Genomic DNA, 57,407 nt, shown 5'->3' with positions numbered 1-57,407 from the left:
TGCGCCGCCCGTGGCTGACCCGGTGGGCGAAGGTGTCGACCAGGATGTTGACGCTGTTGAGCAAGGGCTGGCCCTTCGAGCGCGAGTAGTCCGTGTAGAGGATGTGCACCGGGTACTCGATGATCTCGTTCTGCGGCCGGGTCAGGAAGTACTCGAGCTCCGACGCGTACGCCATGCCGGAGTGGGAGAGCTTGATCTGCGAGGCGATCTCCCGCGTGACGATGCGCAGCCCGTTGTGCGCGTCCGTCAGCCGCGTCCCGGCCCCACGGTTGAGGAGCTTCGTGGCGGTCCGCAGCATGAGGCTGCGCAGCCAGCTCATCTCCGTCTTCCCGTCCAGGAAGCGGGAGCCGATGACGACGTCATGGCCTTCGCGGATCAGCCGGATCATGCCCAAGAGGTCGTTGAGCTGGTGCTGACCGTCGGCGTCGAAGCAGGCCACGTAGCGGGCGTCGGTGAACCGCACGGCCGCCTCGTAGCCGGTCTGCAGGGCGCCACCGGCGCCCAGGTTCACCGGGTGCGTCACGCGCAGCGCCCCGGTCTTGTCGATCTCGTCCGCGGACGCGTCCGTGGACGCATCGTCGACGGCGATGACGGTGAGCCCGGCGGTGATCAGCTCGGCGATCACCCCGCCGACGACCGGCGCCTCGTTGAAGACGCGGACCACGACGACCGTGTCGGCCCATTCGGCGGACGCGCCGTGCGGAGCCGCGAACTCCGCGACGGCCTCGGAACGCGCTTGGCTGGGGTTCATCGCGGTCGAATGTAAACCCGGGACGGCGCCGAGCCGAAGACCCGCCACAGCACCCGCCCCTTGCGTCACACCGTCAACTGAAGCCCCGGCCGCACCGCTCCTCCACCGTGGCCAGCAACTGCTTGACCCGCTCGGCGTCCCCGACCGGGCACACCATCGTCACGTCCGCGGTGTGCACGACCACGCTGTCCCGGACGCCGACCAGCGCGACCAGGTGGTCGGGGTCGTCGCTGAGCACCACGTTGCCCGAGCTGTCCAGCAGGACGGTCAGCCCACGGGTCGCGTTGCCGGCGGCGTCGGTGCTGAGCGTGTGGGCGAGGGCCGGCCAGGAGCCGACGTCCAACCAGTCGACGTCCAGGTCGACCACGGCCACCCGGCCCGGCTCGGCGGCCGCCGGCTCGAGGACGGCGTAGTCGACGCTGATCTTGGGCAGCGTCGGGAAGACCTCGGCGAGCACGGCCTCCCGCTCCGGGCCGGCCGGTGCGGCGACGATGCGCCCCAGGCCGGCGGCGGACTCCGGCAGGTGGTCGGCGAGCGCCTCGAGCACGGTCCGCGCCCGCCAGACGAACATGCCGGAGTTCCACACGTACTCGCCGCTGGCCAGGTACTGCTCGGCGGTGGCCCGGTCCGGCTTCTCCCGGAACGAGGCGGCCTCGCTCGCGCCGGGCACCTCGGTCGGTGCGCCCTTCTGCACGTAGCCGAACCCGGTGGCCGGCGAGGTGGGGGTGACGCCGAGGGTCACCAGGGCCCGCGGCCGGACGGCGAGCAGGTCGTAGGCGGTGCGCAGCGCGGCGGCGAACCGCTCGACCGGCCGGATCACGTGGTCGGCGCTGACCACGGCGAGCTCGGCGTCCGGGTCGACGTCGGCGACGAGCGCGGCCGCAAGCCCGACGGCGTTGGCGGTGTCCCGGGCGACCGGCTCCAGCACCAGCCGGTCGGCGCGCAGCTCGGGCAGCGCAGCCCGGACCTGGTCGCCGTACCGGGCGGCGGTGCAGACCCAGATCTGCTCGGTGGGCAGCACGGCCTGCAGCCGGGTGAACGCCTCGGCGAGCAGGCTGTGGGCCCCGGCGCCGTCGGCATCGGCGACGACGTCGAGGAGCTGCTTGGGCCGGGCGGCCCGGGACAGCGGCCACAGCCGCGTGCCGGACCCGCCGGCCATGATCACCGCGTGCTGCACTGCTGGCTCCAGTCCGTCGGGGAGGTCATCGTCTGCGCCACCGGCGGCGACCGGGCAGCTGCTCGGCACGCTGCTGCGGCTGCGCGCCCGCACCGACCCGCGCACTGACGTAGGACGTCAGCATCCGGGCGCCGAGACCGCCGCGCAGCACCCAGCGCAGCGGCGCGTGCCGCCGGCGCGGGTACTGGCCGGACAGGTAGCGCAGGGCGCTGGTGTGGTGCACCCGCTGCATCCGGTGCGGCTCCCGGCGGGTGGCGTGGCCGCCCTCGTGCACCACCACCGCGCTGGGCACGTAGACGTGCAGGTAGCCGCGCCGGCCGAGCCGCTCGGCCAGGTCGACGTCCTCGAAGTACATGAAGTAGCCCGGGTCGAAACCGCCGACCGAGTGGAACGCCTCCAGGTCGACCAGCAGGCAGGACCCGGACAACCAGCCCGCGGGGCGCTCCCGGGGCGCCTCCCGCTCGCGTCGGTAGCGGGCGGTCCACGGGTTGCTGGGCCACACCCAGCCCAGCAGGGCGTGACCGATCCCGGTCGAGAGCGAGGGCAGGTCCCGCGCCGAGGGGTACAGCGCGCCCTCCGGCGTGCGGATCCCCGGCCCCAGGGTCGCGGCCCGGGGCCAGCGGGCCGCCGCGGCGAGCAGCTCGTCGACCGCGCCGTCCTCGAAACGGACGTCGGGGTTGACCACCACCGCCCACCCGGTGCGCAGGTCGGCCAGCCCGGCGTTCGCGGCCGGGCCGTACCCGACGTTCCCGCCGATCGGCAGGAGCCGGACGTCGTCCGCACCGGCCGCGACCCGCTCGGGCCAGCCGTCGGTCGAGCCGTTGTCGGCGAGCACGACGTCCAGCGGTCGGGTCGTCGCCCGCCGCAGGCTGCTCAGCAGCCCCTCGATCGCCTCACCGGGCGAGTAGGTGACGGCGACCACGCGCAGCGGGCCGGTCACGCCGCGGCCGCCGCGGCATAGGTGGCGAGGTGCGCCCGGGCACAGGCACGCCAATCGAACAGCGCCGCGCGGGCCCGGCCGGCGGCAGCCAGCTCGGCCCGGCGGACGGGGTCGGCCAGGAGGTCCCGGAGCGCCACGGTGATCGCTGGGGCGTCGGGCTCGGTGTAGGCCACGGCGTCGCCGCCGACCTCGGGGAGGGACAGCAGCCGGGTGGTCAGCACCGGCGCACCGGAGGCCATCGCCTCCAGCACCGGCAGGCCGAACCCCTCGCCGAGGCTGGGGTAGGCGACCACCGTCGCCTCCCCCAGGAAACCGGCGAGCATCTCCAGCGGCAGGTAGCCCGGGCGCAGCAGCCGGTGCGTGTCCGGCACCTCGGCGGCCGCCCGGTCCACCTCCGCGTCCCATCCCCGGCCCCCGGCCAGGACCAGGGCGGGCGGGTCGGTCAGCGCGCTCCACGCCCGGATGAGCGCCGGCACGTTCTTGCGCGGTTCCAGCGTGCCGAGGAAGCCGACGTAGGGGCCGGGGAGGCCGAGGTGCTCCCGCACCGCGGCGCGCTCGGCGTCCGAGGGGACGTGGAACCGGGCAGCGTCCACCCCGAGGTGGGCGACGTCGATCCGGGCGGGGTCGGCACCGGCCACCCGCACCAGCTCCTCGCGCGTGGCGGCCGAGGGCGTGATGCACCGGGCGGCCCGGGTCAGGGACACCCGGGTCCAGGTGGTGAAGAACCGGCGCTTGACCGCCAGGTGCAGCTCCGGGTGGGTGAAGAAGGTGGCGTCGTGCAGCGTCGTCACGACGGGCAGCCCTCCGGCCAGGGGCATCGTGTAGTGCGGGCAGTGCAGCACGTCGGCACGGGCCCGCCGGGCCAGCAGCGGCAGTCCGACCTGCTCCCAGACCAGCCGGGCCGGCCGCCGGCCGATCACCGCGGGCGCCGCCAGCAGCTCGACGCCGGGGAGCAGCCGCTGGTAGTGGGCGACGTCGTGCGCCTGACAGACGACGACCAGGTCCGCACCCTCGGTCTGCAGCGCCGGCAGCAGCTCGTCGACGTAGCGGCCCACCCCACCCCGGTCGGCGGGTACGGCAGTGGCGTCGACGAGCACGCGAGGTCGGTTGCTCAGGAGTGACTCCGGGGGCGGTCGAGGCGGGTGGGGACTGTTCGAGACTACGAGAGGACCGCTGCGGGACCGCGCCGATACGCTGGCCCGATGCGAGGCATCATCCTGGCGGGCGGAAGTGGCACCCGGCTGTACCCGATCACCAAGGCCATCAGCAAGCAGCTGATGCCCATCTACGACAAGCCGATGATCTACTACCCCTTGTCGTTGCTGATGAACGCCGGGATCCGTGAGGTCCTGATCATCACCACCCCCGACGACCAGGCGCAGTTCCAGCGGCTGCTCGGCGACGGCTCCGACGTCGGCATCGAGATCAGCTACGCCGTCCAGCCGAAGCCCGAGGGGCTGGCCCAGGCCTTCGTCATCGGCGCGGAGTTCATCGGCGACCAGCCGGTGGCGCTCGTGCTCGGCGACAACATCTTCTACGGCACCGGTCTGGGCAAGAACCTGCGGGCCAACACCGACCCCACCGGTGGCCGCGTCTTCGCCTACCACGTGGCCAACCCCCGCGACTACGGCGTCGTGGAGTTCGACGCCGACGGCCGGGTCATCTCCATCGAGGAGAAGCCGGCCGTGCCCAAGAGCAACTACGCGGTTCCCGGCCTCTACTTCTACGACAACCGCGTCGTCGAGATCGCCTCGAAGATCACGCCCAGTGAGCGGGGCGAGCTGGAGATCACCGCGATCAACGAGGAGTACCTGCGCCGCGGCGAGCTCACCGTCACCGTGCTGGAGCGTGGCACCGCGTGGCTGGACACCGGCACGCACGTCTCGATGATGCAGGCCTCGGAGTTCGTCCGGGTGGTCGAGGACCGGCAGGGCTGGAAGATCGGCTGCATCGAGGAGATCGCCTGGCGGCGGGGCTACATCGACGCCGGGCAGCTCGAGGCGCTCGCCAAGCCCCTGCGGAAGAGCGGCTACGGCGACTACCTCCTGAACCTCCTGGCCGAGCCCGGACTGGACTGACGGCGGGGTCCTCCCCGTCGACTCAGCCCGGCCTCCGGCTCAGCCGTCCAGGGCCGGAGGCCGCGCAGCGGCCGGTCGATCCGTCAGGGCGAGGACCGCGAGGGCCGCGGTCAGGACGACCGCGCTGCTGAGGCCGTAGCGGACATTGGCGTCCGCGCCCTGGGCGGCTGCGAAGAAGCAGCCGTTCACGACCGTCCCGAGCCAGACGGTCGCCAGGACGAGGGTCTGCCGCCGGCCGCCCGACCGCGCGGGCTCTCGCTGCCCTCGTCTGCGTGTGACGGCGGCTGTGACGAGCACGGGCAGGAGGACGAACCCGACCGCGAGGAAGGCGCGGGACAGGTCGGGCCGGTGTGCGCTCATCCGGGTGATGTTCCACGCGGTCGGGGTGTCGGAGTCGTCTCCGGTCACCGCTCTGGCGGTCCCTTCGACGGCGAAGGTGACCGGGGCGAACGCGTACTCGATCGCATCCGCACCCGCTGTGGCCGCCACCTCCACAGCGCAGCAGCGCAGGGTGGCAGCCACAGCGGCGCGGACCACGCCGGATCCCCCGTCGTCCATCTCCAGCATGCGCTGGGTCATCGGCAACGCGTTGTTGTTGTGCTCGTCGAAGGCCGCCGCTTCCTCGGCCGAGATCTGCGCGCGTACGTCCGCAGCCAGGTCGCCACGGACCTCCGACAGATGCGGCCAGACGATCCGACTGACCGCCGCCGGCGCGGCACCGGCCTCCGGCCGGCCGTAGTCGGTCGTCTGCGTGGCCCGGTTGACCGCCGACCCCAGGAGAGCGGGCAGCGCCAGGACGAGGACCGCCGCCACGGGCAACCACCTGCGGCCCACTCCCGCCTGCCGCCGGCGCACCACGAGGCACGCGATCCCGGCAACGATGGCCAGGACCAGCAGCACGGTCGCCTTCTCGGTGCGGAGCAGAGCTGTGCTCAGCGCCGACCCCACCGTGATCGCAAGGGTCCGGCGGGCGACGTCCCCGTCGATGACCACACGGGCGAGGCCGGTGAGTGCCACCACGAACCCCGAAGCGGCGAGGGAGTCGCTGAGCACGCTGGTCGCGTAGTGCAGGGCCAGCGGCGAGGTGACGACGACCGCCGTCATGAAGGCGACGACGCCACGCCTGGCAGCCGGTGCCACGGTGTGGATCAGGTACCACGAGGCTCCTGCGACCGCCGCCGTCTGGAGCAGGTAGATGGGCACCTGCAGCGGGACACCGAGCGGCTCGCTGACGACCGACGCCACCCGTACGAGCAGCGGGTAGGCGAGCGTCCGGTAGCCGTCCACGCGCAGGTCATCGGCCAGCCGGAAGTACTCGGGGGTGTCGCCGTAGGCCGGGACGGCGGTCAGGTTGGCCAGCCACCAGACCAGCCCCACGACCACCTGGACGGCCGCCAGGGCAGCCACCACCCACATCCCCCACCGCCGCATGCCGGTACTCCTCCGTTCCGCTGGTGACTGCGGCCGCCGGATCGTCCGCGACCGCACGGGACTGCTGATCACGCGCTGGGCACCCGGCAGACGAGGTCGTCCGTCCCGGTGTAGCCGACCTCCATGCCCTGTTCCTCCAGGACGGTCGCCAGTTCGACGAGTCCCGTGCGGTGGCACACCACGCCCACGTCGAGCGTCGTCAGGGCCTCGGGTGCGCGCGCCAGGTCGGCGGGGTCCGTGCCTCCCTCGACCAGCCGCTGGAGCAGCAGCCGGGTGGCGACCCGAGCCCCGGGCCGATCCGCGTACACCTCGAGGTACTCCCCGCGGGAGCTGACCGGACGGGCGTCGGGCTGGACCACCCCGAGCGCGGCGACCACGTCGACCGGCGCCAGCACACGCTCGCCGGACGCCTCGGCCGCCGCCCACCGCGCCGCGGCCAGCGGACCGGCCGGGAGCTCCCACGTGCCCGGCGCGGCGACGGTCGCCCCGTTCAGCGGGCTCCACAACGGGAGTCCTCCCACCAGCAGCGCGGCTGCCGCGCCCACGGCGACCACACCGCCCTTCACCCGACCGGGCACCCCTCCGAGCAACGCGACGAGGGCCGGGACGGGGACGATCCAGGTCAGCCGCCACGCGATGGCGTCGGTGCCCATCACCGACCCGGCCAGGGCGTAGAGCGCCGGGACCGCGATGAGCAGGCCGGCGGCGACCGCCGCCAGCGCCGTCCAGCGAGCCTCGGGGGCACAGGTCGCCCAGTGCTCCGGCAGGAGGCAGCCGGCAATGAGGACGACGGCCGCCGCGAGGGCCACGACGGCCGGGAGACCGGTGCCGAGCACCTTCTCCCAGGCGTCCTCACCGGCGGCTCCCGGGACGAAACCGCCCTGCCCGGTGCCCCCGGCGACGAGCATCACCGCACCGGCGGCCAGTGCCGGGCCGGCGCCGATGGCCAGGAGCCGGCCGACGTCGGCCCACTGGCGACGCAGTGCGCCGGGCACGCTGCCGGCCAGGACGACCCCGGGGACCACGAAGACGGCCGCCGGGGTGAGGCCGACGGCCGCCACGGACGCCAGCCCGACCACCGCCATCGCGGCTCGGCGCTCCCGACCGGCCCCCGCGGCCCACAGCCAGGCGCACGCCGCGTAGAGCAACGGGACGACGATGGCGAGGAACAGCACCTTGCCCTGCCACATGCGGGCGAGGTGCAGGTTCCCCCACGACGCGTGCGTCGCACCCCCGAGCACGAGGAAGAGCGCGGCGAGGAGCAGCCCGACCGCGGGACGACGCACCCGCCACGCCCGGAGCAGCATCCACAGCGCCCAGACCGCGCCCGCGGTGGCCAGCGGGGGCAGCAGGACGTAGGCCACGTCGCCCACGCTGAGACCGGTCACCCGGGAGACCCAGCCCAGGAGTGCCTCGATGGACGGGAGGTAGGGGGTCTGGGCCGGCAGTCCGGGCCACCGGCCACCGGAGAAGATGACGTCCCCCACCCGGACGTCGCCGTGCGCGGCGATCCACGTGCTGCGGACGACGTACGACGCGTCGTCCAGGTCGAACCGGACGATGACGGCGGCGAGGCCCGCCAGGACGGCCGACACCGCCAGCGGCACCCACGGCCCGGCCACCGGGAGGGCGGCGACCGTCGGGGCCAGCGACCGCCGGACGGCGATCACGACCACCGGCCCGAGGGCGACCCACCCCCAGAAGGCCCAGGCCGACGGGATCGCACCGGCCAGGGCCAGGAGGTAGGCACCGGTCCAGGTGGCGAAGAGGGCCAGCCCGGCCAGGACCGCGAGGTCGAGCGTGCGGGTGACCCGGCTCGCCGGACCGCCGGCTGCGAGACGCCCGGCGCCGGCCACGGCAGACGGGTCCGTGGCGGCGCGTTCCCGGACGGCGGAGGACGGCACGCGCGACGCTAACCCGCCGGCCACCGGCTCCCCGGCACGGTGCTGGCGAGTTGGCGACCGACGCTGCACAGGCTGCCCACCCGCCCCAGGGTCCCCGACCTCAACCGCACAGCTCGGCGTACAGCTCCACCAGGCGGTCGGCTGCCCGGTCCCAGGTGGCCACCGCCGACACCCGTCGCCCGGCGGCCATCATCGCCGCCCGGACCCCCGGCTCACCCACGACCTCGCCCAGCACCCCGGCCAGCGCCGGCGCGTCGCCCACCGGCGCCGTCCGGGTCGCCCCGTCCCCCACCTCGAGCAACGCCGGGTCGTCGGAGGTGACCACCGGGACCCCGGCCGCCATCCCCTCCAGGACCGGCAGGCCGAACCCCTCGGCCCGGCTGGGCACCACCAGCGCGGTCGCTCGGGCGAGCAGGACGGCCAGGTCCTCGTCGGTGACCCGCCCGAGGACCCGCACCCGGCCCGGGGGCAGACCCAGCTCCGCAGCTCGCCGCAGCGGGTCGACACCGCCCCACCCGGCCTGGCCGGCGACCAGGAGCGGCAGGTCGGGGGCGCCGGGGAGGGCCAGCGCCGCCAGCAGCACGTCGAGCCCCTTGCGTGGCTCGAGGGTGGCGAGACTGAGCAGGTACCCGCCCGGGGGCAGCCCGAGCCGGTCGGCACGTGCGTCGGCGTCGGGAACGGGCCCGGTGAGGACGGCGGCGACGCCCTCCCCCACGACCTCCACCCGGGGCAGCCGCACGTGCGGGCGCAGCGCCGCCTCCACCGCACGGGTCGGGACGACGACGGCATCCGCCTGCTCTGCTGCCCGCTCGGCCATGGACCGGTGCCAGCGGACCCCCCGCGGGGTCAGCGTCTCGGGGTGCGTCCAGGGGACGGCGTCGTGGACGGTCACCACGAGCGGGCGACCGCGCCGCGGCGGGAACAGGAGGGTCGGCGCGTGGACCAGGTCCGCTCGCCGCGGAGCGGGCCCGACGCCCCGCTCCCATGCCGCGACCAGGGGACGCCGGGCCAGGGGGAACCGACGAGGTCCGGAGACCCCCGGGACCTGCGCAGCGGTGGTGTGCCGGTGCCAGGCGACCCAGCCACGGACGTCGATGCCCGGCGGGCGCACCAGCGAGCGGGCCAGTTCCGCGGAGTACCGGCCGGTGCCGCCGGGGACAGGGCTCAAGCACTGTTCCAGGACGACGGCCACCTCCACGGCCCCGACCCTAGGTCCCGGCACGGGAGCCGGCCGCCCCGGCCCGCGGGGCACCGCACCGTGAGAACATGTCGCCGGATGAAGATCGCCCTCGACGCCACCCCGCTGCTCGGCCGTAGCACCGGGGTCGGCACATACGTCCGTGGCCTCACGTCCGGGTTGGCGGAACTGCCCGGCCTCGACCTGCGGGCCGTGCCGTTCACGCTGCGCGGCGGGCGCCGTCCGGCGGGACTGCCCCCGGCGGTGCACTGGCGGCACCTGCCGGTACCCGCCCGAGCGCTGCAGGCCGCCTGGACCCGGGCCCCCCTCCCGCCGGTCGAGGCGTTCAGCGGCCGGGTCGACGTCTTCCACGCCACCAACTTCGTCGCGCCGCCGGCGCTGCGCACGGCGTCGGTCGTGACCGTGCACGACCTGACCTACCTCCGGTTCCCCGAGTGGGTGACCGACGCGGTGCTGCGCTACCGGGACCTGGTGCCCCGTGCGCTGGACCGGCCGGGCACCGTGGTCGTCACCCCGACCCGGGCGGTCGCCGACGAGGTGACCGCGGCCTACTCCCTGCCCGAGGACCGGGTCGTCGTGACCCCGCTCGGGGTGGACCCGGCCTGGTCCGGAGCCCACCCGGTCGACGATGCGTGGCTGGCGGCCCGGGGCCTGCCGGACGAGTTCCTGCTCTTCGTCGGGGCACGCGAGCCGCGGAAGAACCTCAGCACCCTGCTCGATGCGCACCGGCGAGCGCGCGCGGAGGGCTCGGTCCCCGACCTGGTGCTCGCCGGGCCGGCCGGCTGGGGGCCGGAGGCCGAGCAGGGCGCCGGAGTGCACGTGACCGGCTGGCTGAGCCAGTCCGAGCTGCACGGTGTGGTCGCCCGGGCCCGGGCCGTGCTCCTGCCGTCCCACTACGAGGGCTTCGGGTTGCCGCTGCTGGAGGCCATGGCCGCCGGCACCGCGGTGGTCGCCAGCGACGTTCCGGCACACCGGGAGGTCGCCGGCGGGCACGCCACCCTGGTCGCGCCGACGGACGTGGACGGCTGGGCCGAGGCGCTCACCGCCGCTGCGCCGTCGGAGGGACCACGCCGGGCCGAGGCTGCGGCCTGGGCGCGGCAGCACACCTGGCGGGCGTGCGCCGAGGCGACCGTCGACGCCTACCGACGGGCCATCGGGTGACCGGCACCCCGCGACGGCCCGTGCTCACCGTGGTGATCGTGACCTGGAACGGTCGGCACCTCCTCGACGACTGCCTCGGCGGTGTGGCCCGGCAGGACCTCGGCCGGGACCGTTTCGACGTGGTCGTGCTGGACAACGCCTCCACCGACGGGACCGTCGAGCACCTGGCCCGGCACCACCCCGACGTCCGGGTCCTGACCGCGCCGTACAACACCGGTTTCGCGGGAGGCGCGCACCGCGCCCTGGCAGCGGTGTCGACCCCGTACGCGGTGTTGCTGAACAACGACGCGGTCCCCGAGCCGGGGTTCCTGTCAGCGCTGCTGCGGGCGATCGAGGCACCCGGGGCCGAACGGGTGGCCGCCGTGACCGGCAAGGTGCTGCTCCGCCCGCGCTTCCGCCGGTTGCCGCCCGGCGCTCCGACCGCCGAGGGCGACGTGGTGGCACCGACGGGCACCTACCGCCCGACCCCGGACGGCGACGTCGACCTGGTCAACTCCACCGGCAACGAGGTGACCCGCTCGGGCTACGGCAGGGACCGCGGGTGGCTCCAGCCGGACGAGGGCCGGGAACCCCCTGCCGAGGTCTTCGCCTTCTGCGGCGCAGCGGTGTTGCTGCGCGCCGCCGCGCTGGCCCAGGTCGGCGACTTCGAGCCCCGGCTGTTCCTGTACTACGAGGACACCGACCTGTCGTGGCGGCTCCGCACGGCCGGGTGGACGATCCGGTACGAGCCCACGGCGGTCGTCCGGCACGAGCACGCCGCCAGCAGCGACGTCCGGTCGGCGCTGTTCCGCTTCCACGACGACCGGAACCGGCTCCTGGTGCTGACCCGGAACGCCCCCGGCCGGCTGGCCGTGCGGGCGGCGCTGCGGTACCCGGTGACCGTGCTGCACCTGACCCTGCGCCAAGGGCCCGCCACGGCGATGACGGTCACCCGGCTGCGGGCGTTCGGCTCTTACCTGCGGTGGCTCCCCCGTGCCGTGCGGGTACGCCGGGCAGCGGGCCGGTCCGCGCTCGTCCCGCGAGCGCAGACCGCGACCCTCCTCGTCGCCGACTGACGCAACCCGGCCGGCCAGGCATCACCGGAAGCGGGCGACCCCGCCACGGACGTTCTTGCGGATCCGCCCGGCGACCCGACGGCCCAGCTCGACCGGCCCACCCTGCTGCATGTACTCCCGGATCAACCCGAGGTCGCCACGCAGGTTCGGCTCGTACGACGTGTCGATGAGCCGCCCCTGGACGACGGCCTCGAGTTCCTTGCCGTTCGCCCCGGCGAGGTCGGGTGCCCGGCGGGGGGCGCGGCAGAACTCCAGCAGCGGGCTGAGCGCCCGCTCCCACGCGTAGTCGTTGCGGACCCGGTCGACCGCGTCCCGGCAGGCAGCGGCGAAGGGCTCGTCGTAGAGCGTCCGCTCCAGTCCCTCGGCCAGCGCATCGACGTCCTGCTCGGGCACCGTCACACCGAGCCCCTGTGCCGAGATCAGGTCGCCGAACGTGTCGCCGCCGGTGGCCACGATGGGCAGCTGGGCCCACAGGTAGTCCAGCATCCGGGTCCGGAAGGAGAACGTGGTCTCCACGTGCTCGAAGTGCGTGGACACGCCCACGTCCGCGTCCAGGAGGTAGTTCTCCCGGTCCCGGAAGTCGACCCACTCCTCGTTGAAGAACACGTGCTTGCCGGTGAGGCCCAGGGAGTCGGACAGCTCTCGGGTCGCCGCGGCCATGCGCATCTCGGGCACGTGCGGGTTGGGGTTGCGCATGCCCAGGAAGAACATCCGCACGTCGGGGCGGCGCTGGCGCAGCTGGTCGATCGCCCGGACCAGGGTCAGCGGGTCGAACCAGTTGTAGACGCCGCCGGCCCACAGCACGACCTTGTCGGTCTCGGCGATGCCGGGGACGACGCCCTTGATCGCCGGACGGGTGCGGCGCGGGGGCACCGAGCTCAGCCCGAAGGGGACGACGGCGAGCAGCTTGCTCATCGAGGAGTCCGCGTCGTAGGTCGCCGGGTTGAGCCGGCCGACGGCGGCCATCTGCCCCAGCCAGAAGTGCCGCTGCTTCTCGCTCGCGCAGAGGAAGAAGTCACCGCGGCTGAGCTGCTGGTTCAGCACCGTGGTCGTGTTGGCGACGTCGCGGGTGCGCTGGCCGCCCTCCTGCCCGCGGGTCTGCTCGAGCTGCTCGAGGTGCATCGGGTCGTAGATGTCACAGACGATGATCTTCTGCGAGCGGACCAGCCAGGGCGCCGCGGCCATGGCGAAGCCCTGGAACACGATGATGTCGGCCCACGCCTCGTGCGGCTTGAGCTGGTCGGGCACCCCCACCGCGGAGACCGCGAAGCGCGGGTCGGAGATGCTCGCCCCGCTGGTCGAGACCAGGCGGACGTCGTGCTCGTCGGAGAGGTGCTCGGAGATCGCCCAGGCGCGCATCGCCGGGCCGGCCATCTTGGCCGCCAGCGGGTCGCCGGTGATCACCAGGATGCGCCGCCGGGTGGCGAAGAGGTCGGCGATGCCGAAGGACTCGACGAGCTCACCGTGCGCCTTGAGGTAGCGCGCCAGCGGGAACGCCGGCTCGATCGCCTGGCGGAACAGCGGTGCGAGCTCCAGGTCGTTGCGGGTGCGCTGCTCCTGCAGCCGCGCCCGGTCGGCCCACAGCCCGGCGACGTCGGTGGCGGCGTCGGCGATGGCCAGCACCCCGGCCATGGTGACCTTGGGGACGCTCATCTCGCCGATGTCGTCGCCGCCGGGTGAGCGCTTCAGGTCCAGGGCACCCGGGTCGATCTCGCCCCGCTCGGCGGCCCGGCTGATGGCCAGCATGAGCGCCGGCGCCAGGGTCCGCGACAGGGCGTCGTCCCCGTAGTTCTTGATCATGCTGAACAGCGCGTTGCGCTCCAGCAGGAACGTCTCCCGGTAGCTGCCGAACTTCTTCATCGACGCGTGGTGCTTGTGGAAGGCGATCGAGTCGGGCACGTAGCGCACCCGCCAGCCCAGCAGGTTCAGCCGCCAGCCCAGGTCGACGTCCTCGTAGAACATGAAGAAGCGCTCGTCGAAACCGCCGACGGTCTCGTAGACGTCCTTGCGGACGAACATCGCCGCGCCCGTGCCGAAGAGCACGTCCCGCGGGGTCTCCCACTCGCCACTGTCGGGCCGCTCGACCTCGCGCTTGTAGCCCATGCCGAACCAGGTGAGGGACCCGTCGACGTAGTCGATGTGGGTGCCCTCCCAGTCCAGCACCTTGCTGGCGACCGAGGCGACCGAGCGGTCCCGCTGGAGGACGTCGACGGCGGCGCGCACCCACTGCGGGTCGGGGCGGGCGTCGTTGTTGATGAAGCCGACGACCTCACCGCGGGCATGGCGGACCCCGGTGTTGCACCCGCCGGCGAAGCCGCTGTTCTCACCCGCCTCGATGACGACGGCCCCGGGCACCTCGCGACGGATCCGGTCGACGTCGTCGCCCCCGGAGTCGTTGTCCACGACGATCAGCTCGAGCTGGTCCGCGGGCCAGTCCAGCTCGCCGAGGGACCGCAGGCAGGTGATGGTGTCCTCGGCGCCCTTGTAGTTGACGAGGACGACCGAGACCAGCGGTTCGGTGGGCATCAGACGGTGGCCTCCGAGGCGATTGAGGGGAGATCCGCGTTCCAGCGACCACCGAGCGCGACCACTCCCCCGGACTCGCGCAGCTCACCGGTCTCGACGACGAACCGGTAGCAGTGGCGCAGGAAGTCGTAGGTGTGGGTGAGCGTGTGGTCCAGGATGCGGGCGCTGAGGTCGAACGTGTAGGGCTGCAGGGTGAGGTTGGGGATCGCGAGGTCGATGTGGCCCGACCCCTCGATGTAGGCGATGTCCAGCCCGCCGTCGCGGGTGTGGTGCGCCCAGATGCGCATGCCGTCGACGGTGTCCAGCGCCAGTGCGAAGGCCGGCCGCTCGACCCGCTCCGAGCACTCGTAGGAGATCCGGATGGTGGCCTGCTCGCCGGTCCGGAACCGGTTGGCCGGCAGTCCCCGGGCGTCCAGGACGGTGACGTCCGTCAGGATCGCCTCGCCGGACCCGATCCGCGTCTGGACCGGCGTGCCGTCGGGAGCGGCGCCGTCCGACGACGCGGACGTGGCCGACGACGAGGGGACGACGACCTCCTGCTCGTGGCTCTTGTCGACGTAGCGGTCGACGATCTGGTCCGCCCGGCCGACCTCCACGAGGGAGCCGCGGTCGAGCCACGCGGCCTGGTCGCACAGCGTCCGCATGGAGCCCATCGCGTGGCTGACGATGACCACCGTCTTGCCCGCGCGGCGGAAGTCGACGAACTTCTCCATGCACTTCTCCTGGAAGGCGGCGTCGCCGACGGCGAGCACCTCGTCGACCAGGAGCACGTCCGGGTCCACGTTGATCGCCACGGAGAAGCCCAGGCGCATGTACATGCCCGAGGAGTAGTTCTTGACCGGCTGGTCGATGAAGGCCTCGATGCCGGCGAAGTCGACGATCTCGTCGAACTTGCGCTCCAGCTCACGCTTCGTCATGCCCAGGATCGAGCCGTTGAGGAAGACGTTCTCCCGACCGGACAGCTCGGGGTGGAAGCCCGACCCCAGCTCCAGCAGGGCGGCGACCGTGCCCTGGGTGCGGATGTCCCCCTTCTCCGGCTCCAGGATCCGGGCGATGCACTTGAGCAGGGTCGACTTGCCCGACCCGTTCTCGCCGATCAGCGCGAAGGTCGAGCCCTGCGGGATCTCGAAGGAGACGCCGCGCAGCGCCCAGTACTCGTCGTAGCTCGCCCGGCCCCCGCGCATGAGGGCCGCCTTGAGGGACTGGTTGCGCTCCTTGTACAGCCGGAACCGCTTCGAGACCTCGTCGACCACGACGGCCGGGGTGCTGCTCACAGTTCCTCCACGAGGCGGTGCTGACTCCGGTTGAACACCGCGAAGCCGATCACCAGGGAGCCGACTGCCGCCACGAGGCAGAACAGCAGGTCCCCCCAGTACGGCATGACGTTGTCGTACAGCATGGCCCGGAAGACGCTCACGAACCGCTCCAGCGGGTTGAGACGGTAGATCGTCTCCAAGGGGAAGTCGTTCCCGGCCGCCCGCATGCGGGCGGCCTGGTCCTGGATGAGCTGGTACGGGTAGACGATCGGCGTCGCGTAGAACCACAGCTGCATGCCGATGGTGACGAAGTGCTGGGTGTCCCGGAAGTAGACGTTGGCGACCGACAGCAGCAACGCGATGCCGAGGGCGAAGGCCGTCAGCAGGACGACGACGAGGAGCAGCAACGGGATCCACGGCAGCGGCATGCTGCCGAACAGCAGCAGCAGCACCACCAGAACGCCCAGCTCGATGGCGAAGGTGACGTTCAACGACAGGACCGTCGCGACCACCAGCGTCGGTCGCCAGAAGAAGACCTTGCGCAGGAGGTTGGCGTTGGCGATGAGCGAGCCCATGCCACTGCTCACCGCGTTGTTGAAGAAGTTCCACGGCAGCAGGGCACAGGCCAGGAAGAGGACGAACACCTGCAGGCCGCTGTCCTCGCCCACGGGCACCGGCACGCGGAGCACGAACCCGAAGACCAGGGTGTAGATCAGCAGGGTCGCGATCGGGTTGAGCAGCGACCACCCCTGACCGAGCAGGGTGCGCTTGTACTTGCCCCGGACCTCGCGGAGGGTCAGGTTGACCAGGAGCCCTCGGGAGTCCTTGAGGTCACTCACGACGCTCATGACAGTTGTTCTCGCATCGTGACGGAACCTTACCTCTCAGTACCTGGCGGAACGGCCGTCTCGAGCGACGCGCCGAGGGAGGCCGTCCCAGTGACCCCGGTGGTCACGGCCGGCCTCAGGGGTCACCGGACCCGGCGGCGGACGGCGTCCAGGACGCCGCCGATGACCGAGCGCCGGACCGAGCCACGGGGCACCACCCGGCCGGCGACGACGCGGCCACGAGCCAGGGCGCGGTACCCGCCCGACTCCTTGATCCCGGTCAGCTCCTGCACCGTCACCTCGAGCGCGGCGTGGGTGCGCGCCACCTCGTCGTGGAGCTGCGCCTCGAGCCGCTGGGCCTGCTCGGCCTCCGAACGCAGCTGCGCCACCTCGGCCCGCGCCTGGTCCCGCTCGGCGATCAGCGGTCCGAGCTTGGGCCGCAGCGGGGACATGGGGTGGTCCAGCAGCCCCGCGAGCTCACCCTCGGTGCGCTCGACCTCCGCTGCGAAGGCCTCGTCGTCGCGGCCGCAGCGCAGGAGCTCGGTCTGCAGCACGGCCTCGCGGTGCAGGGTCCGGGACAGCCGCTCCTCGTCGAGGTGCGTGTCGACCAGCGCGGCCAACTCGTCCAGGAGTGCCCGCCGGGACGGCCGGGTCTGCCAGGGGGTCGGCACGGTGGACAGCCGCTCGCACAACCAGATGAGGCCGCGTGCGACGACCTCGTCGACGGTCCACTCCGTGCTGCGCCACTCGTCGTCGATGTGGACCAGCCCGCCGTCCTCGTCGACCAGCAGGTTGTGCGGGACGAGGTCGACGGCCACGCCGTCGGGCTCCGCGGCCGAGGCCTCCACCAGCTCCCGCCACTCGGTCAGCGCGCGGCGGGTGAACTCCACGTCGCCCTTGGCGATCTCGTCGACGAGCGAGCTCCCGGGCAGGATCGGACCGGAGGTCACGCGGTGCGCGGGTCCGGCCGACTCACGCCGGTCCCCGAGCACGCTGCGCTCGAGCACCAGGCCGGTTCCGTCCTGACGGATGACGCTCTCGGTGGCCCGCCCGGGACGCCGTTCCGTCGTGTAGAAGGCGGCCCGCCGGTCGGTCGGCCAGAGGTCCTGCTGGCTGCCGTCGGGGGTGCCGACGACGACGAACGAGTTGCCGTGCTCCTTGCCCTGGCCGGCCGAGACCAGGGTGCGCCACAGCAGCTCCTCGTTCGGGCCGAAGTCCCGGGCGGTCTGCCAGTCGGGGCTCGGGAACCGCGGCAACCGACCGGCCAGCCCCGAGGGGTGGACCATGAGCTCGTCGGCGATGACGGCGCGGGTGAGCTTGTAGTCGGGGAACGCGCTGAAGAAGGTGGGGTCCATGCCGGCGCGCTGGAACAGGCTGCCCAGCGCCGCGCGGTCGAAGGTCCGTGCCGGGGAGCCGATCGGGTAGTCCTCGAGGGAGTCGTAGGCCCGGTCGCTGTGGTCCTCGGGTGAGCCCGCCAGGTACTTGACGCCGAGCTTGTTCTCGATGGCCAGCAGCAGCCGCCCTCCCGGCAGCAACCGGCGACGGATGTCGTCGAGGAACGCCAGATAGGGGGCCTCATCGGCCGTCCCGCCGCCCACGTACTCCAGCACGCCGATGACGACCACCAGGTCGTAGGCGGGCTCGTCCGGCAGGTCCGCGAGCTCACCGGTGAAGACGCGGGCCCCGGGGCGGTCGGCCAGCCGCGCGGCGGCCACGGCCGCGCGCGCCGGCACCGGCTCGAGTGCGTCCACGACGGCGCACTCCTCGGCCAGGTAACGGCTCATGGCGCCGCACCCGGCACCCACCTCGAGCACCCGGGTGGCCGCCCCGACCTCGAAGGCCCGCAGCACGTTCGCCCGCTGGCGGTCCAGGTGGTAGCGCTCGGCCCAGCCGACCGCCCGGGAGTGGAGCTCCTCGTTGAGGGACCCACGGTCCTCGCTGCCGCGCACCAGCTCCAGCAGCGCCTCCTCGGCGCCGTCCCGGTAGCCGGAACCGACGTCCCGGAGCAGCGTCGGGCTCCCCGACACCGCATCGGGACGTGCCTGCCGGATCGGCGTGGCGGTCTCGACGGCTACGGACGGAACGGTGGGGGGCATTGCGACCTCTGTCTTGAGGGGAGGAGGGCGTGGAAGCGTCACTCACCGGGACGTGGCACACAGCCGCGACGACGGCGAGCAGGCTACCCGCTCTGGCGCCATCGACCGTCCGGCGGTCAGGGGTGGACCCCGAAGGCGAGACCCTGAGGAAAGCGCACCCGGACGCCGGAGGCCAGCACCCGGTGCGCCCCGTGGGGTCACAGCGCCGGGCGGGACTGCTGTGGCGCCGGACGGCACGGTCCCGTGCTCGTGGCCCCAAATGCCCGGCCGGAGCTGATTACATACGCCGGGCCGCAGCGACACCGCCGGCCCCGGCGCGCACGCCGGACCGCGCCCCTGCGCCACACCCCGCCGGACGATGGAAAAGGGTCATGACGAGCACTGACACGCAGCGCAGAGCCGAGGCGGACCTGGATGGCAGCGCCGAGGCGAGGCAGCAGCACGACACGCCCGCCGCAGGGACTGGTCCCGACTCGACGGGGTCCCACGCCGCCAGGACCGGGGGCCGGTTCCTCGCCCGCGCGAGGAGCTCGATCGCCTGGTGGGGCGCGCTGGTGGTCACCTCCGCCCTGTTCGTCCTCCACATCGCGATCTACAACCCACTGTCGCCCGTGGACGAGATCCAGCACATCGACTACGTCCTGCACATGCTGGACGGGGACGCCGTCGGAGCCGGGGACACCTTCACCGAGGAGGGCCAGGACATCCTGGCCTGCCGGTGGATCGACACGGCGGCTCCCCTGGGCATGCCGTGCGGAGGACCGTACGACCTGAGCCGGATGCCGGGCGGTGGTTACGACACCGCCTACATCCACGCGCCGTTCTACTACGTCACCCCGGCGGTCGCCGCGCTCGCGGGCAGCGCACTGGGCGTCGACGGCGACCTGGTCAACGTCATGCGCTTCTCCTCCGTCCTGTGGTGGGCACTGTTCGTGGGGATCGCGTGGCGGCTCTTCCGTGAGCTGGGCGTGCACAAGTGGGTCGGCGCGGCCGGCATCCTGGTCCTGGCCGCCTCGCCGGTGATCCTGCAGACCTTCACCATCGTCAACAACGACGTCACGGCCCTGCCGGCCGGCGCGGCGCTGACCCTGGCGGCGCTGAGATGGGAACGGGGCCTGCTCGGACTCCGGTGGCTGGTGCTGATCGCGGCCGTCGCCGTGGCCATCAAGTCCACCAACGTGACGATGGTCATCGCGGTCGCGCTGTTCGTGCTCGCCCGACACTGGCAGGGCACGAACCCCCGTTCCTGGCGGGAGTGGCTGCCGTCCCGCAGGCCCCTGCTGGCCATCGTCGCCCTCGGGGTCACCTCCGCCGTCGTGGGGCTCGCCTGGACCGTCGTCCAGGCCCAGCTGCAGACCATGGACCCGCTGCTGGTCCCGCAGAACCAGTCGTTCTTCGCCCCCAGCTTCGAGCCGATGTGGCTGATCAGCTCCATGGACGCGTTCTTCACGCCGATCAACCCGGAGTTCTACGACTCGACCCTGGCCGGGGACACGGCCCGGCTCGTCGCGGTGCTGACCGACTACGGGTTGATCACGCTGACGATCCTCGGCGCCGTGATGGCCGCACGGGGCAGCCAGGTCCGCGCGCTGGCGTTCGCCCTGGGCGGCACGGCGCTGTTCGTCCCGATGCTGCTGATCATCGTGAACTACGAAGCGGTGAGCATCTTCGTCCTGATCACCTCCCGGTACGGCCTGTCGCTCGTCCCGGCCGCGCTCGCCATCGGGCTGACGTTCATCCGCCCCAAGCCGGCTCGCGTGGCCTTCGCTGCCGTGGCGGTCGCGTCGGTCGCCGGGATGGCCCACACGATGCTCACCTGACGCCGACGGCAGAGCCGTGATCCCCCGTCCGCCAGCGACGGGATCGGACGCCTGACCCTGCGGAGACCTCCGCGGAGCACCCAGCAGGGTGCTCCGCGGAGGTCTTCTCACGTTCCGGACCGCCGTGCAGGACGGAGCGTCCCCTGTGCGGTGTCGGTCCGCGGCGCTGAGCCCGTCGTCAGCGCTGGCGTGCACCCTGGCGACGAGGGCGCAGCCGGCGGTGGGTCACGGAGGTGGCCCGGAGGTGTTCCCCGGCACCAGGCGGCCGGCCCGCTGCCTGGCGCACTCAGCGCCGGCCCGGTGGACCAGAGCCCACCCCGGCCCGGACCGCGGTCTGCTGCACCGGACCGTCGGGGACGGCAGGAGAGCCGGGTCCCGGAAAGCGCGATGCCCGCTCCCCGCCGTCGGCGGGGAGCGGGCATCAGGCACCTGCACGATCAGGACGCGCCGGGCGGACCTCCCCGGCGGGAGCCACGTCCTCCGGCGCGCAGCTCGCGCGTCAGGCGGTCAACCGGACGCACCGGAGGACCGTGGGCGTCCCGCCCACGCCGGTGGAGTGTGCGGAGACACAGACCTCGTGCGGTCCGGCTGCCAGCGGCAGCCTGATCGCGAACCCGTGCGCAGCCCCGGCCTCGGGGTGCACCCGCCCCACGTCCGGGCGGGAGCCAGCGGCGGGGAACACCCCCTGGTCGACGCCGTCGATGGCCACCCGCACCTGCACGGTCTGGGTCGGCGCGTCCGGATCGAACGTCCAACCCTGGACCGCGACCTCACCGGGCGCGCCGACCGCGACGGAGTCCACCGACCCCATGGGCATGCGGTCGGTGACCGTCACCTGCGAGCAGTCGAGGAGGGGGTTGGTCCCGGCGAGACCGAGGTTGATGGCGAAGGTGCAGACCTGGTGCCGCCCCGTTCCGATGTCGAGGTACGTGTTGAAGCCGTGCGCTGCCCCGACCCCGGGGAACGCTGCGGCGATGTCCGGCCGGTGCCCGTCGGCCGTGAACGCACCGTGGTAGCGGCCGTCGACGTAGATGTGGACGTTCGCCGGCGCGGTCGGGACGCTGGGGTCGAACACCCAGCCCCCGACGCGGACCCGCCCGTCGCCCACCGGGGCAACGGCGTCCACCACACCTTCCGGGGCCTTGTACTGCAGGTCGGCCGCGGTGCAACCGATCACCGGGTTGGTCCCGGCGACACCGATGTTGATCCCGAACACGCAGATCTGGTTGCGTCCCGGGAACGAGGGGAGCGTCGCGTCGAAGCCGTGCGCCGTCCCCGCTCCCGAGTACGCCCGACCGATGTCCTCCCGCGTCCCGGTGGCGTCGATGGCCACACCCCGTCCGTTGACGTAGGCGTGCACCTGGATCGGTGCCGCGGGCATGCTCTCGTCCAGCGCCCACCCCTGGATGCGGATCTTCCCGTCCACGGTCTCGGCGATGGAGTCGACCGACCCGACGGGTGCGCGATAGGCGTACTCCCGGCAGGCGACGGTGCGGTTGTTCCCCGGGGCGACGCCGTCCACGGCGAAGACGCACAGGTCGGTCCTGCCCGAGAGCGGTCCCACGGTGATCCGGAACCCGGCGGCCGGTCCCGCCGCCGGGAACGCGGCCTGGACGTCAGGCCGGGGGACGTTCGGGGTGTGGGCCACGCCGCGCCCGTTCGTGTAGACGTGGACCTGGGGCGCGTTCCCGTCGGGGTCGTAGACCCACCCCGACAGCAGGATCGAGCCGTCGGGCTGCTCGGCCAGGACGTCCAGGGACATCTCCGGAGCGCGGTCGGTGAAGGTGACCGGACGGCAACCGAACTGGAAGTTCATCCCCTGACCGGCGAGGTTGTCCGCGATCAGGCAGACCTGGTGGGTGCCGTAGCTGAGCAGCCCGGACACCTCGAACCCGTGGTTCGGCCCCACGCCGTGCACCGAGCCCACGTCCGGGCGTGATCCGCCGGCCGAGGTCGAGGCCACCGTCGCGCCGTCCACCGTGGCACGCACCGTGACCGGCGAGTGCGGTGCGTCCGGGTCGAAGGCCCACCCCTTGGCGGTGAAGCCCGAGGCAGTCAGCGAGAGGTTGTCCGCGAGCCCCTTGGGGGTCGCGGCGGCGATCGCGTCACTCTGGGTGGACCCGAACCAGTCGGTGAAGTACAGCCAGAAGTTGCGGTTGCCGTAGGCGGAGCAGCCGTCGCCGGTGCCGTACCCGGCCCGCAGCGCGGCAGCGTTGGGCTGGTACGGGGTGTAGATGTAGAGGTTCGCCGTCGCCTGGTTCGCGATGGTGACCGGACCGGATCCGCAGGTGGCGGTCGGGCTCCACAGCACGTTCACCGTCCGACCGGCTCGGTAGGCGTAGTTGGCGGCGTTCGCCGTGTACCGCTGGTACTGCCGCGCAGCGCTGTACACCTGGTTGTGGAAGCCGAAGTAGGCCTCGTCGCACGGGGCCGTGTCCGGGCAGGCGAAGCCCATGGCCTTCTTGTAGCGGGTGGCGGTGAGGCCCGAGCCGGAGCCGAGCACCAGCCCCTGCTCCTTCTGCAGCATGACGAGCAGCACCTTGGGGTTGATGCTGCAGGAGATCGCCGTCTTGGCGATGATCGTCGCCGCCGACTCCCCGGGCGCGCCGGCGTAGCCGTTGCAGTAGACGTCCGCCGGCCGGTTGTTCGTGTCCTGCCGGTAGTCCTTCAGGCACGGCGAGCCATCGGCTCCCGGCTTGCAGTTCCCGACCTTGGCGTTGAGGAAGGTCTGCACGTCCCCCGCCGACATCGCGTAGCCGGCGAAGAAGACCTCGTCGCTGATGATGTTCCCTGCGTCGAACTGGCTCAGGTCCGCCACCCGGTCGAACGGCCACAGGTCGTCCGGTCGCGTTCCCTGCAGTGTGAGCAGGGACCCTGCCGTCACCAGGACGGCGAGCGCCACCACGACCCGGCGCACCAGCCTGCTCATCGGGTCGGCACCTCGACCGGCATGGGCTCAGAGGAGCCACGCGTGGTCTGCGACTCGTACGAGAGCGTGGCCTGCCACTCCCCTGCCTCGAGCCCGTCCCCGGGGATCGTGATGAGGCCACAGTTGGTCGTCGTCGCATCGGCCTCGCCGGTGCTCGTGCCGGTGACCTGCGTGGCGCCGCGGACGAGCTCCAGGGTGCACGTGCCACCGGACTCGATCACACCGGCGACGAACCCGGCGGCCTCCACCCGGCCCTCGGCGACGGCCCAGTCGGCGTAGGCCAGCCCGACCACGGCCGTCGTGAGCTCCGGCGCGTCGCTCCCCGGGGTGGTCGGAGTGGCACTGATCGGCGCCACGGGTGTGGTGCCGGCGTCCGCCCCCGCGGCCGGGTCGGGGTCCTCCGTGGGTACGGACGCCGTGGGTGCGGACTCCGTCGGGGCGGCGGCCGTCGGCCCGCTCGCGGCCGGGGCGGGGTCCGCCTCGCCTGTGGAGAGGGCCACGGCCACCACCGCGGCGGCCAGCACCGCGCCCAGCACGAGGAACACGCCCCGTCGCCTCGTCGTCGTCATCCCGATGCCCTTCGCCGCTCTGTGACACGGCCGCCCGACGGACGGCCGCACTGGAGGGTGCAGGGCACCCCCGCCTCGGCACGAACCGCCGCGCCGGGCGTCCGCATCTTTCTGTGTCTGATTAATTACTTTCGGTGATGAACCGAACCGATCAGACGGTGACCCGTTCACACCGCATGAGGGTCGGCGTCGTCCTGATGTCGGTGGACCGGGCGGAGACGCAGACCTCGCGCTGGCCGGGGGGAGCTGCCAGGTCGATCGAGAAGCCGTGCGCGGCGCCGGCTTCCGGGTACACCCGACCGACGTCGGGCCGGGACGCGTCGGCGGCGAAGCTGCCCTGGTCCACGCCGTCCACGGAGACCTGCACCGTCGTGCTCCTGGCCGGCGCATCCGGGTCGAACGCCCACCCGGACACCCGCAGCTGCCCGGCACCAGCGGCTGCGATCGAGTCCACCGATCCCACGGGCGGCCGGTCGTGGACCGTCACCGTCCGGCAGCCCATCAGCGGGTTGGTGCCGGCGGTCCCCAGGTTGATCGCGAACACGCAGACCGAGTGCTGCCCGGGAGCGAGGTCGAAGATCTCGCTGAAACCGTGCTGCGGACCCGCTCCGGGGAACGCCGAGGCGATGTCCGGGCGGGAGTTGGTGGCCTGCACCGCGCGCTGGTACTGCCCGTCCACGTAGAAGTGCACGCCGACCGGAGCCGCCGGGACGCTGCGGTCCACGGCCCAGCCACTGACCCGCAGCCGCCCGTCGCCCACGGGGGCATAGGCGTCGACCACGCCGTCCGGGGCCACGTACTCCGTGGAGACCGTCCGGCATCCGAGCAGGGGGTTCACCCCGCCGATCCCGACGTTGATCGCGAAGGCGCACACCCGGTTCGAGCCTGCGCCTGCGGGGAGGGTGGCGTCGAAGCCGTGCGCGTCACCCGCGCCGGGGAACGCCCTGCCGATGTCCGGTCGGGAGCCGCCGGCGCCGATCGCCGTGCCCCGACCGTTCACGTAGACGTGGACGTCCAGCGCGGTCTGCGCCGAGCTCTCGTCCATCGCCCAGCCGGTCACCCGCAGCTCGCCGGTGGTGGTCTCCACCACGTTGTCCAGCGAGCCCAACGGCTCCCGGTACCTGAGGTCACGGCAACCGTCGAAGACGTTGTTGCCCGCGGCCACGGTGTCGGCCACGAAGAGGCACAACCGGTGCCCCCCGGTCAGCGGTCCGACCGTGATCGCGAAACCCGCCGTCGGCCCGGCAGCCGGGAAGGCGGCCTGTACGTCAGGACGCGCGACCGTCGTCGTGTACGCGCGACCCCGGTCGTTGTCGTACAGCTGCAGCTCCGGAGGGGAGCCGTCCGGGTCGAAGGCCCACCCGCTGATCCGCACGGTGCCGTCTGCCTGTTCGGCGAACTGGTCCACCGAGAAGACGGGGGCCCGGTTGGTGAAGTTGACCTCTGCGCACCCGAGACGCACCGCCGACCCCGGCCCGGCACTGTTCTCGACGTACACGCACACGTCGTGGACGCCGTGGGACAGCAGGGCGGACACCCGGAAGCCATGGTTGGGGCCGACCCCGAAGGCTGCATCGACGTCCGGCCTCGCCTCGGTGACCGAGGTGCCGCTGACCTTGGCACCGTCGATGACCAAGCCGACCACGGCTCGGGAGGAGAGCGCGTCCGGCTCGTAGGCCCAGCCCGCTGCGGTGACCCCGCTCGGCGTGACGGCCAACGAGTCCACCGAACCCCGCGGGTCGTGTGCCATCGACGCAGCCACGAACGCCGCGGCCCGCGTGCGGATGTCGCCCAGCTTGGCGTATCCGGACTGCCCCGGACACGACGTGCTGCCCACGTCCCGGTGCCCGAAGACCGTCGGGACCCGGACACTCGTACCGGCGGCGAACTTGGCGGTGCCGCCACCCCCGGACACGAGGGTCGTGGTGCCGCGGGGGTCGACCCCGTAGAGGGAGAGCTTCCACGCCACCAGCGCTGCCACCGTGTCCACCACCGCCTCGCTCGGCGTGGTGGTCGAGTAGTCACCGAGCATGGAGACGCCGAACGTGCCGGTGTTGAAGCCTCCTGCGTGCGCACCGACCACCGGGCTGGCGATGCCGCGGGAGCCGCTGTAGCGCCCCTCCCATGCCCGGCCGAACTTGTCGACGATGACGTTGTAGCCGATGTCCCCCCAGCCCCGGCTGATGGTGTGGTACGCGTAGATCGCCCGCATGATCCCCGGCACCGCGTCGGCGGTGTAGCTGTTCTTGTCCGCCGTGTGGTGGATGGTCGCCGCCTTGATCGACGGCGCGTAACTCGGGTCCCAGGCGCGGATGGACTCATCCGCGCCCCACTGCGCGCGGGAGTAGACGGGGGGCATCGGCGTGGCCGCCTCGGCCTCGTCCAGCGCCCTGGACTCCGTGACCGCGGCGTCCGCGGGGCTGGTGCCCGGGTCGATCAGCTCGATCCGGACGTCCCGCGGGGAGCTCCCGTCCAGCGCCTGGACGATCACCTCCATCCCCGAGGCCGGGCCGGTGTAGTACGGCGCGGTGCCGTCCCGGACGCCGTCGCCGGGGTCGGTCTGCTCCGCGTCGTCCTTCTCCAGCCGGGTCCACGAGCCCCAGGAGCCGCCCTCGGCCCGCACCCGCACCTGGGCGACGACGTCGTCGACCGAGTCGTCCCGTTCCCAGGTCACCCCCACCGCGGAGAAGGGGGCGGACTCCGGCCGCGAGACCGTCAGGGCGGGCAGCCCGGGGACCTCCTCGCCGGTGGCCGGCGGGTCGATCTCCTCCGCGTCCCCGCCCTCAGCAGGCTGCCCGACCGCGGGGCTGCTGCCGGTGGGCTCGGCCGGTGCGGCCGGTGCGGCCGAGCCGGCCGGTGCGGCCGGTGCGGCCGGTGCGCCGCCGACGGTGTCCTCGGCGACCTCCGTCGAGTCGGTCGACGCCGCGAACGACCCGAGAGCGATGGTGTCCACCGACGGTGCGACGGGCTCGGGAGCTGGTCCCGGCGCGACGTAGACCGGCAGCACGATGAACGCACCGGTCATCGCGATGAATGCAGTCAGGCCCGCGGTGGTGCGGCGCACGAGGGGTCCTCCGATGAGCGACAGCGGTGGTCGACCCAGAGGTCAGACCGGTTCTCTGTCCATTCCATCGGCAGGACCCCGCGTGTACCTGCAGCACAAAGTGACGAAAAGTCGCCAGGACGTGAATCTTTCGAGCTGAGGCGCGCGCGACCGCGAGCCGTCGATCAGTCGCGGAACCCCTGCTGCATGGCCACGTCGAGCGCGTCACGCCAGGGACGGGCCGGGGTCAGCCCGGCCGCCCCCCACGCGGACCCGTCGAGCACCGAGTACGCCGGTCGCGGCGCCGGGCGGGGGAAGGCATCCGTGGTCGTCGGCTGCACCCGCTCCGGGACGGCACCCAACTCCTCGAACACGGCGCGGGCCAGGCCGAACCAGCTGACCTGCCCGCTGTTCGTGTAGTGCAGCACCGGCGGGACGGCGCCGGCCCGCTCCCCCAGCTCGACGAGGCCCGCGGCGAGGTCGGCCGACCACGTCGGCGAGCCGACCTGGTCGTCGACGACCGAGAGGGTCTCGCGCTGAGCCTCCAGGTTGGTCATCGTGCGGACGAAGTTCCCACCGTGCCGGCCGTACACCCAGGCGGTGCGGACCACGGTCGCGTCGTCCCCGACCGCGGCGATCGCCTGCTCGCCGGCCAGCTTGGTGCGGCCGTACGCCGACCGAGGAGCCGTGGGCGCGTCCACCCGGTAGGGCTCGGTGGCCGAGCCGTCGAAGACGTAGTCGGTGGAGACGTGCACCAGCCGCCCCCGGCCGGCCATCTCCTCGGCCAGCCACCCCGGCGCCGCGCCGTTGACGACCTGGGCGGTGGCCTCGTCGGTCTCGGCTGCGTCGACCGCCGTGTAGGCGGCGGCGTTCAGCAGCACCGGCCGGGAACCGGCGGACCGGTCCAGCCAGTCGCGGACGGTCGCCCGGACGGAGGCCTCGTCGGTGAGGTCGACCTCGGCCCGGCCGACGGCCGTCACCTGGTCGTCCGGCCGCCCGGCGAGCACCTCGAGCAGGTCGTGGCCCAGCTGCCCGCGGGCGCCGGTGACCAGCCAACTGATCGGCGAGACGGTGCTCATGCGCGCGCGGTCGCCGCGGCCGCCTTGAGCGGCTCCCACCAGGCGCGGTTGTCCCGGTACCACTGCACGGTGAGGGCGAGCCCGTCCTCGAAGGACATCCGGGGGGCGTAGCCGAGCGCGCCGGTCTTCGAGTAGTCGACCGAGTAGCGCAGGTCGTGACCGCCACCGCGCGGGTCGACGATGTGCTCGACGGAGCTCCAGTCCCGCCCGGTCGCCTCCAGCAGCTTCTCGGTGAGCTCGCGGTTGGACAGCTCGCGGCCGCCGCCGATGTTGTAGTACTCGCCGGGCGCGCCCTTCTCCAGCACCAGCTGGATGCCACGGCAGTGGTCGTCGACGAACAGCCAGTCGCGGACGTTGGCACCCTCGCCGTACAGCGGCACCGTGAGCCCGTCGAGCAGGTTGGTGACGAACAGCGGGATGACCTTCTCCGGGAAGTGGTACGGCCCGTAGTTGTTGCTGCACCGGGTGATGGAGATGTTCATCCCGTAGGTCTTGGCGTAGGCGCGGGCGATGAGGTCGCTGCCGGCCTTGGACGCCGAGTACGGGGAGTTCGGCTCCAGGATGTGGTCCTCGACCCAGGAGCCCTCGTCGATGGAGCCGTAGACCTCGTCGGTGGAGACGTGCACGACCCGCCCCACCTCGGCCCGCAGCGCGGACTCGAACACCTGCTGCGAGCCCAGCACGTTGGTCAGCACGAAGTCGGCGGCGCCGGTGATCGACCGGTCGACGTGCGACTCGGCGGCGAAGTGGACGACCGCGTCGTGACCGGGGAGGGCGGCGTCGAGGTCCTCGGCCGAGCAGATGTCGCCCTGCACGAACCGGTACCGCGGGTTCTCCGCCACCGGAGCGAGGTTCGCGAGGTTCCCGGCGTAGGTCAGCTTGTCGAAGACCGTCACCTCGGCGTCCTCGAAGCCGGGGTAACCGCCGGAGAGCATGGTCCGCACGTAGTGCGAGCCGATGAAGCCGGCGCCGCCGGTGACCAGGATGCGCATCTGAGAAGAGCCCTTCGAGTGACTGGGCGGACAGGTGGTGTTGAGCAGTCTCGCAGAACTGCGTCGCTGCCCGGCGTGGACGTGTTCTGCACGTATCGTCGCCCGCACTCCGCCGCGAGACCTGAGGCGCGCTGAACGACCGAGGCCGGCGCCGCTACGTGAGGACATCTGTGAGCTACCACGACGACCGCACCGGGGCCTCCCGCCCGCTGCCGCCCCGGCTGGACCCGCGCGCCGGCCGTCCCTCGCGACCCGATGCCGCCGGGGACCCGGCCGGTTCCGGCCGCCGCCGACTCGCCGCCGGCGCCCGGGTGGTCGCCGGCCTGCTCTCGCTGGTCCTGCTGGGCACCAGCGGCTGGGGTTGGTACCTCGGCCGCGTCGCCGACGCCAGCGTCAACCGCACGAACGCCATCCCCACCTCGGGCAACGAGCAGACCGTGGACACCGGCGAGGCGATGAACCTGCTGCTCGTGGGCAACGACAGCCGCGCAGGCGCCACGGAGGAGGAGCTGGCCCTGCTCAACACCGAGGCCAACCCCGGGCTGAACACCGACACCATGATCCTGGCGCACGTCCCGGCCGACGGGTCCGCGGCGTCGTTCGTCTCCTTCCCGCGCGACTCCTACGTGGAGATCCCCGGCTACGGGTGGGACAAGCTGAACGCCGCCTACGCCTACGGCGGGATGGAGGCCCCGGACGGCGCTTCCGACGCCGCGGTGCAGGCGGCCGGTGCGCAGCTGCTGATCCAGACGATCAGCTCGCTGACCGGCCTGCGGATCGACCACTACGCCGAGGTCGACCTGCTGGGCTTCTTCAAGCTGTCCACCGTCGTCGGCGGCGTGGAGGTCAACCTCTGCGAACCGGCGAAGGACAGCTTCTCCGGCGTGGACCTGCCCGCCGGCGTGCAGACCATCAGCGGCGAGCAGGCGCTGGCCTTCGTGCGCCAGCGGCACGGCCTGCCGCGGGGCGACTTCGACCGCATCGTCCGGCAGCAGACGTTCATCGGCGGCATGATCCGCAAGATGCTCAGCGACAACGTGCTGCTGGACCTGGGCAAGCAGCGCGAGCTGGTCCAGGCCGCCGCTGACGCCCTGACCGTCGACCAGAACCTCGACCTGCTCCGGCTGGCACAGCAGATGCAGTCGGTCACCCCGGGCAGCATCGAATTCCAGACCGTCCCCTACGTCGGGACCGACCGGGACGAGCAGGACCGGTCGATCATCCGACTGGAGGACGAGGAGACCCTGCAGGCCTTCTTCGCCCAGCTCAGCGCAGAGCCCGCGCCGGCGGAGGAGGCGGCCGAGACCGAGGCACCCGCAGTGGTCAGCGCCGCCGACGTGGACGTGGAGGTCTACAACGGCTCCGGCATCTCCGGGCTGGCCGGCGACGCCGGCGAGGAGCTGACGGCGTCGGGCTTCCAGGTCACCGGGACGGCGAACGCCGACTCGATGGACTACGAGGTCACCGAGATCCGGCACGCCGCCGGGGACGAGGCGCTGGCGGCAGCGCTGGCCGCCCAGGTCCCCGGTGCGATCACCAAGGTCGTCGACGACGCGACCAGCGGCACCGTCCAGCTGGTGCTCGGCTCCGACTTCAACGGCGTGGGACAGGCCGTGACCGCCGCGCCCCCGGCGCCGGTGACGGAGGGCGCGGACGCCCGGACCGCCGCTGACACCGACTGCATCAACTGAGCCGACGCCGGCAGCCACGGCAGACGACGAGGGAGGTCCCACCCGATCGGGTGGGACCTCCCTCGTGCACGTGGGGCGTCCGGGGCTCAGATGGGCAGGCGGCGGAACAGCGCGCGCGGGGTGTGCCGCAGCCCGCTCATGACCCAGCGCATCGCGCCGGGCACCCAGACCGTGTGCCGGCCCTTGCGGATGCCGGTGACGATCGCCTCGGCAACCGCCTCCGGGGTGGTCGCCAGCGGCGCGTCGTCCAGGCCCTCGGTCATCTTGGACCGCACGAAGCCCGGCCGGACGACGAGCACGGAGACGCCTGTGCCGACCAGCGAGTCGGCCAGCCCGGAGTAGAAGGCGTCCAGCCCGGCCTTGGTGGAGCCGTAGACGAAGTTCGACGCCCGCGGTCGCTCACCGGCCACCGAGGAGAGCGCGACGATGACGCCGTGACCCTGCCGGCGCAGCTGGTTGGCCAGCTCGGTGCCGACCACCGTGGGCGCGACGTAGTTGACCTGGGCCAGCTGGGCCACGGCCGTCGCGTCCGTCCGCAGCTGGTCGGCCTCCCCCAGCAGCCCGAAGGCGACCACCGCGATGTCGATGTCACCCGCGGCAGCTGCCTCGGCGACCATCCGGCCCGGCGACGCCGGGTCGTCGGCGTCGAAGTCGACGACCTGCACCTGCGCGCCCGCGGCGGTGAGCTCCGCGGCGACAGCGCTGCGGCGTGGGGTGTCCCGCGCGGCGACGACCACCCGCAGCGGGCGCTCCGCGAGGTAGCGGTGCGCGGTGGCCACCGCGATGTCGGAGGTACCGCCGACGAGCAGCAGCGAACTGGGCGAACCGAGCGCGTCGATCACAGCGCGAGCCTCCTGGCCAGGTCGGAGGTGAAGACGCCGTCCGGGTCGACCTGCTTGCGCACGGCCCGGAAGTCGTCGAGGCGGTCGTACATCTTCTCGAAGGTCTCCGGGCGCACCCGGGAGTCCTTCGCCAGGTAGGTCCGGCCCTGTGCTGCGATGACGACCTCGTCGAGGGAGTCCAGCAGGCCGGCCAGCCCCTTCATCACCGGGATGTCCAGCGCCAGCGTCCAGCCGGGTGAGGGGTAGGACAGCATGCCCGGGTTGCCCGGGCCGAACCGCTTGAGGACGGCGAGGAAGGACGCCGTCCCGAAGGAGCTGAGCCGGTCCAGTACCTCACGCACGGCCTCCTCCTGCCCGAAGGGCAGGGTGACCTGGTACTGCACGAAGCCGCGGGGGCCGTAGATGCGGTTCCAGCTCCCCACGGCGTCCAGCGGGTGGAAGAACGTCGGGATGCTCTGCAGCTGGTCGCGCTTGAGCTTCGGGGCCTTGCGGTACCAGAGCTCGTTGAACGCCGCGACCGTGGCCAGGTTCAGCAGGCCGGGCGGGAAGACGTCGGGCACGGACGCCTTGACCGAGCCGTGGTACCTCAGCGGGTCGGACCGGCGCTTGGCCGGCAGTTCGTCCAGCTTCGCGAACCGGCCCCGGGTGACCACCGAGCGGCCCATCCGCTTGCCCTTGGCCAGGGTGTCGATCCAGGCCACCGAGTACTCGTAGAGGTGGTCGGTCTCGGCCAGCAGGGTCATCAGGGAGTCGAGGTCGGGCGTGCGGTCGGTGTCGACCAGACAGCGCGATGACTCGATCGCCTTCAGCTGCACCTGCGCCCGGAGGACGACGCCGGTCAGGCCCATGCCGCCGACGGTGGCCCAGAACAGGTCGGGGTCGGACTCCGGGCTGACCCGGCGGACCTGGCCGTCGGCGGTGAGCAGGTCCAACCACCGGACGTGAGAACCGAAGCTGCCGGCGACGTGGTGGTTCTTGCCGTGGATGTCCGCAGCGATGGCCCCGCCCACGGTCACCAGCCTGGTGCCCGGCGTCACCGGGACGAAGAAGCCCTGCGGCACGAACTGGTTCATCAGCTCGTCGAGGGAGATGCCGGCCTCGACGTCGACCAGTCCGGTCTCCAGGTCCGCGTGCAGGACCTGGGCGGAGGTGGTCATGTCGAGCACGGTGCCGCCGGCGTTCTGTGCGGCGTCGCCGTAGCTGCGGGCCAGGCCACGGGCCACGACACCGCGGCCGGTGGCGGCGAGCACGGCGGCGCGGACGTCGTCGTCACTGCTCACCGGGACCAGCGCCGCACGGGTGGGCGCGGTGCGGCCCCACCCGACCAGCGGGACGATCGAGGTGGCGGGGTCAGGCACCGAAGACCCCCAGGCCGACGGTCAGCACCCACAGGGCGCCGAGGACCAGCAGGACACGGTCGTGCATGACGATCTCCTCTGGGGCGCCGGCGGCGCCCTTGTCGACGTCCCGCGCGTACCGCAGGATCGCCATCACGAACGGAGCGATCGAGATGGTCGCCCAGGGCACGCCGTCCTGGGTCGCGGCCATCTCGAAGGCCCACAGGCAGTAGGCGGTGACGGCAACGCCGGCCGACAGGCTCCACACGAAGCGCAGGTAGCTGGCCGAGTACTCCTGCAGCGTCTTGCGCGTGGCTGCCTCATCGCCCACGAGGACGAGCTCGGAGTACCGCTTGCCGGCCACCATGAACAGCGAGCCGAAGGCGGCCACCAGCAGGAACCACTGCGAGAGGAGCAGACCCGCGGCGACGCCGCCGGCGATGCCGCGCAGCAGGAAGCCGGACGCCACCACGGCCAGGTCGATGACCGGCTGGTTCTTCAGCAACACGCAGTAGGCGAGCTGGATGACCACGTAGGTGCCCAGCACCCCGGCCAGTGCGGGCCGGGTCAGCAGGACCGCAGCCGTCAGGGCGACGGCGAAGAGCACCACGGCCAGCACCACGGCGAGCGGCCGGGGCACGAGGCCCGCGGCGATCGGGCGGTACCGCTTCCGCGGGTGCCGGCGGTCCTCCTCGACGTCGATCGAGTCGTTGACCAGGTAGACCCCGGACGCCGAGAGGCAGAACAGCAGGAAGGCCACCGCCGTCGGGCCCATGACGTCGGGGTTGAAGACCTCACCGGCAGCGAGCGGGGCGGCGAGCACCAGCCCGTTCTTGACCCACTGGCGAGGGCGCAGGGCGCGGACGACACCCCACGGTCGCGAACCCCGGAAGCCGGGGGTGCGCGGCGGCGGTGGGACCTTTGCCGGCCCGACGCTGTCCACCGCGGTGAGCGGGGCCGGAGCCGGAGCCGGCGGGTCGGTCACCGGGTTCGGGTCGGCCGATCGTGGTGCCGGGTCGACGGGGAGCGGGAGCACCGAGTTCGGCTCGACCTCGGTCGGCAGGCCGGGTGCCGTGGCGGGCCGAGGACTGTGTTCGGGCCGGACGGACATGATCACGCCTTCCTGGGGACTGAACGGCGCATCCGCCGCCGGACGACGGTGGCAACGCTGACACCCAGGGCCGCGCCGGAGAGGACGTCCGACGGGTAGTGCACACCGAGCAGGACGCGGGACACGAGCATCGCACCGGTCACCCCGGTCATGAGCGGGCCGCCGAGCATCGGGGCGAACCCGATCGCCGCGGCCGCCGTCGACGTGCTGTGCGCGCTGGGGAAGGACAGCCGGCTGGGAGTGGCCACCAGCGCCGGGACGTCGTCCAGGGCGGGGCGCAACCGGCGGACCACCCGCTTCACCACGACGCCGGCCCCGTGCGCTGCCACGACCCCGGTCACAGCGGCGGCCCAGTCGGCTCGGTCGCGGCCACGCAGCCAGCCAGCGGCACCGAGGGCGATCCACCCGATCGCGTGCTCGCCGAAGTGGGACATGCCCCGGGCCACCGGGACTGCGGGCGTGCCACCCAGGGCGCGCCGCGTGGACCGGAGCAAGGAGTGGTCGAACCGGAGCAGCATCGTGTCGGGGGTTGCGCTCATCGAGGATCGACTGTAGCCGCGCCCCGGCTGCCCGGGCGCCCCTCACAGCACCCCTCCCTCCGGGGCTGTCACTCTGAGACGGTGCCCCACTCCGGTCCAGTCGTGCCCGCCGACCTCCTGACCGCCGCGCTCCGTCGCGACGCCGCCGCTCCCCTGGTGACCTTCTACGACGACGTCTCCGGTGAACGGACCGAGCTCTCGGCCACCACCCTCGCCAACTGGGTGGCCAAGACCGCCAACCTGCTGCAGGAGGAGTTCGACGTCGGCCCGGGCAGCACCGTCGGGCTGGCGCTGCCGGTGCACTGGCAGACCGCCGCAGTGCTGCTCGGGGTCTGGAGCTGCGGGGCGGCGGTGTGGGAGACCGCCGCCGAGGACGACGACCGGCTCACCGACGCCGACGTCGTGCTGGCCGACGCCGACCGGCTGCCCGCACTGGAGGAGCTGGGCCTCGACGAGCTGCTGGGCCTCTCCCTGCACCCCCTGGGCATGGGCATGACCGGGTACACCGGCCCGGCCCGGGACTTCGCGCTCGAGGTGCGCGGCCACGGCGACGTCTTCTCCCCCTGGCAGCCGGTCGACCCCGCCGGGGTCGGTCTGGTGCTCGGCGGGGGGCAGCTGAGCCTGTCCGCCCTGGTCGAGACGGCGACCGAGCTGGCCGGCCGGCTGGGTATGACCGCCGGCGACCGGGTGCTGATCGACCAGCAGACGGCGACGGAGGCCGGGCCGGTCGCCTGGCTGCTGGCGCCGCTGGCGGCCGGGGCCTCGCTCGTGCTCTGCCGGGCGGCCGCACCGTCCGGCCTGCTCCGTCGGGCGGAGACCGAACGGGTCACCGCTACGCTCGGGGTGGAGCTCGACGGGATCCGCGAGCTGGGCCGCCCCGCCTGACGAATCGCCTGCCCAGCCCTCGAACGGACGGTGGTCAGCGCATGGACAAGGTCGTCGCGAGCGCACGGGAGGCCGTGGCCGACGTGCCCGACGGAGCGACCCTCTCGGTCGGCGGGTTCGGGTTGTGCGGGGTACCGGTCGCCCTGATCGACGCACTGCTGGAGCAGGGCGCGTCGGACCTGACGACGATCTCGAACAACTGCGGGGTCGACGATCAGGCGCTGGGGGTGCTGCTCTACGCCGGGCGGATCGCCAAGACGATCAGCTCCTTCGTGGGTGGCAACAAGGAGCTGGCCCGGCTGTACCTCTCCGGGGAGCTGGAGGTCGAGCTGACCCCGCAGGGGTCGCTGGCCGAGCGGCTGCGCGCCGGGGGCACCGGGATCCCCGCCTTCTACACCCCCACCGGGGTGGGCACCCTGGTGGCCGACGGCGGCATCCCGGTGCGCTACGACGCCGAGGGCAACGTGGTGGCCACCAGCGAGCCCAAGGAGGTCCGTCGGTTCGGCGACCAGGACTTCGTGCTGGAGACGGCGCTGACCGCCGACTTCGGCCTGGTCCGTGCGGCGGTCGGTGACCGGCACGGCAACCTGGTCTTCCGCGAATCGGCCCGCAACTTCAACCCGCTGTGCGGCATGGCCGCGGCGATCACCATCGCCGAGGTCGAGCGGCTGGTGGAGCCCGGGCAGATCCCGCCCGAGGCCGTGCACCTGCCCGGGGTGTTCGTGCAACGGGTGGTCGTCGTCGGCGAGGAGGGCAAGCGGATCGAGAAGCGCACCACCCGCCCCCGCCCCGGCGCGGCTGCACCCGCGGCCGCCGGCACCGAGACCACGGAGGCCTGAGATGGCACTGTCCCGCGACGAACTCGCCGCCCGGGTCGCCCTGGACCTGCAGGACGGCCAGTACGTGAACCTCGGCATCGGCATGCCCACCCTGGTGCCCAACCACATCCCCGACGGGGTGCACGTGGTGCTGCAGAGCGAGAACGGCGTGCTCGGGGTCGGCCCCTACCCCTTCGAGGGCGAGGAGGACGCCGACCTGATCAACGCCGGCAAGGAGACGATCACGATCCTGCCCGGGGCCAGCTTCTTCGACTCCTCGCTGTCCTTCGGCATGATCCGCGGCCACCACATCGACGTCGCCGTGCTGGGCGCGATGCAGGTCAACACCCGCGGCGACCTGGCCAACTGGCTGATCCCCGGGAAGATGGTCAACGGGATGGGCGGGGCGATGGACCTCGTCCACGGCGCCCGCGAGGTGATCGTGATGATGGAGCACGTCGCCCGCGACGGCTCCCCCAAGATCGTCGAGGAGTGCTCCCTGCCGCTGACCGGCAAGGGCTGCGTCGACCGCGTCATCACCGACCTGGCCGTCATCGACGTCACCGACACCGGACTGGTGCTCCGCGAGACCGCTCCCGGCGTCACCGTCGCCGACGTCGTCGCCGCCACGGGCGCACCCCTGCAGGTCGACGGCGAGGTGCCCACCATGGGCCTGCCGGCCACCGTGTGAGGAAGAGCCCCCGGGGCAGGAACGAGAGTCGATGACCTTCTCCGTCGTCGCCCGGGACGCCGCGACGGGCGAGCTGGGCATCGCCGTCTCCTCCTGCATCCTGGCCGTCGGCCGGGCCGTGCCCACGGTCCGGCCGGGAGTCGGGGTGATCGCGGTCCAGGCGCGCAGCCGACGGGGACTGGGCACCACCCTGATGGCCGGTCTGGCCGACGGCGCGTCACCGCAGGACCTGGTCCGCCGCGCGGCGCACGCGGCGGAGGACGCCGACCGCCAGATCGCCGTGCTCGATGCGACCGGCCGGGTGGCCGTCGACACCGGCCCAGGCTCGCTGCCCACCAGTGGTCACGTGCTGGGCGAGGGGTGCAGCGTGCAGGGCAACATGCTCGCGTCCCCCGACGTCCTGCCGGCGATGGTGCAGGCCCTCGCCGCGACCGGCGGGGCGCTGGCCGACCGGCTGATCGCCGCGCTGACCGCCGGCCAGGACGCCGGTGGCGACCTGCGTGGCCGGCAGTCCGCCGCGCTGCAGGTGGTCAGCGGCACCCCGGCCACCGAGGACGACGACGGGGTCCGGGTCGACCTGCGGGTCGACGACTCCGGGGACCCGGTCGCCCAGCTGCGGATGCTGCGCAACCTGCAGCGCGCCTACGACGAGCGCGACTACGAGACCCTCGCGGTCTTCGCGCCGGAGGGCGCCCGGGACCTGTACGCGGCACTGGCCGCTTCCCGCCGCGGCGACCGGGCCGCAGCCCGCAGCGCCCTGGAGGCCGTGCGCGCCCGCCCGGGCTGGTCGACGTGGCTGACCTCGATGGCCGGCGACTCCCGGCTGGCTGGGGTCTCCCGGCTGCTGGAATGACCCCCTGCCCCCGCGCGAGCTGCCGGTTAGAGTCCGTCCAGGACGAGGTCGACAGCATGCGACTCGGTGAGGGTGGGAGCACTCAGTGGTCAGCCGAGACCAACCCGTTGCGACCGAGCGCACGGGTTCCTCGAGCGGCCGCACCAGCTGGCCCACCGCCCGGCGCCGTCTGGGTGGCTGGCTCTACCGCCCCACCCCCCGGACCCCCTGGTACGAGGGCGCCGTCGTCCTCCTGCTCTCCGCTGCGGTGGCGCTGTTCCGGCTGCCACCGGGCCGGCTGGACACGATCTGGGCAGAGGACGGCGTCGTCTTCCTGCGCCAGGCCGAGGAGAGCATGGGACTGGATCCCCTCTTCCGGCCGTACTCCGGCTACCTGCACCTGCTCCCCCGGCTGGTCGCCGAGGTCGCCAGCTGGTTGCCGCTGCACCTGGCCGGCCTCGTCTTCAGCATCTCCGCGGCGCTGGTCGTCGGGACCGCCTCCTGGTCGGTGTGGGTGTTCGGGCGGGCCCACCTGCCCTCTCCCTGGCTGCGTGGTGGCCTTGCGGCCGCCGTCGCACTGCTGCCCGCCGGTGGCCTGGAGGCCGTCGACAACGTCGCGAACAGCCACTGGTTCCTGATCTTCGCCGCCTTCTGGGCGCTCATCGGCCGGCGTCAGTCGGCCTGGGGCCACGTCCTGCCCGCCCTCATCGTGATGCTGGCCGCACTGAGCGACCCCCTCGCCGTCGTGCTCCTCCCGCTGGCGCTCGGCCGCCTGGTCCTGCTGCCCCGCCGTGAGTGGTGGGTGGCCGGGACGTACCTCATCGCGATGACCGTCCAGCTGATCGTCGTCCTGTCCGCCGAGCGGACGACCGGCGCACGCCCGGCTGCGATGGAGATCGCCTTCGGCTACGCGCTCCGCGTGGTGTCGACCTCGATCGTGGGCAACGGGGGAACCGGGCGGCTGGTCGGCGCGGGCGGTCGTGAGCTCGTCTGGACGGTCGGGGTGGTGGTCGCGGCCGCGCTGCTCGTCGCCCTCCTGTTCTCCCGGCCCGAACGCCGTCCGCTCATCGTCACGGCGGCCGTCGCCTCGGTCGGGCTGTTCTGCGTGGAGAGCCTCTTCGCCCTCAACGTCGCGTACCCACCGGCCGGGGCGCTGGCGACCGACCTCCACCTGAGCGCGCGCTACACCATCGTGCCGTCGCTGCTGCTCTTGTCGGCGCTCGCTGTGGCTGCCCAGGGCGTCGCTGAGCGGCTGTCAGGCAGCTGGCGCGCGCTCGTCCTGGTGACCGCGCTCCTCCCCGTCGCCCTGATGGCCGGGTTCGACTACCGCGGCGAACCTGACCCGCGCGCCACCGCCCCGGAGTGGTCGGACTCGGTGGAGGAGGCGGTGCAGGAGTGCGCGGCCGGCGGCCCCGAGCAGGTGGTGGTGCTCCCCATCGCTCCCGCCGAGCCCTGGGCCGTCGAGCTGACCTGCGGGATCGTGACCGGCGGCTGACGGCCGGCCGGACCAGCGATCAGCGATCAGCGATCAGCGATCAGCGATCAGCGGAGCACGCTGCGGGCGATCACCATGCCCTGCAGCTGGTCGGTGCCCTCGTGGTGGACCTGCGGGTCGACGACTCCGGCGACCCGGTCGCGCACCAGGTCGCCCGGCCCTGGCGTGGGCACAGGGCAGCCGGCCCGGTGCCCGGAGTTGCCGGTGACCGGCAACCACACCGCGATCGGGATGGCCGGTCACCGACCTGTCCCCCGTCCCGGTGTACGGGCAGGCTGACCCCAGGTCCCCAGGTGCCGGGAGCTGTCCGTGACGGCCGGCGCCTGGACGGAGGACCTGCGGGTCCCCCGTTCCTCCCCGCGCGCCCCGGTCCGGTGGGGGCGTGCTCTCCGCCGTCCCCAGGAGCAGCCCATGCGCACCACCACCACCGCCACCTCCTCCGCGACACCGGGCACCGACTCGGCGTCTTCCCGGTTGCTCCTGGAGGCCCAGCGCGCCGACTGCCTCCGTCAGCGCGAGCTCGCCCTGGCCGAGACGGTCACGTCGGTGCCCGACCCGGTCGCCCTTCGCCGGGCCGACAGCCTGCTGCGCACCATCGAGGAGATCGACGCGGCGCTGGACCGGATCGCGACCGGCACGTACGGCTCCTGCGCGCACTGCGGATCGGCCCTCCCCCCGGAGCGACTCGAGTTCCGCCCGTTCGCAGCGAGCTGCGTCTCCTGCCGGTGACCACACCGACCGCGAGGGGCCGCCCCGTGTCCGCTCCGTCCGCCGCTCGTGCCGTCCCCGACGACCAGCTGCTGTCCGTCACCGCCGTGCGCGGCGACCGGCCGGGTCGTGTCCTCGTCGACGTCACCGGCGAGGTCGACAGCACCACCGCACCGCTGCTCCGGCTGTGCCTGGACAGCCAGACCGCCCAGCAGGAGCTCCGTGAGCTCGTCGTCGACCTCGCCGAGGTCACCGTCCTGGGCCCCGCCGGCGTCACCGTGCTCACCCGGGCGCACCGTCGGTGCCGGCGGCGCGGTGCCCGGCTGGTCCTGCGGTGCGCCGGCCGGCGCACCGTCCTGGACCAGCTGCAGGTGACCCGCCTGGGCTCGCTCGTGGGCGATGCGCCCACCCTGCGACCGGACCGCTGAGACGCCGGTCGGCCCGGCGCCGCGGTCAGCCGCGGCATGCTGGCGTTGCCGAGGTCCGGCAACGCCGGTCCGGGACGCCGGCGGGACGGAGGGGTGCGATGACCGACCGGCAGTCCGGCGACGGACCGGCGGGCGAGGACTGGCTGGACGCCGTGGCAGCGTCGGCAGCCGCCGCCTGTTCCGCCCCGGTGGACCTCCTCGGTGACTACCTGCCGATGCTGGCCGACGCGGCCATCCACGGGCGCCGTCCTGAGCCGCGGGAACTGGCTGCGGTCCGTGAGCTGGGACGGCGAGCGGCGGCCCAGGGTGTCAGTGCCCGGGGCGCGGTGGACCTCTACCTGTCCGCGTCCTGGCGGCTGTGGCGGCAGTTGCCGGCGGTGGTGCGCTCCAGTGACTCGGAGAAGGTGCGCCAGGCCGGCGAGGCGGTGCTGCGGGTCCTCGACGACGCCGTCGGGGTGCTCGTCGACGGCCACCAGTCCGAGCGGCGGGAGATGATCCGCCACGAGGAGGCGCTGCGGCGCGGGTTCGTCGACGACCTGCTCCGCGGCGACGCCGACGTCGCCCGGATGGTCCAGCGCGCCGAGCCCTTCGGCATCGACCTGGGCAAGGCCCACCACGTGGCCCTCGCCGCGGCTCGGGGGCCCGAGAGCCCGGTCGACCGTGCGGCCATCGCGCTGGAGCGGGCCGTCGTGGACCGGTTCGGTGACCGGGACGTGCTGGTCGCCACCAAGGACGCGCGGGTGGTCGTCGTCGTGCCGGCGGGGAGCGCGACCGTGACCTCCCGGGCGGTGGACCTCGGTGCGCTGATCCGTGCCCAGCTCGACCAGGTCGACGGCGGCCGGCGCTGGCGGGTGGCCGCGGGGCGCGCGTTCCCCGGCGCCTACGGCGTCGCCCGGTCCTACGAGGAGGCCCGGGAGGCCCTCGTGTTCGCCGACCGGCTCGGGCTGGACACCGACGTCGTGCACGCCCGCGACCTGCTGGTCTACCGGGTACTGGGCCGGGACCAGGCGGCGATCGCGGACCTGGTCGGTGACGTGCTCGGCCCGCTGCAGCGCAGCCGCAACGGCGCGGGCGTGTTGCTGGAGACCCTGCAGGCGTACTTCGAGGCCGGGGACGTCGCCACCGAGGCCGCCCAGCGGTTGCACGTCTCGGTGCGCACCGTCACCTACCGGCTGGCCCGGGTCGCCGAGCTCAGCGGCTACAGCGTCGGGCGGCCCGACCAGCGGCTGTCCCTGCACGCCGCCGTGCTGGGCGCCCGCCTGCTGGAGTGGCCGGCCAGGCCACTGCCACTGGACACCTGACCCGGACCCGAACTGAGCTGCAGGGACGCCGGTCGACGTCCTACCTCAGGAGGCTCCGGGCGATCACCATGCGCTGCACCTGGTTGGTGCCCTCGTAGATCTGGGTGATCTTGGCGTCGCGCATCATCCGCTCGACGGGGAAGTCCTGGGTGTAGCCGGCCCCGCCGAAGAGCTGGACGGCGTCGGTGGTCACCTGCATGGCGGTGTCGGAGGCGAAGGCCTTGGCCGCAGCGGAGACCCGGGTGACGTCGGCGCGCCCCTGCTCACCGGCGGCAGCTGCCACGTACACCAGGTGCCGCGCTGCCTGGATCTTCATGTCCATGTCGGCGAGCATGAACTGGACGCCCTGGAAGTCGCTGACCGCGGAGCCGAACTGGCGGCGGTCCTTGGTGTAGGCGATCGCGGCGTCCAGTGCCCCCTGGGCGACCCCGACCGCCTGGGCCCCGATGGTCGGCCGGGTGAAGTCCAGCGTCCGCAGCGCCGTCTTGAACCCGGTGCCGGGCTCCCCCACGATCCGGTCGGCGGGGATGGTGCAGTCGGTGAAGTAGAGCTCGCAGGTGGGCGAGCCCTTGATGCCCATCTTCTTCTCCTTGGGGCCCACGGCGAAGCCCGGGTCGTCGCGGTGCACGACGAAGGCGGAGATGCCGTTCGCGCCCTTCTCCGGGTCGGTGACGGCCATGACCGTGAACCACTCCGAGACGCTCGCGTTGGTGATCCACGCCTTGGTGCCGTTGAGCACCCAGCTGTCGCCCTCGAGCCTGGCCCGGGTCCGCATCGCCGCCGCATCGGAGCCGGCCTCGCGCTCGGAGAGCCCGTAGCTGATCATCGCGTCGCCGGCGGCGATCGAGGGCAGCACCCGCTGCTTGAGGTCCTCGGACGCCGACAGGATCACCGGGACCGAGCCGAGCTTGTTCACCGCGGGGATCAGCGAGGCGCTGACGTCGACCCGGGCGACCTCCTCGATCACGATGCAGGTGGCGATCGCGTCGGCGCCCTCACCGCCGTAGACCTCCGGCACGTGCGTGGCGTGGAAGCCCGCCGCGGTGAGCGCCTTCTGGGCCTCCACCGGGTAGCGCGAGTCGGCGTCCACCTCCGCGGCGAAGGGGGCGATCTCCCGTTCGGCGATCTCGCGGACCGCCTCCCGGATCGCCTCGTGCTCCTCGGTCAGCGCGTACAGCCCGGCGTTGTTACCCACCAGTAGATGCTAAGCCCGGCCGGCTGCCCAGGGAAGCGACTCACCCCACGGCGGGGTGGTGATCGGTCAGGGTGCGATCCGCTGCTGCAGCGCGTCGTCCCGGGCGACGACCGACGCCGCCAGGTCCGCCTGGAACCGCTCCACGGCGGCGCGCAACCGGTCGTCGCCGGCCGCCAGGATGCGCACCGCCAGCAGGCCGGCGTTGCGCCCGCCGCCGATCGACACCGTCGCCACTGGGACGCCGGCCGGCATCTGCACGATCGACAACAGGCTGTCCAGCCCGTCCAGCCGGTCCAACGGCCGGGGCACACCGATCACCGGCAGCGGCGTCGCAGCGGCGACCATCCCGGGCAGGTGCGCTGCTCCCCCGGCGCCGGCGATCACCACCCGCAGGCCCCGTCCCGCGGCGGACTCGGCGTAGTCGAGCATCCGCCGCGGGGTGCGGTGCGCGGAGACGACGTGCGCCTCCCACGGGACGTCGAACTCGGCCAGCGCCTGGGCGGCGGGCTCCATCATCGGCCAGTCGGAGTCGCTGCCCATGACGATGCCGACGATCGGGTCGCTCACGGCCACTCCTCAGTGCTCGGTGTCGAAGGCGAACGCGGGGTCGACGACGCCGTCGGCCAGGTAGCGGGCGGCAGCCACCGCGCGGGCCCGCACCTCGGCCAGGTCCTCGCCCAACGCGGTGACGTGACCGAGCTTGCGGCCCCGCCGCTGGCCCTTGCCGTACCAGTGCAGCTTCACGTCGGGCCAGTGCGCCATCAGGTGGTGGACCCGCTCGTCCAGACCCGGCCCGGACCAGTCGTCGGCCGCGGTCGCACCGCCGAGCACGTTGGCCATGACGACCACCGGCGCGGTCATCGCCGTCGACCCCAGCGGGTAGTCCAGGACGGCGCGCAGGTGCTGCTCGAACTGGCTCGTCCGGGCGCCCTCGATGGTCCAGTGCCCGGAGTTGTGCGGGCGCATCGCCAGCTCGTTGACCAGGACCCCGTCGGCGGTCTCGAACAGCTCCACGGCCAGCATGCCCACCACCCCGAGCCGGTCGGCGATCCGGACGGCGAGCTCCTGGGCGGCGGTGGCCAGCTCCTCGGACAGGCCGGGGGCAGGCGCCAGCACCTCGTTGCAGACGCCGTCCCGCTGGATCGTCTCGACGACCGGCCACACCGCGACCTGGCCGAACGGGGACCGGGCGACCTGCGCCGACAGTTCGCGGACCATGCCCACCCGCTCCTCGGCGAGCAGGGTGCCGTGCCGCTCGAGGAGGTCGGCGACCTGGTCGGGGCCGGAGACGACGAACACGCCCTTGCCGTCGTAGCCGCCGCGGGGGGTCTTCAGCACCACCGGCCAGCCGACGCCGTCGGCGAAGGCGGTCACGTCGTGCACCGTGCGGACCTCGGCCCAGGCCGGCTGCGGCTCCCCTGCCTCGGCCAGTGCCCGGCGGAGCACCAGCTTGTCCTGGGCGTGCACCAGGGCAGCGGGGCCGGGGGCGACCCGGTGGCCGTCGGCCTCCAGTGCGCGCAGGTGCTCGGTCGGGACGTGCTCGTGGTCGAAGGTGACCACGGTGGCGCCCGCGGCGAGGCGCCGGAGGTCGGCGAGCTCGTTGTGGTCGCCGAGCTGGACGTCGGCGGCCACGAGGGCCGCGGACTCGGCCGGGTCGGCGGCCAGCACCCGGAGCGACTGGCCCAGCGCGATCGCCGCCTGGTGCGTCATCCGGGACAGCTGGCCCCCGCCGACCATGGCTACGACCGGGAGTCCGGTGCGGCGGTCTGTGGGAGTGCCCATGGTGCCCGGAAGGCTAGATCGCTCGTCCACCCGGCACGCCTCCGGGGTCGCCGGCCCGGTGATCCGGGGCCGACCAGCTGCCCCGGGGCTCCGGCGGGTCCGCGGGACCGGCGTCCCGGCCCGCTCAGGAACGGAAGACCCAGTGGCGGTAGGCGAAGAAGTTCAACCCGGTGAGCAGCGCCACCGCGATCACCTTGGCCAGCACCGCCGGGAGGCCGACCGCCACCAGGCCGGTGACGATCCCCAGGTTGGCGAGGTAGTTGAGCACCACCAGCAGGCCGTACCGGAGCAGCTGGCGGGTGCCGTCGGTGCGGACACCGAAGGTGAAGTACTTGTTGGCCAGGAAGTTGACCACGAAGCTCAGCCAGAAGCCCGCCGTCGTGGCCAGCCACAGCGGCCGCCCCGCGACGTCGTAGAGGAGCCACAGGGTCCCGGCGTCCACGACGAGGCTCAGCAACCCGACGCCGACGTAGCGGACCATCGTGGGCGAGATCCGCGGGAGCCGCGTGGGGGGTGGAACGGTCACGTGGGCACGCTAGTGCAGCGCAGTGCTGCCTCCCGTCAGGCCGCAGGCGACCCGGCGCACCAGCGCGCCGGCGCAGCGCAGGCCCCCGCTCCGCGGGCCTCCTAGGCTGGAGGCATGTCCTTCGACCCACCGGGTGGCCGCCTGCGCAGAGGGTGGCGGCTGCTGCTGAAGGAGTTCAGCGCGTTCGGCGTCGTGGGTGGGATCTGCTTCTTCATCGACATCGGCTTGTTCCAGCTGCTCTACGCGCACCTGGGCACGGGCGCCGTCACGGCCAAGCTGGGCTCGACCCTGGTCTCGATGACGGTGGCCTACCTCGGGCACCGTTACTGGTCGTTCGCCCACCGGGCGCGCACCGGGGTGGGGCGGGAGTACGTGCTCTTCGCCATGATCAACGGCGCGACGCTGCTGCTCGGGCTGGGCATCGTCGCCGCGGTCCGGTACGGCCTCGACCAGGAGAGCGCCCTGGTGATGCAGGCCGCGAACATCGCCTCCATCGTCCTCGGCACCGCCATCCGGTACCTCTCCTACCGTCGCTGGGTGTTCCCGGCCCTCGACTCCGTCCACGCCCGCACCGACCCACGTCAGCCGCTGCTCAGCGACGGCGCCGTCTGACCGGGTCCACCCAGACCTGACCGGCCCGCGAGCCGGTCAGCCCGCGAGCCGGTCAGCTCGCGAGCCGGGAACCCTCCCGGCTCGCGATCACCTCCAGGCGGCTGCTGATCCTGGTCCGCAGCTCCTCGACGTGGCTGATCACGCCGACGGTCCGGCCGCCCCGGCGCAACTCGTCCAGGACGGTCATCACCGCGTCCAGCGACTGCGGGTCCAGGGTGCCGAAGCCCTCGTCGACGAAGAGCGTGTCGATCCGGACCCCACCGCTCTCGGCCGAGACGACGTCGGCCAGGCCCAGGGCGAGGGCCAGGGAGGCCATGAAGCTCTCCCCGCCGGAGAGCGTCTTCGTCGGCCGCCGGGCGCCGGTGTACTCGTCGAGCACGTCCAGTCCCAGCCCGCCCCGAGCCCCGTGCCGGCCCTGGGCGTCGCTGTGCAGGAACGTGTACCGGCCGCCGGACATGTCCCGAAGCCGCCGACTGGCCACGGCCGCGACCTGCTCCAGCCGGGCGGCGAGCACGAAGGACTGCAGCCGCATCCGCAGGGTGTTGGATCCGCGGCCGTTGACCAGGTCGGCGAGCGCGGTGACCTGCTCGGCGTGGGCCCGGCGCTCGTCCAGCTCCACCTCGATCTCGGTGAGGTCGGCGGTCAGCGACTCCAGGGCGTCCGCGCAGCGGCGCACCTCGGCCAGCGAGCCCACGGCGGCCTCCCGGGTGCGGGTCGCGCCGCGGCAGCTGTCGGTCAGCGCGTCCAGGTCCGGCCGGGGTGCGAGGTCGGCCAGCTCCGGTTCGGCGAGCGTCGCGGTGACCACCGACCACCGCTGGTCGTGCTCGGCCACCCGCCGACCGGCCGACGCGGCGGTGGCCCGGTCCAGCAGGGCGTCCGCGGCGGCCAGCAGATCGGGGAACCCGGCGTCGGCGACGCGTTCCTCGGCGAGCCGGCGAGCTGCGTCGGCCGCCGTGCGGGCGCGCAGTTCGGCGCCCTCGGCCTCCACGAGCGCCTCGCACCGTTCGGCCTCGGTGGTGAGGCGGGCGATCCGGGGGGCGATGCCCTGGTCCTCCCCCTGTGCGGCGCGCAGCCGCTGCTGCAGCGCGGCGAGCGTCTCCTGCGCCGCGGCGCGCTCGGCGGTCAGCCGCGCCAGCTCCTCACGGGCTGTGGCGGCGGCCGCCAGCGCGGCGTCCCGCTGGGCCGCCAGCGCGGTCAGCGCCCGGCGTGCACCGTCCAGGGCCCCGGCCGCGGTGCGCGCCTGCGCCTCCTGGTGAGCGGCCTCGGCGAGGGCGGCCTCCTTGTCGGCCAACGGCTCCGGCCCGGCCTGGGCACGGAGCACCGCGAGCTCCCGGTCGGTCTCCTCGAGGGCGGTGCGCAGGACGGCGAGCCGGGCCTCGCTCTCCTCCGCGGCCGTGCGGGCGGCGTCCTCGTCGGCCTGGGTCACCACGGTGCCGTCGTGCTGGGCCAGCCGGGGGTGCTCCAGCGCACCGCACACCGGGCAGTCCTGGCCGTCGGCCAGGCCGGCGGCCAACTCGGCGGCCATCCCGTCCAGCCGCCGGGTGCGCAGGTCGCCCCACGTCTCCCGGGCGTCCAGCCAGGCCTCCCGGGCGGCGTCGACGTCGCTGCGCTGCTGCTCCCGCCGGCCGGCCAGCGAGCCGGCGGCCCGTGCCGCGGCGAGGGCGGTGCGCCGGCCCTCGAGCACGGCGGTCAGCCCGGGCAGGCTCGACGCCGCCTCCGCGGCCTCACCGACCCGGCCCTCTTGCTCGGCCAGCCGCGTCGGCCACTCCTGCGCGGCCACCTCGTCCTGGGCGCAGCGCGTCTGCAGCGTCTCGACCCGGCGCGTGACCTCGCCGACCTCGCGGGCCAGTGCGGCGGCGCGGTCGACGTCGGGCAGCAGAGCCCGCAGCGCCGCGACCTCGTCGCGCAGGGCCCGCGCCAGCACGGTGTCGGCCGGGCGGCCGGCGGCCACCTCCGTCCAGCGGTGGCGGACCGACTCCAGGTGCGCCGCGGCGCCCTCGGCGTCCAGCGCCGCACGACCGGCCGCCTCCAGCACGTCCCGCACCGGCTCTGCCCGGCCGCCGGCATCCAGCGCCGCACGGAGGGGCACCAGCTCGGCCTCCTCGGCCTGCAGCCGGCCGAGCTCGGCCCGCGCCCGGTCACGCCGGGTGTGCCGGTCGACCTCGGCCCGGGCGGCGGCCAACACGGCGTCGACCCGCTCGACCTCGGCGGCCGCCCGCTCCGCCTCGACCTCCTGGTCGGCCAGCCGGCTGGCGACCTCCGCCCGGACGCGCTGCACCCAGGCGCCGGCCGAGGCGTGCGGCGCGGCACCGACCAGCTCCGGGGCCAGCTCCTCGGGCACGTCGACGTCGGCCACCTGCGCCACCCGGGCGAGCAGCGTGCTGGCCCGCAGCCGCGCCTCGTCCCACTGCCCACGGGCGACGGACCGCTGGTCGGCCAGCCACTCCTCGACCCGGGCGAAGCGCCCGACGTCGAAGAGGGTGCGGAGCAGCCGGCCGCGGTCCTCCGGCTCGGCCCGCAGGAACCGCGCGAAGTCACCTTGCGGGAGCAGCACGACCTGGCAGAACTGCTCGGCCGAGAGACCCAGCCGGCTGCGCAGGTGCTCGGAGCCCTCGTCGATCCGGGTGCTGACCGGCTCCCAGCCGGCCGCCGTCCAGCGCTGCACGGTGAGCTTGGCCTGCTCGGTCGTCCAGCCGGTGCCGCGCCGCTTGGGCCGCTGCTGCTCGGGCCGGCGGGTGACCAGCAACCGCTCCCCGCCGAGGGTGACCTCGCACTCCACCTCGGTGCGGACCTGCGCGCCGGCGTGGTCGCTGCGCAGCCGCTTCTCCTCGCCCCGGGCTCCCGGGACGGTGCCGTAGAGGGCGTACACCACCGCGTCGAGCAGCGTCGTCTTGCCGGCGCCGGTCGGGCCCCAGAGCAGGAACAGCCCGTCCCGGCCCACGTCGTCCAGGTCGACCTCGACCCGGTCGGCGAACGGCCCGAAGGCGGTCAGCGAGAGGGTGTGGACCCTCATGCCAGCGCCTCCTCGTGCGCAGCCGCGGCCAGCGCGCGGCCCAGCAGCTCGAGCTCGGCCGGGGTGGCGCCCACCGTGCGGACGTGGGAGACGAACTCCCCGGCGACCTCCAGGTCACTGCGGCCGGCCAGCCGCTCGGTGTAGCTGCGCTGGTCGCCGGCCGGGCCCGTGCCGGCCCACTCCAGGTGCACGGCGTGCGGGAAGCGGCCCTGCAGCTGGCGCATCGGGTCGGCCGGCCGGATCGCGTCGGTGAGCTGGGCGGAGACGAAGTGCTCGGTCACCGCCGCCAGCTCCGGATCGGCGAGCAGCTCGGCGAGCTCGCCGCGCAGCACGGTCAGCGGCCGAGGTGTCGGGAGCGGGACCGGCCGCACCTCGGCCAGCCCGGAGGCGTCGAGGTCGACCAGCCAGGCCTGCTTCTGCTGACCGGCCTCGCCGAAGGAGTAGGCGAGCGGCGAACCGCTGTAGCGGATCCGGTCGCTGAGCGACTGCGGCCGGTGCAGGTGGCCCAGGGCGACGTAGTCGACTCCGTCGAAGACCGCGGCAGAGACCAGGTCGACCCCGCCCACGCAGATGTCCCGCTCGCTCTCACTGGGGAGCCCGCCGCCGACGAAGGCGTGCGCCAGCACGACCGACCGGGTGCGCGGGCGGAGGAACAGGTCGGCCCGGACCCGGTCCATCGCCGCGCCCACGACCGCCTCGTGGCCACGGGCGTCGGGCAGCCCCAGTTCGTGCCGGGCCACCTCCGGCTCGAGGTAGGGCAGGCCGTAGACCGCGACGTCACCGTGCTCGTCGTGCAGGAGCACCGGCTCGTCGAGCGCCGGGGTGAGCGCCCGGACGTACACCCCGGATCGGGCCAGCAGCCCGGCACCGAACCCGAGTCGCCGGGCCGAGTCGTGGTTGCCGGGGGTGAGGACCACCTGGGCGCCCGCGCTGCGCAGCCGCATCAGCACCCGGTCCAGCACACCGGTGGCGTCCGCCGAGGGGACGGCGCGGTCGTAGACGTCGCCGGCGACCAGGACCACGTCGACGGACTCCGCGCGGACGACGTCGGCCAGCACGCCCAGCACCTGCTCCTGCTCGGCGAGCAGGTCGGTGCCGTGCAGAGAGCGGCCGATGTGCCAGTCCGAGGTGTGCAGCAGCCGCATGCCCGGGACGTTAGGTGGCCCCTCCGACAGAACCGTCCAGGCACGCCGTGACGGACCGGTCCGGCAGGCGCCGGGGGTACTCGTACGGCTCAGAACTGCTGGGTCGGGTGCATGTCCCCCCGGTGGTACTCGCCCAGGTACGCGGCACTCTCCCGGGCCCGCCGGTCGGCGTCCTCCTCGACGAGCTGGTTGAGCAGCTGCTGCACCCCCTCGCTGTCCGGGATCGCCCGGAACACGGTCGGGCCGCCCTCGCCCGCCGTCTCGATCGAGACGGTGCCGGAGTTGACCAGCCGCTCCCCCAGGGTCTGCCGGTAGGAGACGTCGGTGATCCGCGACAGTCCGATGTCCCGGCCGTGCCGGGCCAGGATGCCGACCCGGTACAGCAGCCGGTGGGTGGTGATCACGTAGTGCGTGGTGCGCCAGCGCAGCAGCGGGGCGACGACCAGCAACACCGCGAGGACGACGGCGACGCCGACGACGACCAGCCGGTACGTCCCCTGCTGGTCCCCCGCGGGGACGACGGCGGCGCCGAAGGAGGCCAGTCCGACCAGCGCCAGGAACGCCACGATCGGCCAGAAGACGGTCAGCCAGTGCGGGTGCAGGTGGCGGACGACCTCCTCGTCGCCGGCCAGGACCTTGTCCGGATAGGCCATGAGGACAGGATGGTGCACCAGCGCCTCGCCGTCACCGCTCTGCGCGCGCGTGTCGGGCCGACCGGCGACCGGCGATCAGATGGCGACCTGGGCCGGCAGGCAGTCGGTCTGCGACTCCACCGGAGCCGCCCGTCGGGGGCTCGGCACCGACGGCACGGCCGCCGAGACCGAGGTCCGGAGTCCCTGCGGCAGGCTCGGGTCGACCTGCGCGGCGGCGACCGCGTGCAGCCGCGCGCGAGGGACCGCGGGCGACACGCGCCCCGCAGCCGCGACCCGGACCTGCGGTCTGGCCGCCGGCCGCCGGGTCGGCCGGAGCAGACCCACCAGGGCTCGGCGCGCCGGCTCCTCCACGAGGTGGTGGAGCGCCGCACTGACCGGCAGCGTCGCGAGCAGCAGGAACGGCATCCCCAGGGTGATCGCCGGGGTCATCACCCACCGCTGGGCGGGGTCCTGCCACAGGACGGTGCACATCACGTCCAGGAGCAGGTAGTGCGTCAGGTACAGGCAGTAGGAGATCCTGCCGCCGTAGACGAGGGCAGGGGTCGCGAGCACCCGGGCCGGTCCCCGGGTGGTCAGGGCGAGCCCGGCGATGAGCCCGGGGAAGGCCAGCACGCCCACCTGCGAGTAGTCGGCCAGCTCGCCGCCACGCCGCCAGCTGGCCCAGAAGCAGATCATGACGAGCAGGAAGATGCTGGCGACCGAGAGGGCCAGGCCGATCGACTCCGTGCGCGCGCTCGGCCGCACGTCCCGCAGGGCGAGCGCCACGAACACCCCGGCGAGGAAGCCGCAGGCGATCCGGAGGACCCAGCTCGAGTCGACGTCCATCGGCCCGGTCCGGTAGGCGATGAGGGCCAGCGGCACGACCGCCGCGTGGGCCAGCCCGAGGTTGACCACCGGGTGCAGGTGGCGCAGCGGGCGCAGCAGCACGGCGAGCACGGGGAACGCGAGGTAGGCGGTCCACTCGGCACTGATGGACCATCCGGGCGCCACGAAGCTGGCGCCCACCATGTTCGGCATGCCCCACATCTGGGTCATGCTGAGCTGGCGGGCGATCGCCTCCACCGACACCTCGGGGTGGACCGTGTAGACGTCCGCGGTCCGGCCGCTGGCCCGCACCAGGAACAGCCAGCCACCCATCAGCACCGTCACCAGCGCCCAGGCGGGCCAGACCCGCGCGAACCGGTTGAACAGGAACCGACCGACCGTGCGCGGGGTCGGACGACGGCCGCACTCGTCGAGGTAACCGCGGGCCAGCAGGAAGCCGCTGAGGATGAAGAAGAGCTCCACCCCGATCCAGCCCGCCCCGAGGACCGCCCGCACGAACACGAACTGGTCGGTGTACGGGGTCAGGAAGACGCCGAAGTGGACCAGCACCACCCAGCCGGCCGCGACGATGCGCAGACCGGTCAGGGCACGGATCTCGGTCTGCCCGGTGCGGGCTGCGGCCGGGGAGGCATGCGCTGGAGTTGGCACTGGCGTCCTTCGTTCATGGTCGACCTCAGCTGGGAAGTCCGTGAACGGAAAGTTATCGACCGATGACGCCGAGTTGAGTCGACGACACCACCAAGTGCCCTGCGTCTGTTGTGCGAAGCCGACAAGTCGGCACACCTGTCACACCAGCCCCCGGGCCCGGCGGACCAGGTCCGGCACCGTCACCGCCCGCGCACGTGTCGGACGTCGCCGGAGGCGAGCTCCAGGACCGCGGCGTCGGTGCGGACGACGAGCCGACCGTCCCAGTCCACTGCCTCGGCGACCCCGTCGAGCATCGAGCCGTCGGGCATCGTCACGGCGACGGCGGCCCCCACGGTGCTGCACCAGGCCAGGTAGTCCTGGGCGAGGCCGGAGGAGACCGGGTCACCCAGCACCTGCGACCAGCGGGCGTAGCGCTGCTCCAGGGTCCGCAGGAAGGCCAGCAGCACCGCCGGCCGGTCGACCGGCTCGCCCCGCACCAGCTCCAGGGAGGTGCCGGTGTCGGGCAGCTCGTCGGTACGGGTCGAGACGTTGAGCCCGACGCCCACCACCACGGCGTTGCCCGAGCTCTCGGCCAGGATGCCGGCCAGCTTCCGGCCGTCGGCTGCGAGCAGGTCGTTGGGCCACTTCAGCGAGGTCCGGACGCCGGCCACCTCCCCGACCGCCTCGGCCAGCGCCACCCCGGTCAGCAGCGAGAGCCAGGCCCGCCGGGCCGCCGGGACGTCGGGCCGCAGCAGCACCGAGACCGTCAGCCCCGCCCGCGGCGGGGAGACCCAGGTGCGGTCCAGCCGTCCGCGCCCGGCCTCCTGGTGCTCGGCCACCAGCACCAGCCCCTCGGCAGCGCCGTCGGCCGCCCGGGCGACCAGCTCGGCGTTCGTCGACCCGATCGCCTCGACCACCTCGACCGCCCGCCACAGACCGCTGCCGGGGGTGAGGGCGGCGGTCAGCGCGGCGGCGTCGAGGCCCGGCCGGTCGGCGGGAGGAGCTGCGGTGCGGGGGCTGTCGGGCACGTCACCTACGCTACGGCGCTGTGAGTGCCGCCGAACTGGAGAGCGCGGGAGAACCCGTCCCCGCCGACCTCGACCTGCACACCACCGCCGGCAAGCTGGCCGACTTCGAGCGGCGGGTGGAGGAAGCGACGCACGCCGGGTCGCAGCGGGCGGTCGACAAGCAGCACGCCGCCGGGAAGATGACCGCCCGGGAGCGGATCGAGGCGCTGCTGGACCCGGGCTCGTTCACCGAGCTCGACGAGTTCGCCCGGCACCGCTCCAGCAACTTCGGCATGGACGCCAAGCGGCCCTTCGGGGACGGCGTCGTCACCGGGTACGGCACGGTCGACGGCCGGCCGGTCTGCGTCTTCTCCCAGGACGTCACCGTGTTCGGCGGCAGCCTCGGCGAGGTCTACGGCGAGAAGATCGTCAAGGTGCTGGACCTGGCCATGCGCAACGGCTGCCCGGTCATCGGCATCAACGAGGGCGGTGGCGCCCGGATCCAGGAGGGCGTGGTCTCCCTCGGCCTCTACGCCGAGATCTTCCGGCGCAACGTGCACGCCTCCGGGGTCATCCCGCAGATCTCCCTGGTGATGGGTGCCGCCGCCGGTGGCCACGTCTACTCCCCCGCGCTCACCGACTTCATCGTCATGGTCGACAAGACCAGCCAGATGTTCATCACCGGCCCCGACGTGGTGAAGACGGTGACCGGGGAGGACGTGACGCTGGAGGAGCTCGGCGGCGCCCGCACCCACAACACCAAGTCCGGCGTCGCGCACTACCTGGCCGAGGACGAGGCCGACGCGCTGGACTACGTGAAGGCCCTGCTGTCGCACCTGCCCAGCAACAACCTCGACCCCCTGCCGGCGGTCGAGGTCGCCCCGGTCGACATCACCCTCCCCGAGGCGCTCACCGACGACGACCGCGAGCTGGACACCTTCATCCCGGACTCGCCGAACACGCCCTACGACATGCACACCGTCGTCGAGCACGTGCTCGACGACGGGGAGTTCCTCGAGGTCCAGGCGCTGTTCGGCCCCAACATCCTCACCGGCTTCGGCCGGGTCGAGGGCCGCCCGGTCGGCGTCGTGGCCAACCAGCCCACCCAGCTCGCCGGCACGCTGGACATCGACGCCAGCGAGAAGGCCGCGCGCTTCGTGCGCACCTGCGACGCCTTCAACATCCCGGTGCTCACCTTCGTCGACGTCCCCGGGTTCCTGCCCGGCACCTCGCAGGAGTGGGACGGGATCATCCGCCGGGGCGCCAAGCTGATCTACGCCTACGCGGAGGCGACCGTCCCGAAGATCACCGTGATCACCCGCAAGGCCTACGGCGGTGCGTACGACGTGATGGGCTCCAAGCACCTGGGGGCCGACGTCAACCTGGCCTGGCCGACCGCGCAGATCGCGGTGATCGGTGCGCAGGGGGCCGTCGGCATCCTCTACCGCAAGGAGCTGGCCGCGGCCGAGGACCCGGAGTCGCTGCGCGCCGAGCTGGTCACCGACTACGAGGACACGCTGGCCAACCCCTACATCGCCGCCGACCGCGGGTACGTCGACGCGGTGATCCCGCCCTCGCACACCCGCGTCCACGTCGTCCGGGCGCTGCGGCTGCTGGCCAACAAGCGCCAGACCCTGCCCGCCAAGAAGCACGGGAACATCCCCCTCTGATGACCGAACAGATCCAGCCTCCACTGCTGCAGGTGGTCCGCGGCGAGCCGAGTGCCGAGGAGCTCGCCGCACTGACCGTCGTCGTCGCGGCCCTGTCCCAGCGCCGTCCCCGTCGGCGTCCCACCCCGGTCGGGGCCTGGATCGAGCGGGCCGACGTGCTGCGCCGGCCGCTGCTGGCCGGCCCCGGTGGCTGGCGCGCCTCGGGGCGGGCGTCATGAGCCGCCGCCTCGTGCTCGCCTCCCAGTCCCCGGCCCGGTTGCAGCTGATGCGCCAGGCGGGGCTGAACCCCGAGGTGGTGGTCAGCGGCGTCGACGAGACGGCGGTGACCGCGCCCCGGGTCGGTGAACTGGTCGCCCTGCTGGCCGCGGCCAAGGCCGCAGCCGTCGCCAAGGACCAGACCGACGCGGTGGTGATCGGCGCCGACTCGGTGCTCGAGTTCCGCGGCCAGGCGCTCGGCAAGCCGTCCGACACCGCCGATGCGCGGGCCCGCTGGCAGCGGATGGGCGGGCGCAGCGGCGTGCTGCACACCGGGCAGGCGGTCCTCGACGTGCGGGACGGCGGCGTGGCCCAGCGGGACGTCGGCGTCTCCTCCACCGTGGTGCACTTCGCCACGCCGTCACCGGCGGAGCTGGAGGCCTACCTCGCCACCGGTGAACCGCTGGGCGTGGCCGGCGCGTTCACCCTCGACGGGCTGGGCGCACCGTTCGTCCGCCGGATCGAGGGCGACCCCTCCGCGGTGCTCGGCCTCTCACTGCCGCTGCTGCGCACCCAGCTCGCCAAGCTCGGCCTGGCGATCACCGACCTCTGGCGACGCTGACCACCCGGCACCCGTCAGCCCGCCCCGCCACTCAAGGGAGAACCAACGTGCAGAAGGTCCTGATCGCCAACCGCGGGGAGATCGCGGTGCGGGTGGCGCGCGCCTGCCGGGACGCCGGGCTGACCAGCGTCGCGGTGTACGCCGAGCCCGACCGGGACGCCCTGCACGTGCGCACCGCCGACGAGGCCTTCGCCCTCGGCGGGAACACCCCGGGCGAGTCCTACCTGGTGATCGACAAGATCATCGACGCAGCCCACCGGTCCGGCGCGGACGCCGTGCACCCCGGCTACGGCTTCCTGTCGGAGAACGCCGACTTCGCGCAGGCGGTCCTCGACGCCGGGCTCACCTGGATCGGCCCCTCACCGCAGGCGATCATCGACCTCGGCGACAAGGTCGCCGCCCGGCACATCGCCACCCGCGCCGGCGCCCCGCTGGTGCCCGGCACCAAGGACCCGGTGGCGGACGCCGACGAGGTGGTCGCCTTCGCCCAGGAGCACGGCCTGCCGGTGGCGATCAAGGCCGCCTTCGGCGGCGGCGGTCGCGGCCTGAAGGTCGCCCGCACCCTCGAGGAGATCCCCGAGCTGTTCGACTCCGCGGTGCGCGAGGCCGTCTCGGCGTTCGGCCGCGGCGAGTGCTTCGTCGAGCGGTTCCTGGACAAGCCGCGGCACGTGGAGGCGCAGGTGCTGGCCGACACGCACGGCACCGTGATCGTGGTCGGCACCCGGGACTGCTCGCTGCAGCGGCGCAACCAGAAGCTGGTCGAGGAGGCGCCCGCGCCGTTCCTCACCGACGAGCAGCGGGAGCGGATCCACTCCTCGGCCAAGGCCATCTGCGCCGAGGCCGGCTACGTCGGCGCCGGGACCGTGGAGTACCTGGTCGGCACCGACGGCTCGATCTCCTTCCTGGAGGTCAACACCCGGCTGCAGGTCGAGCACCCGGTCAGCGAGGAGACCTCCGGGATCGACCTGGTGCGCCAGCAGTTCCGGATCGCCGAGGGCCTGCCACTGGAGATCACCGAGGACCCCACCCCGCGCGGGCACAGCATCGAGTTCCGGATCAACGCCGAGGACGCCGGCCGCAACTTCATGCCCGCTCCAGGCCCGGTGACCCGGCTGGAGATCCCGCAGGGCCCGGGTGTGCGCTGGGACTCCGGGGTCGAGACCGGCGGCGAGGTGGCCGGTGCGTTCGACTCGATGCTGGCCAAGCTCATCGTCACCGGCTCGACCCGCACCGAGGCCCTGCAGCGGGCCCGCCGCGCGCTGGACGAACTGGTCGTGGAGGGCATGCCGACCGTCGTCCCGTTCCACCGCGCGGTGGTCGCCGACGAGGCCTTCACCAGCGAGCCGTTCACGGTGCACACGCGCTGGATCGAGACCGAGTGGGACAACCAGGTGCAGCCGTACGGCCCCGCGGCGGAGACCGACGAGGCCGAGCCGCGGCAGACCGTCGTGGTGGAGGTCGGCGGCCGCCGGCTGGAGGTGTCGCTGCCCGCCGGGCTGGCCGCGGGTGGGCCGGCGCCGGCCGCGGGTGCAGCCAAGCCGCGCAAGCGCAGCGGGGGTGGCGGGTCGGCCGCGTCGGGTGACTCCCTCACCGCGCCGATGCAGGGCACGATCGTCAAGGTCGCGGTGGCCGACGGCGACACCGTCTCCGCCGGTGACCTGGTGGTCGTGCTGGAGGCGATGAAGATGGAGCAGCCGATCGTGGCGCACCAGGCCGGCACGGTGTCCGGGCTGGCCGCCGAGGTGGGCGCCAGCGTGACCAGCGGCGCGGTCCTCTGCACGATCAACGCCGGGGACTGATCCCGGCCGGCACGCTCGCCGTGCCGACCGGGCTCACAGCTCGAGTCGATCAGGTCGTGCTGATCGTCCGGCAGCCGAGGAGCGAGTTCTGGGACGGGACGTCCACGTCGATCGCGAACACGCACACCCGGTGCGCCCCCGGCGCCACGGTCGTGGACCAGGCGAAGCCGTGCGCGGACCCCGCACCGGAGAACGCCGCACCGATGTCCGGCCGCGACCGGTCAGC

The 57,407-nt window shown here is 73.3% G+C and carries 48 protein-coding genes (1 of these 48 running past the window's edge); 18 read left to right on the top strand and 30 right to left on the bottom strand.

The features are described from left to right. The 4 genes from O2W15_RS13000 to O2W15_RS12985 form a co-directional block, all read right to left on the bottom strand. On the bottom strand, positions 1 to 751 hold the 5' portion of the coding sequence (locus O2W15_RS13000; protein ID WP_269179719.1) for a glycosyltransferase family 2 protein. Its footprint begins 5 nt before the window's first position; the window shows 751 of its 756 coding nt (coding positions 1-751); its start codon is at positions 749 to 751; its stop codon lies off the left edge, out of view. 73 nt (positions 752 to 824) lie between these two features. Then, positions 825 to 1,928: a mannose-1-phosphate guanylyltransferase gene (locus tag O2W15_RS12995; RefSeq protein WP_269179718.1), complete on the bottom strand. Its 1,104-nt coding sequence runs from the start codon at positions 1,926 to 1,928 to the stop codon at positions 825 to 827. Positions 1,929 to 1,953: 25 nt separating this feature from the next. After that, a complete protein-coding gene (locus O2W15_RS12990) occupies positions 1,954 to 2,868 on the bottom strand; it encodes a glycosyltransferase family 2 protein (RefSeq protein ID WP_269164528.1) in 915 nt (304 codons plus the stop codon). Beyond that, a complete protein-coding gene (locus tag O2W15_RS12985) occupies positions 2,865 to 3,965 on the bottom strand; it encodes a glycosyltransferase family 4 protein (RefSeq protein ID WP_269179717.1) in 1,101 nt (366 codons plus the stop codon). Before O2W15_RS12985 ends, O2W15_RS12990 begins: the two co-directional genes overlap by 4 nt. A gap of 105 nt (positions 3,966 to 4,070) precedes the next feature. Here O2W15_RS12985 and rfbA point away from each other — a divergent pair, with 105 nt between their 5' ends. Continuing rightward, a complete protein-coding gene (gene rfbA, locus O2W15_RS12980; RefSeq protein ID WP_269179716.1) occupies positions 4,071 to 4,946 on the top strand; it encodes a glucose-1-phosphate thymidylyltransferase RfbA in 876 nt (291 codons plus the stop codon). A 39-nt stretch (positions 4,947 to 4,985) separates the two neighbouring features. Here rfbA and O2W15_RS12975 read toward each other — a convergent pair whose 3' ends face one another. The 3 genes from O2W15_RS12975 to O2W15_RS12965 form a co-directional block, all read right to left on the bottom strand. Then, the gene (locus O2W15_RS12975) at positions 4,986 to 6,377 is read right to left on the bottom strand and encodes a hypothetical protein (RefSeq protein ID WP_269179715.1); all 1,392 of its coding nucleotides are present in this window, start codon (positions 6,375 to 6,377) and stop codon (positions 4,986 to 4,988) included. A gap of 68 nt (positions 6,378 to 6,445) precedes the next feature. Then, positions 6,446 to 8,281 carry a DUF6077 domain-containing protein gene (locus O2W15_RS12970; RefSeq protein ID WP_269179714.1) on the bottom strand — a complete coding sequence of 612 codons (1,836 nt, stop codon included), beginning with the start codon at positions 8,279 to 8,281 and terminating at the stop codon, positions 6,446 to 6,448. 100 nt (positions 8,282 to 8,381) lie between these two features. Further along, the gene (locus O2W15_RS12965; RefSeq protein WP_269179713.1) at positions 8,382 to 9,449 is read right to left on the bottom strand and encodes a glycosyltransferase family 4 protein; all 1,068 of its coding nucleotides are present in this window, start codon (positions 9,447 to 9,449) and stop codon (positions 8,382 to 8,384) included. A gap of 108 nt (positions 9,450 to 9,557) precedes the next feature. On the opposite strand from O2W15_RS12965, the gene O2W15_RS12960 reads away from it, so the two are divergent. Together O2W15_RS12960 and O2W15_RS12955 are read left to right on the top strand one after the other, a co-directional pair. Continuing rightward, a complete protein-coding gene (locus tag O2W15_RS12960) occupies positions 9,558 to 10,640 on the top strand; it encodes a glycosyltransferase family 4 protein (RefSeq protein ID WP_269179712.1) in 1,083 nt (360 codons plus the stop codon). Continuing rightward, a complete protein-coding gene (locus tag O2W15_RS12955) occupies positions 10,595 to 11,695 on the top strand; it encodes a glycosyltransferase family 2 protein (protein WP_331253872.1) in 1,101 nt (366 codons plus the stop codon). The genes O2W15_RS12960 and O2W15_RS12955 overlap by 46 nt, the downstream gene beginning before the upstream one ends. Positions 11,696 to 11,716: 21 nt before the next feature. Here the strand turns inward: O2W15_RS12955 and O2W15_RS12950 are convergent, their stop codons facing one another. From O2W15_RS12950 to O2W15_RS12935, 4 genes are all read right to left on the bottom strand, one after another. Next, entirely contained in the window at positions 11,717 to 14,221 is a 2,505-nt protein-coding gene (locus tag O2W15_RS12950; protein ID WP_269179711.1) for a glycosyltransferase, read from the bottom strand. Further along, positions 14,221 to 15,495, bottom strand: a complete 1,275-nt coding sequence (locus O2W15_RS12945) for an ABC transporter ATP-binding protein (RefSeq protein WP_269179710.1) — start codon at positions 15,493 to 15,495, stop codon at positions 14,221 to 14,223. Before O2W15_RS12945 ends, O2W15_RS12950 begins: the two co-directional genes overlap by 1 nt. Continuing rightward, positions 15,492 to 16,325, bottom strand: a complete 834-nt coding sequence (locus O2W15_RS12940) for an ABC transporter permease (protein ID WP_269164517.1) — start codon at positions 16,323 to 16,325, stop codon at positions 15,492 to 15,494. Before O2W15_RS12940 ends, O2W15_RS12945 begins: the two co-directional genes overlap by 4 nt. A 122-nt stretch (positions 16,326 to 16,447) precedes the next feature. Next, positions 16,448 to 18,400, bottom strand: coding sequence for a methyltransferase (locus tag O2W15_RS12935; protein WP_269179709.1), 1,953 nt, complete (start codon positions 18,398 to 18,400; stop codon positions 16,448 to 16,450). Between the two features lie 554 nt (positions 18,401 to 18,954). Here O2W15_RS12935 and O2W15_RS12930 point away from each other — a divergent pair. Further along, positions 18,955 to 20,220: a glycosyltransferase family 39 protein gene (locus O2W15_RS12930; RefSeq protein ID WP_269179708.1), complete on the top strand. Its 1,266-nt coding sequence runs from the start codon at positions 18,955 to 18,957 to the stop codon at positions 20,218 to 20,220. Positions 20,221 to 20,719: 499 nt separating this feature from the next. On the opposite strand, the gene O2W15_RS12925 is transcribed toward O2W15_RS12930, so the two are convergent. The 5 genes from O2W15_RS12925 to rfbB all read right to left on the bottom strand — a co-directional run bounded on the left by O2W15_RS12925 (position 20,720) and on the right by rfbB (position 28,832). Then, positions 20,720 to 23,149, bottom strand: a complete 2,430-nt coding sequence (locus O2W15_RS12925) for a hypothetical protein (RefSeq protein WP_269179707.1) — start codon at positions 23,147 to 23,149, stop codon at positions 20,720 to 20,722. Beyond that, entirely contained in the window at positions 23,146 to 23,718 is a 573-nt protein-coding gene (locus O2W15_RS12920; protein WP_269179706.1) for a hypothetical protein, read from the bottom strand. Before O2W15_RS12920 ends, O2W15_RS12925 begins: the two co-directional genes overlap by 4 nt. A 151-nt stretch (positions 23,719 to 23,869) precedes the next feature. Further along, on the bottom strand, positions 23,870 to 26,782 hold the full coding sequence (locus O2W15_RS12915; protein ID WP_269179705.1) for an N-acetylmuramoyl-L-alanine amidase: 2,913 nt from the start codon (positions 26,780 to 26,782) through the stop codon (positions 23,870 to 23,872). Between the two features lie 164 nt (positions 26,783 to 26,946). Then, a complete protein-coding gene (gene rfbD, locus O2W15_RS12910; protein WP_269179704.1) occupies positions 26,947 to 27,840 on the bottom strand; it encodes a dTDP-4-dehydrorhamnose reductase in 894 nt (297 codons plus the stop codon). Further along, positions 27,837 to 28,832, bottom strand: coding sequence for a dTDP-glucose 4,6-dehydratase (rfbB, locus tag O2W15_RS12905; RefSeq protein WP_269164510.1), 996 nt, complete (start codon positions 28,830 to 28,832; stop codon positions 27,837 to 27,839). The genes rfbD and rfbB overlap by 4 nt, the downstream gene beginning before the upstream one ends. 170 nt (positions 28,833 to 29,002) lie before the next feature. Here rfbB and O2W15_RS12900 point away from each other — a divergent pair, with 170 nt between their 5' ends. Further along, the gene (locus tag O2W15_RS12900) at positions 29,003 to 30,523 is read left to right on the top strand and encodes an LCP family protein (protein ID WP_269179703.1); all 1,521 of its coding nucleotides are present in this window, start codon (positions 29,003 to 29,005) and stop codon (positions 30,521 to 30,523) included. A gap of 86 nt (positions 30,524 to 30,609) precedes the next feature. On the opposite strand, the gene O2W15_RS12895 is transcribed toward O2W15_RS12900, so the two are convergent. Genes O2W15_RS12895 through O2W15_RS12880 form a run of 4 tightly spaced genes read right to left on the bottom strand, consistent with a single transcriptional unit; the run spans position 30,610 to position 34,352 of the window. Continuing rightward, positions 30,610 to 31,365, bottom strand: coding sequence for a decaprenylphospho-beta-D-erythro-pentofuranosid-2-ulose 2-reductase (locus O2W15_RS12895; protein ID WP_269179702.1), 756 nt, complete (start codon positions 31,363 to 31,365; stop codon positions 30,610 to 30,612). After that, positions 31,362 to 32,723: an FAD-binding oxidoreductase gene (locus O2W15_RS12890; protein WP_269179701.1), complete on the bottom strand. Its 1,362-nt coding sequence runs from the start codon at positions 32,721 to 32,723 to the stop codon at positions 31,362 to 31,364. Before O2W15_RS12890 ends, O2W15_RS12895 begins: the two co-directional genes overlap by 4 nt. Further along, a complete protein-coding gene (locus O2W15_RS12885; RefSeq protein WP_269179700.1) occupies positions 32,716 to 33,813 on the bottom strand; it encodes a decaprenyl-phosphate phosphoribosyltransferase in 1,098 nt (365 codons plus the stop codon). The genes O2W15_RS12890 and O2W15_RS12885 overlap by 8 nt, the downstream gene beginning before the upstream one ends. 2 nt (positions 33,814 to 33,815) lie before the next feature. Then, entirely contained in the window at positions 33,816 to 34,352 is a 537-nt protein-coding gene (locus O2W15_RS12880; RefSeq protein WP_269164505.1) for a phosphatase PAP2 family protein, read from the bottom strand. Positions 34,353 to 34,454: 102 nt separating this feature from the next. On the opposite strand from O2W15_RS12880, the gene O2W15_RS12875 reads away from it, so the two are divergent. From O2W15_RS12875 to O2W15_RS12855, 5 genes are all read left to right on the top strand, one after another. Beyond that, positions 34,455 to 35,237 carry a TIGR03089 family protein gene (locus O2W15_RS12875; protein ID WP_269179699.1) on the top strand — a complete coding sequence of 261 codons (783 nt, stop codon included), beginning with the start codon at positions 34,455 to 34,457 and terminating at the stop codon, positions 35,235 to 35,237. A 41-nt stretch (positions 35,238 to 35,278) separates the two neighbouring features. Beyond that, positions 35,279 to 36,076: a CoA transferase subunit A gene (locus O2W15_RS12870; protein WP_269179698.1), complete on the top strand. Its 798-nt coding sequence runs from the start codon at positions 35,279 to 35,281 to the stop codon at positions 36,074 to 36,076. 1 nt (position 36,077) lies between these two features. Beyond that, a complete protein-coding gene (locus O2W15_RS12865) occupies positions 36,078 to 36,746 on the top strand; it encodes a CoA transferase subunit B (protein WP_269179697.1) in 669 nt (222 codons plus the stop codon). A gap of 31 nt (positions 36,747 to 36,777) precedes the next feature. Further along, complete coding sequence (locus O2W15_RS12860; RefSeq protein WP_269179696.1) at positions 36,778 to 37,599, top strand: DUF1028 domain-containing protein; 822 nt, start codon at positions 36,778 to 36,780, stop codon at positions 37,597 to 37,599. Between the two features lie 85 nt (positions 37,600 to 37,684). Next, on the top strand, positions 37,685 to 39,073 hold the full coding sequence (locus tag O2W15_RS12855; RefSeq protein ID WP_269179695.1) for a hypothetical protein: 1,389 nt from the start codon (positions 37,685 to 37,687) through the stop codon (positions 39,071 to 39,073). 47 nt (positions 39,074 to 39,120) lie between these two features. Here the strand turns inward: O2W15_RS12855 and O2W15_RS12850 are convergent, their stop codons facing one another. Further along, positions 39,121 to 39,246: a hypothetical protein gene (locus tag O2W15_RS12850; protein ID WP_269179694.1), complete on the bottom strand. Its 126-nt coding sequence runs from the start codon at positions 39,244 to 39,246 to the stop codon at positions 39,121 to 39,123. A gap of 238 nt (positions 39,247 to 39,484) precedes the next feature. On the opposite strand from O2W15_RS12850, the gene O2W15_RS12845 reads away from it, so the two are divergent. The 3 genes from O2W15_RS12845 (at position 39,485) to O2W15_RS12835 (ending at position 41,510) form a co-directional block, all read left to right on the top strand. Beyond that, positions 39,485 to 39,802: a TraR/DksA family transcriptional regulator gene (locus O2W15_RS12845; RefSeq protein ID WP_269163055.1), complete on the top strand. Its 318-nt coding sequence runs from the start codon at positions 39,485 to 39,487 to the stop codon at positions 39,800 to 39,802. 26 nt (positions 39,803 to 39,828) lie between these two features. Next, positions 39,829 to 40,209 (top strand): STAS domain-containing protein, encoded by a 381-nt coding sequence (locus O2W15_RS12840; protein ID WP_269163054.1) that lies wholly within the window; start codon positions 39,829 to 39,831, stop codon positions 40,207 to 40,209. A 98-nt stretch (positions 40,210 to 40,307) separates the two neighbouring features. After that, positions 40,308 to 41,510 (top strand): PucR family transcriptional regulator, encoded by a 1,203-nt coding sequence (locus O2W15_RS12835; protein ID WP_269179693.1) that lies wholly within the window; start codon positions 40,308 to 40,310, stop codon positions 41,508 to 41,510. A gap of 40 nt (positions 41,511 to 41,550) precedes the next feature. On the opposite strand, the gene O2W15_RS12830 is transcribed toward O2W15_RS12835, so the two are convergent. From O2W15_RS12830 to O2W15_RS12815, 4 genes are all read right to left on the bottom strand, one after another. Further along, the gene (locus tag O2W15_RS12830; RefSeq protein ID WP_269179692.1) at positions 41,551 to 42,705 is read right to left on the bottom strand and encodes an acyl-CoA dehydrogenase family protein; all 1,155 of its coding nucleotides are present in this window, start codon (positions 42,703 to 42,705) and stop codon (positions 41,551 to 41,553) included. A gap of 66 nt (positions 42,706 to 42,771) precedes the next feature. Then, on the bottom strand, positions 42,772 to 43,272 hold the full coding sequence (gene purE, locus O2W15_RS12825) for a 5-(carboxyamino)imidazole ribonucleotide mutase (RefSeq protein ID WP_036333774.1): 501 nt from the start codon (positions 43,270 to 43,272) through the stop codon (positions 42,772 to 42,774). Positions 43,273 to 43,281: 9 nt separating this feature from the next. Beyond that, the gene (locus O2W15_RS12820; protein ID WP_269163051.1) at positions 43,282 to 44,487 is read right to left on the bottom strand and encodes a 5-(carboxyamino)imidazole ribonucleotide synthase; all 1,206 of its coding nucleotides are present in this window, start codon (positions 44,485 to 44,487) and stop codon (positions 43,282 to 43,284) included. A gap of 124 nt (positions 44,488 to 44,611) precedes the next feature. Further along, the gene (locus O2W15_RS12815) at positions 44,612 to 45,013 is read right to left on the bottom strand and encodes a GtrA family protein (protein ID WP_269163050.1); all 402 of its coding nucleotides are present in this window, start codon (positions 45,011 to 45,013) and stop codon (positions 44,612 to 44,614) included. A 114-nt stretch (positions 45,014 to 45,127) separates the two neighbouring features. Between O2W15_RS12815 and O2W15_RS12810 the strand changes: the two genes are divergently transcribed. After that, on the top strand, positions 45,128 to 45,625 hold the full coding sequence (locus O2W15_RS12810) for a GtrA family protein (protein ID WP_269179691.1): 498 nt from the start codon (positions 45,128 to 45,130) through the stop codon (positions 45,623 to 45,625). Between the two features lie 52 nt (positions 45,626 to 45,677). Here the strand turns inward: O2W15_RS12810 and O2W15_RS12805 are convergent, their stop codons facing one another. From O2W15_RS12805 to O2W15_RS12785, 5 genes are all read right to left on the bottom strand, one after another. Beyond that, positions 45,678 to 48,638: an AAA family ATPase gene (locus O2W15_RS12805; RefSeq protein WP_269179690.1), complete on the bottom strand. Its 2,961-nt coding sequence runs from the start codon at positions 48,636 to 48,638 to the stop codon at positions 45,678 to 45,680. Then, positions 48,635 to 49,783 (bottom strand): exonuclease SbcCD subunit D, encoded by a 1,149-nt coding sequence (locus tag O2W15_RS12800; RefSeq protein ID WP_269179689.1) that lies wholly within the window; start codon positions 49,781 to 49,783, stop codon positions 48,635 to 48,637. Before O2W15_RS12800 ends, O2W15_RS12805 begins: the two co-directional genes overlap by 4 nt. An 89-nt stretch (positions 49,784 to 49,872) precedes the next feature. Further along, the gene (locus O2W15_RS12795; protein ID WP_269179688.1) at positions 49,873 to 50,436 is read right to left on the bottom strand and encodes a PH domain-containing protein; all 564 of its coding nucleotides are present in this window, start codon (positions 50,434 to 50,436) and stop codon (positions 49,873 to 49,875) included. Positions 50,437 to 50,511: 75 nt separating this feature from the next. Then, complete coding sequence (locus O2W15_RS12790; protein WP_269179687.1) at positions 50,512 to 51,909, bottom strand: acyltransferase family protein; 1,398 nt, start codon at positions 51,907 to 51,909, stop codon at positions 50,512 to 50,514. 179 nt (positions 51,910 to 52,088) lie between these two features. Then, positions 52,089 to 52,916: a biotin--[acetyl-CoA-carboxylase] ligase gene (locus O2W15_RS12785; RefSeq protein WP_269179686.1), complete on the bottom strand. Its 828-nt coding sequence runs from the start codon at positions 52,914 to 52,916 to the stop codon at positions 52,089 to 52,091. A 20-nt stretch (positions 52,917 to 52,936) separates the two neighbouring features. Between O2W15_RS12785 and O2W15_RS12780 the strand changes: the two genes are divergently transcribed. The 4 genes from O2W15_RS12780 to O2W15_RS12765 are packed head-to-tail and all read left to right on the top strand — an operon-like array spanning position 52,937 to position 57,181. Next, complete coding sequence (locus tag O2W15_RS12780; RefSeq protein ID WP_269179685.1) at positions 52,937 to 54,565, top strand: acyl-CoA carboxylase subunit beta; 1,629 nt, start codon at positions 52,937 to 52,939, stop codon at positions 54,563 to 54,565. Beyond that, on the top strand, positions 54,565 to 54,783 hold the full coding sequence (locus tag O2W15_RS12775; protein ID WP_269163042.1) for an acyl-CoA carboxylase subunit epsilon: 219 nt from the start codon (positions 54,565 to 54,567) through the stop codon (positions 54,781 to 54,783). Before O2W15_RS12780 ends, O2W15_RS12775 begins: the two co-directional genes overlap by 1 nt. Further along, on the top strand, positions 54,780 to 55,382 hold the full coding sequence (locus tag O2W15_RS12770; RefSeq protein ID WP_269179684.1) for a Maf family protein: 603 nt from the start codon (positions 54,780 to 54,782) through the stop codon (positions 55,380 to 55,382). Before O2W15_RS12775 ends, O2W15_RS12770 begins: the two co-directional genes overlap by 4 nt. A 47-nt stretch (positions 55,383 to 55,429) precedes the next feature. Beyond that, positions 55,430 to 57,181: an acetyl/propionyl/methylcrotonyl-CoA carboxylase subunit alpha gene (locus O2W15_RS12765; protein WP_269179683.1), complete on the top strand. Its 1,752-nt coding sequence runs from the start codon at positions 55,430 to 55,432 to the stop codon at positions 57,179 to 57,181. The last annotated feature ends 226 nt before the right edge of the window (positions 57,182 to 57,407 follow it).

The organism is Modestobacter sp. VKM Ac-2979, assembly GCF_026967995.1.
In the GTDB taxonomy this organism is placed as follows: domain Bacteria; phylum Actinomycetota; class Actinomycetes; order Mycobacteriales; family Geodermatophilaceae; genus Modestobacter.
This window is presented reverse-complemented; position numbering and strand designations above follow the sequence as displayed.

What these genes read in the sequence shown, in the direction of transcription:
- O2W15_RS12880 (WP_269164505.1), bottom strand. Translation starts at nt 34,352, where the DNA reads ATGAGCGCAACCCCCGACACGATGCTGCTCCGGTTCGACCACTCCTTG.
- O2W15_RS12800 (WP_269179689.1), bottom strand. Translation starts at nt 49,783, where the DNA reads ATGCGGCTGCTGCACACCTCGGACTGGCACATCGGCCGCTCTCTGCAC.
- O2W15_RS12960 (WP_269179712.1), top strand. Translation starts at nt 9,558, where the DNA reads ATGAAGATCGCCCTCGACGCCACCCCGCTGCTCGGCCGTAGCACCGGG.
- O2W15_RS12845 (WP_269163055.1), top strand. Translation starts at nt 39,485, where the DNA reads ATGCGCACCACCACCACCGCCACCTCCTCCGCGACACCGGGCACCGAC.
- O2W15_RS12835 (WP_269179693.1), top strand. Translation starts at nt 40,308, where the DNA reads ATGACCGACCGGCAGTCCGGCGACGGACCGGCGGGCGAGGACTGGCTG.
- O2W15_RS12865 (WP_269179697.1), top strand. Translation starts at nt 36,078, where the DNA reads ATGGCACTGTCCCGCGACGAACTCGCCGCCCGGGTCGCCCTGGACCTG.
- rfbB (WP_269164510.1), bottom strand. Translation starts at nt 28,832, where the DNA reads ATGCGCATCCTGGTCACCGGCGGCGCCGGCTTCATCGGCTCGCACTAC.
- O2W15_RS12860 (WP_269179696.1), top strand. Translation starts at nt 36,778, where the DNA reads ATGACCTTCTCCGTCGTCGCCCGGGACGCCGCGACGGGCGAGCTGGGC.
- rfbA (WP_269179716.1), top strand. Translation starts at nt 4,071, where the DNA reads ATGCGAGGCATCATCCTGGCGGGCGGAAGTGGCACCCGGCTGTACCCG.
- O2W15_RS12805 (WP_269179690.1), bottom strand. Translation starts at nt 48,638, where the DNA reads ATGAGGGTCCACACCCTCTCGCTGACCGCCTTCGGGCCGTTCGCCGAC.
- O2W15_RS12975 (WP_269179715.1), bottom strand. Translation starts at nt 6,377, where the DNA reads ATGCGGCGGTGGGGGATGTGGGTGGTGGCTGCCCTGGCGGCCGTCCAG.
- O2W15_RS12820 (WP_269163051.1), bottom strand. Translation starts at nt 44,487, where the DNA reads ATGGGCACTCCCACAGACCGCCGCACCGGACTCCCGGTCGTAGCCATG.
- O2W15_RS12870 (WP_269179698.1), top strand. Translation starts at nt 35,279, where the DNA reads ATGGACAAGGTCGTCGCGAGCGCACGGGAGGCCGTGGCCGACGTGCCC.
- O2W15_RS12940 (WP_269164517.1), bottom strand. Translation starts at nt 16,325, where the DNA reads ATGAGCGTCGTGAGTGACCTCAAGGACTCCCGAGGGCTCCTGGTCAAC.
- O2W15_RS12950 (WP_269179711.1), bottom strand. Translation starts at nt 14,221, where the DNA reads ATGCCCACCGAACCGCTGGTCTCGGTCGTCCTCGTCAACTACAAGGGC.
- O2W15_RS12810 (WP_269179691.1), top strand. Translation starts at nt 45,128, where the DNA reads ATGTCCTTCGACCCACCGGGTGGCCGCCTGCGCAGAGGGTGGCGGCTG.
- rfbD (WP_269179704.1), bottom strand. Translation starts at nt 27,840, where the DNA reads ATGAGCACCGTCTCGCCGATCAGTTGGCTGGTCACCGGCGCCCGCGGG.
- O2W15_RS12885 (WP_269179700.1), bottom strand. Translation starts at nt 33,813, where the DNA reads ATGTCCGTCCGGCCCGAACACAGTCCTCGGCCCGCCACGGCACCCGGC.
- O2W15_RS12775 (WP_269163042.1), top strand. Translation starts at nt 54,565, where the DNA reads ATGACCGAACAGATCCAGCCTCCACTGCTGCAGGTGGTCCGCGGCGAG.
- O2W15_RS12935 (WP_269179709.1), bottom strand. Translation starts at nt 18,400, where the DNA reads ATGCCCCCCACCGTTCCGTCCGTAGCCGTCGAGACCGCCACGCCGATC.
- O2W15_RS12770 (WP_269179684.1), top strand. Translation starts at nt 54,780, where the DNA reads ATGAGCCGCCGCCTCGTGCTCGCCTCCCAGTCCCCGGCCCGGTTGCAG.
- O2W15_RS12920 (WP_269179706.1), bottom strand. Translation starts at nt 23,718, where the DNA reads ATGACGACGACGAGGCGACGGGGCGTGTTCCTCGTGCTGGGCGCGGTG.
- O2W15_RS12795 (WP_269179688.1), bottom strand. Translation starts at nt 50,436, where the DNA reads ATGGCCTATCCGGACAAGGTCCTGGCCGGCGACGAGGAGGTCGTCCGC.
- O2W15_RS12925 (WP_269179707.1), bottom strand. Translation starts at nt 23,149, where the DNA reads ATGAGCAGGCTGGTGCGCCGGGTCGTGGTGGCGCTCGCCGTCCTGGTG.